Here is a 42,559-nt window from a genome sequence, read left to right on the forward strand (position 1 = left end):
ATCAGCACGATTTTTTTCACCGTGTGCGGCTTATGATACATCCCGTTATTTCCAAATGCGGCAAACGCGCCGGCCAAAGTAAACGGTGACGGATTTTGTTTTCCCCCTCCGATTGAATCGGATTCGGTCATATCGATATTTTCAAAGCCCAATCCCGCCGCAAACTTTCTGACATTTTCTGCTCCCGCTTCTTGGAAAGCTTTTAACGCGGGAATGTTTCTCGAGCGGTATAAAGCTTCTCTTATCGACATTTGTCCAAGGTGCCGGTTGTCAAAGTTGTTGATCGGCGTACCTCCTGTATACGTATAAGGCTCGTCTTTGACTTGTTCATATGTTGACCAGTTTAAATATTCTATGGCCGGACCATAGTCAAAAATTGGTTTGACAGTCGATCCCGGTTGTTTGTCGCTGAGCTGTGTAGCGTAATTCCGCCCGCGCTTTACGTCTTTGTTGCGGTTGCCACCAATCGCTCTTACCTCTCCTGTTTTGGTATCCATAAGAACGATTCCCGCTTGAAATTTCTCATCGGGATATTGGACGACTTCATTCGTGTATAACATTTTTTCAGTATACTGTTGTGCATCCGGGTCGAGAGTTGTATATATCTTTAGCCCATCAGAAAATACATTGTAATCTCCAAGTGCTTCAACTTCTTTTATGACCTGATCAACAAAGGAATCATATTTGTAAGAGTCTTTTCGATTTTCTTCTTCAGGAACGAGCGTTTCGGTGACGGATATGTTCTTTGCCTTTTCCATTTGTTCTTTGGAAATTTTGCCATGCTGGTGCATGAGGGACAGCACAATATTCTTGCGTTTATCCGCCCTTTCCGGGTACTCGTACGGGTTATATCTGTTTGGGCTTTGCGGCAGTCCCGCAAGGAATGCAGCTTCTTGGAGCTCAAGCTTATCCAGCGGCTTTCCGAAATAATACTTGGAGGCTGTTTCTATTCCATGAACACCGCTGGAATAATATATTTTGTTCACATATATCTCAAAAATCTGGTCTTTGGTATATTGTTTTTCCAATTGAAAAGCAAGCCATGCTTCTTGAGCTTTTCTTTTTAGCGTTTTTTCATCTGACAAAAATGAACGCTTGACGACTTGTTGGGTCAAGGTGGAAGCTCCTTCCGATCCAAATCCCCGAGAGAAGTTCGCAAGTACGGCCCCTGCAATTCTTCTAAAGTCAATTCCGTGATGTTTATAAAATCTCACGTCTTCCGTGGCAAGTACCGCGTCTTTCACTAATTGTGGAATCTGGTCAATCTCAACATAGTCCCGGCGCTCCGTTCCCAGTGTTGTAAATACTTCACCGTTTATATCCAGCAATTCAGATGCAACCGGATCAACGAGCAACTTTTTATCCAGTTTCGGCGCATCTTTCACATACCATGCAAAGGTGCCGGCCCCTGTTACCAATCCTGCAAACATGAGTATGACAACGAAAAGAAAAGTTTTTTTCAGAAAGCTTTTTGGCTTTTTTTGTTTTTTTTGTTTTGTTACTTTTCGGCGTTCTGTCCGTGTTTGAAACTTGTCTGCCATATAAAGAGCCCCCGCTTTCAATGTTTAAGAAGTCTGTTTTGATTAAAATGCATAAATCTCGCGTATAACTTTCAAATAATCGATTCTCGGCCTATAGCCTAGCTTAATTTTATGCCCGTGCGCTACAATCTCCTTTTTGGAGATTGACTTTCGGCCTCCGGATATCATGCGATCCCAATATGCAAATAAAAACTTGCTTTCAAGCAAAAATATTTCTTCGGTTGTCGTAAATCTAATGATGACGAAAGTTATTCCATTTTGCTTGACAACATGATGCATATGTTCGATTTGATGGGCGTGAAAATTTTTTAACGGAAATGATGTCTTGCTTTTTGTTTCTTTTGCCTCAAAATCTATATACTTGCCTTCACATACACCGTTGTAATCTGTCGTGGATGCTTGGCGAAAGTAAGCTTCCTTGATGACTGCCGTGCTTCTTTTGGCATAGTCCACATGAACAATTTGGACCGGAGTCGGTTTTTTATGAATGACAGCTATTCCACTGGCCAAATAATACCGATTTGTTTCATTAAGATCTTCCTCCAACGTCATGCCTCTGTTGCTGTAATTAGTGGCTGCAGTCGTGTCCGGGGTTTTTTGCTTTGCCGCGGACAGGTTTTCGTATTTACGGCCATTAGGATAATGAAATTCCATGTTTCATCCCCCTTTATGGACTAAATTATATCATAGCAGAAAAAAACGAATAAAAATAAGAAAATGAGAACATATGAAAATAAAAGGAACAAGAGCCGGTCTAAAGGGTATCTAAAAGAGCTTCCCTTATTCCAATGAACATTTTATAACAAATTTATCCTGTCAGGAAGTATTTAAAGGAAAAGTAAATGATTTATAATGATTTTCCAATATATCCATTTTTTTACTATATGGGAAAACCAGCGGAAACGATATGCTCTTGCATAATCCATCACACTTTTACATCATTAGCACGAGGTGAAATAAACAAGAACATTTGGCGATTTGCTTCTAGTTTTGTCACCAAGGCAGGAAGTTCTTTGAAAAGAAAGAATACATTACCCAACAGTTTCATGGGGGGATTCATAATGAATAAACAGGACTGTATCGACAAGCTGGAAGAAATCAAGGCACAATTAAATCGGTTGGAACAACAAATTGCCCGTCGTGTAAAAAAAGAGGAAACAAGGTTGGGAGCGGTCATAACGAAGGAAAATAATGAAATTGGAAAAAAGCTGGCTCAATTGGAGTTGGCGAAAGCAAGAGAGAAGATCAGGCGCTATCAAGTATCCTGAAACGACCATGACACTTGAATTGCATTCCGGCAGCTTGTAAAATGAAGCCAGCAGCTAAAAAGCTGCTCCTTTTTATTACGGGGGCTGATTGAAATGGATGAGGTACAATTAAAAAAATGGACGGAACAACTTCTTCATTATTGTCATGAAGCTTCGTCAAACTTTCACAACTCTCGGGAAACCGGAGTGGAGGGTGATTTTTTTGGAGAGGTAAAGCCGTTTGCCGACAAAGTAAAGCAGCTTTGTGAGAAATGGGAGCCTTTAGCGGTCCAATGGACGATTGCCTGCGCGCCCAAAAATTTATTTCCTCAACAAATCAAACATACGGCAGAAAACATCCAAATGGTATCTATCCGCTCCTTTTATCCTGATTCGAGTCTCAAAAGATTCAAGAGCCATATTCAATCTATTGAATATGTTTTACACCGCATTATGGAGGAAATCAACGAAAATAAATCCCGCTGACAGACGTCAGGGGATTTAATCTCTCTATTTGTAATCGTTTCCAAATAATTGTTTGGCCTCTGTCATTTGCTTGATTTTTCAGTTTGATAAACGGGTTCTGGATTTCTTGCACCGAGAGCTTCCAATTCACGAATTATGTTTCGAAATTCCTTAACAGTAATTTCATTGTTAATGTATGTTTGCTTCGCAAAGTCCAACAGTTGGCTGACATCCTCAATTGCATGTGACCTTTTCATCATAAACTTTTGCTTTAATTCGTGAATTGACATGTACATTCCTCCTAGGCTTTTTTTTTATAGTAACATAATTTTTCCGGTTTGCCTTTTTATAGAAAAGTGAGACTTCAGACAAAAGGTTCGACATTTCGACACCGCTTTCATATATGATTTATATTATTGCACAATAATCTGCGTATGGGCATAAAATAGATTGACTTAGCAGTAAAGGCAGGGGAGGATTATGCATTTTTTTCATGGTCATTATCCACATATGTTACGGTACACCCCTTCTCCATATTATTATGCAACACCGTACGGGCCGGGAGGATTTGAAGGACAGCCCATCGGGTTGCAAGGTTATGGAGGAATTCCCAATTTTACGCTTCAACAGCAAACTTTAAACGGGCAGTATATGGCCGGCGCGGGCCAGCCTCATCAATATGGTACGCCGAATACCCAATCACAATTGTTTCAAAACCCATTACAGCCGGAAGAAGACAAGGGGCTTTCCATGCCTGAGTATGGGATGGGCCCTCAACCATATCCCATTCCAAACCAGCAGCCGGGGATTTTTCCAAAGCCTCCTCCAAGCCAATTCGGAACGATTCTGAACTCATTTAAATCACAAAGCGGGAGTTTAGACATTAATAAAATGGTTGATACTGCCGGACAAATGATGAATGCGCTAACGCAGTTATCCAACATGGCAAAAGGAATAGGAGGCCTTTTTAAAGGTGGATGAATTGCGTGAGAAAATGAAAAAAGGAATCGGTGTTTCAAACCGGTTCCTTTTTAAGGTATTTCGATTCTTTTTCCTTTTATTTTTGGAATGTTGATTTTCAACAGCCCGTTTTCGAATGCAGCTTTTACACCTTTATTATCGATGGGCTTTGTTAAGGGAATCGTCCTTGTTGATTTTTTCATCGTTTCTTTCTGCTGGATGATTTCCTTGTGTTCATTTTCTGCTGTGAACGATTCATGGTGAAGCACCGAAATTGTAAGATGTTGGTTCCATACATCGATTGCAATTTGTTCTTTTCGAACTCCTGGAAGTTTTGCTTGGATGACATACTCCTTTTCTGTTTCTTTCAGTTCTGCCGGAAAGCTGCTTAATGGGGAGGATGCAAATAATTCGTCCATGCTCTCTAAAAATCCTTTAACAGGACGGTGTTCAAAAAAATCATTCATCGCTTTAAGAAAGTAATGAACAGCTTCAGATGGCTGCCCTGGCGAATTTTTATCTTGATTTTGATCCGTCATTTTACACGCTCCTCTGCTTTTTAATCAATGTATGAAGAATTCATAAAAAAAGTTCTTGGAGAAAAGGGAATAGCCGTCATTTCCCGGGCAAGCGCAGCTTTCGACTTTGCGGCGAAATGATTATCATGATTTGTTGAAATGGACAGAAATTAATCAAAAAATTTCAAGACCGACGCGGCTTGTTCGGGGGCATTTTGTGCGGAAGCCTTGAAAATAGGTGTTTGTATTAGTACATGGTTTCTTTTTTCTCATAGGTTATAGTGTAAACAAATAATCAATACAGAAAGGGGATATATTATGTATATAAATTGTGGCACTAAAGTGTTGCCCGCAGTCGTGCACCCAACAAAATGTTGTGTAAAACATAAACAGTATAATTATGTCATCCCTGAAATCCATCCTTCACATACGACAACGGTCAATCATATTAATTACCAACACCAACACTCGTTTCCGCACACTGAGTCTTGCGTAAATGAAGTGACTAACACCCAATCTTTTGGTCCGGCCCCAGGCCCAGGAATGGTTCCGCCTACAGGCCCGGGAATGGTTCCACCCGCAGGTCCCGGATTCGGTCCTCCAATGCCGGGGTTCGGTCCCGGTGGTCCGATGATCCCTTATTAGGTCAGGCTGATACAAGGATGAATAAACGCCATATTCATCCTTGTAGGGATTTTTATGAAGAAACAGTTGTGTCAAATCAGATATTGTTTTACACTGGATAAACGAAATGGAAAATTGGAACTGTAAAATTGACAAATGGCCTATATTCTGAAAGAATAATAGTAATGTCGTTGGATTTGAGGTGGTCTCGAATGATGGCTGATAAATTAAAATTAACTGCCAAAGAAATATTAGAAAAAGAATTTAAAACCGGTATTCGTGGTTATAAACAAGAAGATGTTGACAAGTTTTTGGATCTGATTATCAAGGATTATGAAGCAATGCATACAATCATTGATGAAATGCAGCAAGAAAACGTAAGGTTAAGAAAGCAATTGGAGGAAAGCAGCCGAAGACAGCATGTACAGCCGCCGGCTGGCACAACGAATTTTGATATTTTAAAACGCCTGTCAAATTTAGAAAAACACGTATTTGGGAGCAAGCTTGATGATAATTATTAACAATTCCAGATAATGGAGCTTGCTTTTTTTTACCCTACATACTATAATAGTAATTCGACATCAATAACATTCGGGTAATCGCTGTCATTTTTTACGATGGCAGAGGAAAGTCCATGCTCGCACGGTGCTGAGATGCCCGTAGTGATCGCGCCTGGCGAAACGATAAGCCAGGGCAGCCGAAATTTCGGTTGACGGCAGGGAAAGCATCTAAGTCTATTGCAGATATGATGCGAATACCTTTAAAGTGCCACAGTGACGAAGCCTTGCCGGAAACGGCAAGGGTGGAACGAGGTAAACCCCGTGAGCGAGAAACTCAAATAATGGTAGAGGCACTCTTTCCGAGGAATTAAGGAACGAGGAAAGAGGCGGGTGGTTGTGCCCGCAGATAGATGATTACCGCCGGAGTACGAGATCAGCCTACGGTCGCTTGCAGTACAATGGCACAGAACATGGCTTACAGAATGTTATTGAAATAGGCGAGAAAGTTCAATGAACGACCTTCCAGAGCAGGAAGGTTTTTTTTATCTCGAATAAAAATAACATCTTTGGAATATACTTTTTTGTGTACACTTTGATAGAGAGGATGTGATTCTTGGCATGCCGCAACAAATCAATGAACTGCAAAAAATCTCGAAAGCGCTCACTTCATCTTATGAAATCCTGCAGAAGGAATGTGTGCAGGACTTGGCCACAAAGAGCCTTCAGGATGCCGAACAAAGCTTCACCAAAGCGCTGCATTATGTATTGTCCAACAATGGTTGCTTAAGGGCAAAATGAAACGCTATGGAATCATTCGCCGCGTTTCATTTTTTATTGCGATCTACTGGACGATAGGACTTATATTATACTAATATGATGAGGAAGGCTTGGTCCTTTTGCAAATATGGAGTGATTATTTTAGAGGGGGCTGTCATATGGGGAAACGCGCGCTTGAAAAAGAAGGAAAATTCTTAAATTATGTAAAAAAAATGGAGGCGTATGACGAGGCGTTGCAGCTTATTTACTGGGATATGCGGACAGGGGCGCCGAAAAAAGGGTTGCAGCAACGGTCGCAAGTGATCGGTGTTCTTGCTTCTGAATACTTTCACATGTCTACGTCTGAAGAAATGGCCGCATTTATTGCAAGCCTTTCAGGAAAAAAAGAGACACTGTCAAGCCTTGGACAAAAAACACTGGAAGAGTGCAAAAAAACATATAATCAAAATATAAAAATACCTCCAGCAGAGTATAAAGAATATGTCATTTTACAAGCAGAAGCCGAATCGGTTTGGGAAGAAGCACGGGCCAAATCCGACTTTGAAATGTTCCGGCCTTATTTGGAGAAGCTGGTCGAGTTTAACAAAAAATTTATTAACTATTGGGGATACAGCGAAAATAAATATGATGCACTGTTGGATCTTTATGAGCCGGGAGTAACGGTAAAAACGATTGACAAGGAATTTTCCGCGTTGAAGAAAACAATCGTTCCATTGGTCAGGAAAATTGCCGACTCGGGAAAAAAGCCGTCCAAAGATATTTTCTGGGGTTCCATCCCCATCAAAAACCAAAAAGAATTCAGCCTGAAAATATTGGAACAAATGGGCTACGATTTCCAAGCCGGCCGGCTTGATGAAACGGTGCACCCATTTGCCATAGGACTAAATCCGGGGGATGTGCGTATCACAACGAGATATAATCAAAACGATTGGAGGACTGCCGTATTCGGAACAATCCATGAAGGCGGGCATGCAATCTATGAGCAAAATATCTCACAAACACTAATTGGAACCCCGCTTTGCACCGGAACGTCAATGGGTATCCATGAATCCCAGTCGCTTTTTTATGAAAATATCGTTGCGCGGGACCGATCATTTTGGGTTCACAATTATCATTTGCTGAAATCTTATGCCAATGGCCAACTTGATCATGTTCCTCTCGATGATTTTTATTTCGCCATAAACGAGGCAAAGCCTTCTTTCATCCGAATTGAAGCGGACAATTTGACGTATTCTTTACATATCATTATCAGGTATGAAATTGAAAAAGCGTTGTTTAACGATGAAGTCAGCGTAAAAGATTTGCCGGAGATGTGGAACGCCAAGTATGAGGAGTATTTGGGAATCTGTCCTAATAACGATGCCGAAGGCATTTTACAGGATGTGCATTGGTCGTCAGGGAGCTTTGGCTATTTTCCGTCCTATGCACTTGGTTACATGTATGCTGCCCAAATGAAACATGCGATGTTGCAAGACCTGCCTTCATACGACGAGCTGTTGGAAAATGGCGAACTATTACCGATAAAAAAATGGCTTAATGAAAAGATTCATCAGTTCGGAAAAACAAAAAAACCTTTGGAAATTATTCAAGATGTAACCGGCGAACGCCTAACTGCTGATTATTTGAATCGCTACCTCGTTGATAAATATTCGGCTCTGTATGCTTTGTAAGCATTTTCTTTATAAAGACGACGTCCAATATTTTTGCTGAAATACGCACCTCGCTGTTTTGGTCGTTCTGATTCAAGGATATGACAAGCAAATAGACATATTCCTCGCCGCGGTAATGTACCGAATGGCGAGGTTTTTTTTGATAAGCAGGGATTGTGAGAAACTTTTTCATCGGTAAGAACGTATGGAAGGCAGTAGGTGGAGGGGAGGGAACAGCCGTCATGTTCGGTTTCGGATTCCCCAGACATAAAAAAACGATTCACTTCACGCAATGCGAAGCGAATCATTTTAAATGATTATATGTCGGCTGTTTCTTTTTGGATTTTTTTGGCAAATGTCTTGACATCATCCATGTATTCGTTAAATTGGGCGATGTCCATTTGTTGTGCTGAATCAGAAAGAGCCACAGCAGGATCTGGATGAACTTCAGCCATGACCGCATCCGCTCCGATCGCAATGGCTGCTCTTGTAGCAGGAAGCAGGAGATCTTTACGGCCGGTGGAATGTGTAACGTCCACAACGACAGGCAAGTGGGTCTCTTTTTTCAAGATCGGCACAGCGGAAATATCGAGCGTATTCCTTGTTGCTTTTTCATATGTGCGAATGCCTCTTTCACAGAGGATGATCTCGCTATTTCCTTGGGCGTGAATATATTCTGCCGCATACATAAACTCTTCAATAGTGGCAGCCAATCCCCGTTTTAACAATACAGGCTTTTTGACAGCTCCGGCCACTTTCAATAACTCAAAGTTTTGCATGTTGCGGGCGCCGATTTGAATGATATCAACATAGTCGAGTGCCGCTTCCATGTCGTATGGGTTCAAAATTTCACTGACAACCGCAAGTCCTTCTTCATCAGCCACTTGTCTTAAAATTTTTAGTCCTTCCAGACCAAGGCCTTGGAAATCGTATGGTGAAGTTCTCGGTTTGAAAGCGCCCCCGCGTAACAGCTTGAGCCCATTATTTTTCAAGGCTTTCCCGACAGCTTTTACTTGATCATAGCTTTCAACGGCACACGGTCCCATAATAAAGTAGGTCTGCCCGTCCCCGATTTTTTCCCCGTTTACTTCAACAATCGTATCGTCAGCTTTTTTCTTTCTTGATACAAGCAGGGCCTGACGGTGATCATCTTCCTGTAGTTCAAGACTCGCTTTGAAGATTTGTTTGAAAATATGCTGAACAGTGGCGGTTGAGAATGGGCCTTTATTATGGTCGGCCAATAAGTTCAGCAATTTACGCTCCTGAACAGGGTCAAAGCGCTTAACGCCCTGCATTTCTTTTAATTTCCCAATTTCTTGGGCAATACTGCCGCGTTCATTCAATAGTTCCAACATTTGTAATGTTGTTTTTTCAATTCGAGAACGCAATGTTTCGAGATCAGACAACGATAAGCCCTCCTTAAATATTTTCACTGAATTTCCCCGTTGAAGTGAATCTTACTTTAGGACTTCAACGCTGTAAAGCAGGTGTGTTATAATTTTTGTTGATAGCTCAACACATTATACCGTTATTCAAGTTTTGTCAATAGACTTTTTTTAATTGTTTGCACAATATGTATTGTAACAGCTATAAAATAAAAGGGGAGAAAGATTATGTAAAGTTTTTATCAATTTTTAGGATGATTCAAATGCCCTCTTTACAAACAAGGTTTTATGTGGTAAAAATTAATGATAAATAACTTTGATAATTGGCAATGACAAGGTGAGAGTAGTGTTCATTTCACTATTGCAGAGAGCTGGTGGATGGTGGGAACCAGTATATAAATGAACATGAATTACGGCCTCGAGCTTCTTTTCTGAACGATTGGCGTCTTGTAACAAGTAAGAAAAGACGGGACATCCGTTATCTGTATAAAGAGGTGGAGTTTTTTCCACAATGAGGGTGGTACCGCGATGATCAATCGTCCCTGCTGACAGCAGGGGCGATTTTTTCATTTTATTTACTTTTTATTGGAGGTAATTGGGAATGAGGTATTTAACGGCAGGGGAATCACATGGCCCGCAACTAACGACCATTTTGGAGGGAGTTCCAGCGGGGCTGACTTTAACGGCTGACATGATCAATGAGCAGTTGGCCCGCAGACAAAAAGGGTATGGCCGTGGAAGAAGAATGCAAATTGAAAAGGATGAAGTGCAGATATTAAGCGGGGTTCGCCATGGTAAAACGATCGGTGCTCCCATAACACTTGTTGTCACAAATCGCGACTTTAAACATTGGAGAAAAATTATGGGGGCCGAACCCCTTTCAAAAGAGGAACAAGACGAGGTAAAAAGACAAATTACAAGACCGCGCCCAGGTCATGCCGATTTAAACGGCGCTATCAAATATGGCCATAGAGACATGCGGAACGTTCTGGAACGCTCTTCTGCGCGAGAAACGACGGTAAGAGTGGCGGCAGGGGCAGTTGCCAGAATCATACTCGCTGAACTGGGAATCAACATCGGCGGGCATGTTCTGGAAATTGGCGGCGTCAGAGCCGAAAATGTCCATTACGACCATATCGAGGATCTCCAGAAAAGAACAGAAGCTTCTCCAGTGCGCTGTCTTGATGAAGCGGCTGCTGAAAAAATGATGAAAGCCATCGATGATGCGAAAGCGCAAGGTGATTCAATTGGCGGCATCGTTGAAGTAATAGCAGAGGGCATGCCGATTGGGGTCGGCAGCTATGCCCATTACGACAGGAAGCTTGATTCCAAACTTGCCGGTGCCATTTTGAGCATAAACGCTTTTAAAGGTGTTGAAATTGGTGTCGGATTTGAAGCGGCTCATAAACCGGGAAGCCTTGTACATGATGAAATTATGTGGGATGAAGAAAACGGCTATACGAGAAAAACGAATAATGCCGGAGGTCTTGAAGGCGGTATGTCGACCGGGATGCCAATCGTCATCAGGGGCGTGATGAAGCCGATTCCGACCTTGTACAAACCGTTAAATAGCGTAGATATTGATACGAAGGAGCCTTTCCAGGCAAGTATTGAACGCTCTGATAGCTGCGCTGTTCCGGCAGCAAGCGTTGTTGCTGAAGCGGTGGTCGCTTGGGAATTGGCGGTTGCGCTCTTAGAAAAGTTTGGCCATGATCAGATCGGACAAATTCAAGAAAATATCAATCAGTATAGGACATATACAAAAAATTTCTAGGCGAAAAAATAGAAAGGTGGGATCAACATGGAAGTAGTAAAGGTAAACCCTGAGTTGTTGACATTAAAAGCCTATTCACCTGGAAAATCAAGCGAAGAGGTGAAACGGGAATACGGATTAACAAAGATTGCCAAATTGGCATCGAACGAAAATCCCTACGGTTCTTCACCACTCGTACGCAAAGCCATTTCTTCCTTGGAGAGCTTTGCTGTATACCCTGACGGAGCAGCTATTACGCTAAGGGAAGAAGTAGCCAAGTTCTTAAAAGTGGATGAAAATCAGCTTATTTTTTCAAGTGGCTTGGATGAATTAATCCAAATGATCAGCAGGGCAATGCTTTCAGAAGGTGCAAATACTGTCATGGCTGATGCGACATTTCCCCAATATCGCCACCATGCTGTTATCCAGAAAGCGGAAGTTCGGGAAGTGCCGCTAAAAGACGGCTGCCATGATGTAAACGCCATGGCGGCAAAAATTGATGATCGTACACAAGTTGTATGGATTTGCAATCCGAATAATCCGACAGGAACATATGTAAACAGTGAGGAACTCCATGAATTTTTACAAAATGTTCCGCCCCATGTGCTGGTCGTGTTGGATGAGGCTTATTATGAGTATGCGGTTGCCGAGGATTTTCCTGATACGATTCCTTTGCTGGACCGCTATAAAAATTTGCTTATTTTACGCACATTCTCAAAAGCATACGGGTTAGCGGCTTTCCGCATTGGCTACGGCATCGCGGACGCACAGCTTGTTAAACAATTGGATGTGGCGCGGCTTCCGTTTAATACTTCGGTCCTTGCGCAAACAGCCGCCATTGCGGCGCTGCAAGATCAAGCTTTTGTGGAAAAGTGTGTCAATGAAAACAAAGATGAATTACAAAAATTTTATGATGTATGTAAACGGAACGGGTTTGAATATTACCCTTCGCAAGGAAATTTCATATTCATTCGGATTCCTGGAAAAGAAAGTGCGGACGTTTTTCAATATTTGCTTGAAAGAGGTTTTATCGTCAGGCCATTTCCAAACGGCATCCGAATCACAATCGGAACAAAGGAACAAAACGAGGAACTTTTTCAACTATTGGAAAAGATGATGCTTGTAACACAATAGACAGATAGAGAGGGACATCTTTTGGATAGACGCGTATTAATTGCGGGTGTAGGGCTTATTGGCGGTTCGATAGCTCTTGCCATCAAAAAAGAACATCAAGCCCATATTGTGGGGTTTGATTTGAACGAAGAAAATTGCAAACTGGCCGCAAAAATGCACATCATTGATGAAATTGCGTCATCGCTTGAGAAAGAAGCCGTTTTAAGTGATTTAATCATATTGGCTTGCCCGGTTGAGGAAGTGGGTCATATGATCGGGCGGCTTTCGGAGTTGCCTTTAAAGCAAGGCGCGATTGTGACAGATGTTGGCAGCACGAAGGAAAAAATTATGGAAAAGGCTGAAATTCTTAGCGAAAAAGGGGTCGCTTTTATCGGCGGCCATCCGATGGCCGGATCCCATAAGACAGGGGCAGGAAGCGCAAGGGGTCACTTGTTTGAAAATGCTTTTTATGTGTTAACACCATCTTCCCAAACTGAAGAAAACAAAATTGCTGAGTTAAAATGTTGGTTGAAAGGAACGAAAGCTCACTTTGTGGTGATGGAACCAAAAGAGCATGATCAGGTAACTGGAGTCGTCAGCCATTTGCCCCATTTGATTGCTTCAAGCCTTGTCCGGCAAGTGGAAAGCCATGCCCAAACCAATGACCGTGTCCGCTGGCTGGCGGCAGGCGGTTTCCGAGATATTACCAGAATCGCCTCTAGCAGTCCGGAAATGTGGCGGGACATCATTATACAAAATAAGTCAAGTTTAATTGCTTTGTTGGATGAATGGATCGATGAAATGGACTTTGTTAAATCACTCGTTAAAAAAGGGGATAGAGAACAGATTTATCATTATTTTTCCGGAGCGAAGAAATTTCGCGATTCGCTCCCTGTTCGTGCAAAAGGAGCCATTGATGCATTTTACGATTTATTTGTGGATGTGCTGGATAAGCCGGGTGTCATCTCCCATGTAACGACTATTTTGGCGAAAGAGCAGATCAGCTTGACAAACATCCGTATTATTGAAGCTAGGGAAGACGTGTTCGGTGTTCTTCGTTTAAGCTTTCAAACGGATGAAGACAGGCATCGGGCCAAAGCGTGCTTAGAAAGAGATGGTTTTGAGACATATTTGAACATGTAAAAGGGGGATGCATGATGAGTATGCGGTTGAAGACAGAAGAAGGGATACGGTTAAAGGGCATTTTCAGCGTTCCGGGAGACAAATCCATTTCCCATCGTGCGGTCATGTTTGGTTCGATTGCGGAGGGAACGACTAAAATACATGGACTTTTAACCGGAGATGATTGTCTCCGGACAATTGATTGCTTTCAAAAAATGGGCGTTCAAATCGAAAGAGATGGAGATTATGTTGAAATTAGAGGGAACGGAATTGACGGCTTACAGGAACCGAAAGAGATATTGGACGTACGAAACTCCGGGACAACGATCCGTTTGCTCTTGGGGATTTTGGCGAATGCCCCTTTTCATGCATGCGTCATCGGGGATGGTTCCATTGCCAAAAGGCCGATGGATAGGGTAGTGCAGCCACTCTTGCTAATGGGAGCGAAAATAGACGGCAGGGAAAATGGGCGCTTTACACCGCTCAGCATTCGCGGCGGCACATTAACCGGGATTGATTATGTTTCACCTGTAGCAAGCGCACAAGTAAAATCGGCGGTATTGTTGGCAGGGCTGCGTGCTGATGGAGTGACATCCGTTACTGAACCGCAAATGTCAAGAGACCACACGGAGAGAATGCTGCGTCTATTCGGCTGTAATGTGGAAGAAGATGGTTTAAAAAAATCCATAAAGGGAAACCAATCATTAAGAGGAACGACCCTCCATGTGCCGGGAGATATTTCTTCCGCGGCATTTTTCCTCGTTGCGGGGCTTATTGTTCCAAACAGTGAATTGACGATTCGAAATGTGGGAATAAACCCAACGAGAACCGGCATAATAGAAGTATTGAAAGAAATGGGCGCAGATATATTAGTGGAAGGAAAAGACGACCGTTCAATTGAACCTGTAGCTGATATTACCGTGAAAACTTCTTCCTTAAAAGGAATTGAAATCGGCGGAGACGTCATTCCTAGATTAATTGATGAAATCCCCATTATCGCCTTGGCGGCAACCCAAGCGGATGGTGTCACGATCATTAAAGATGCGGCTGAGCTGAAAGTGAAAGAAACGAACCGGATCGATACGGTTGTAAAAGAACTGTCCAAAATGGGCGCGCGGATTGAGGCGACAGATGATGGAATGAACATTTACGGCCCATCCAAACTTCGGCCGGCAACCGTTAACAGCCACGGGGATCATCGAATTGGCATGATGCTCGCCATTGCCTCTTGTCTCGCCAAAGGTGAAACAGTCATAGAAAATAACGAGGCGATCGGCATTTCTTTTCCTCGATTTTTTGAACAGTTGAAGCAATTAAAACACGCAAACACATAAAGTGAAACTTCATTCAGTAGGGCTCCTACTGAATGTTAGTTGAACCAATCGGGCATTTAGGTGCCGTTTTCTCCCACTTAGACCTTTTGTAACAACTCAGGTCTTGAAGTAGGAGTATTACGGCACCTTACATGCGGGATAAAGAAAAGCGGGAAAGGGGATAGGAAGTTGCCGCAGATCCTATCAGTTGGAACAGGAGTTCCTGAACATATTGTTTCACAAGATCAAGCTGTAGAGTTTGCCAGGCAATTATTTTCCCATTCTTTTAAAGATGTGGAACGTTTACTTTCTGTTTTTCATAACGGCCACATTAAAAAGAGACATATCGCAAAAAATCTGGAATGGTACGATGAGGACCATTCCTTTTCTGAAAAAAATGATGCTTTTTTGGAGTGCGCCCTTCCCTTGTGCAAGCAGGCTGTCAACGACTGCCTGGATGACGTACATATAAGTCACGAGGAAATCAGCGCTATGTTTATGGTGTGCACCTCGGGGCTGGCGACCCCAAGCCTGGATGCCAGGTTGATGAATGAATTGCCATTTTCCCGGAATATGAAAAGAATTCCGATTTGGGGCCTTGGATGCGCGGGAGGTGCCGCAGGTCTTTCTAGGGCTTTTGAGTATTGCCGGGCATTCCCCAATGAAAAAGTCCTCGTCATTGCAGTAGAATTATGCAGCTTAACTTTTCAAAAAGATGACGTTTCCAAGAGCAATTTGATCGGCACTTCTCTGTTTTCAGACGGAGCTGCAGCTGTTCTCGTTGCCGGTGACCATGTATCATTGGAAAGTGTCAAACAACACGTCCCGCACATTGTGGGGACGCAGTCCACATTGCTGGAAAACTCATTGGATGTAATGGGATGGAATATCAAAGATAATGGATTGTATGTCGTTTTTTCAAGAAGCATTCCCTCCCTGATTGAAAAATGGCTAAAGCCAAACGCAACAGGGTTCTTGGAACATCATGGGCTTCATATCGAAGATATCGACCACTTTATTGCCCACCCCGGAGGAAAAAAAGTGATTTCCGCCTATGAAAAATCGCTTGGCCTCCCTCCGGATAAAACAGCTGATTCCCTTGAAATATTGATGAATTATGGAAACATGTCCTCTGTAACCGTTTTATTTGTCCTTAAACGGTTTTTAGAAAAACAAATCGGTGATGGCGACTATGGACTGATTACGGCGCTTGGCCCCGGCTTTAGTTCGGAAATGCTTTTGGTCAGGTGGCAATGATGGTGTTTATCATATTTTTGGCTTTTTTGATTTTTCAACGGGTAGTGGAATTGTTCATTGCCAACAGCAATGAGCGCTGGATGAAAGAACAGGGTGCCAAGGAGTATGGCCATAATCATTACAGATTTATGGTTTTGATCCATGTGGGATTTTTCATCTCTTTAATAGTAGAAACTTTTCTCATGAACCGATCTTTGCATCCTTATTGGCCTCTCTTGCTGTTCCTTTTTATCATTGTTCAAATGGGACGAGTTTGGGTCATTTCCAGCCTGGGCAAATATTGGAATACCAAAATTATCGTCCTCCCAGGCGCGGAAGTGGTGAAAAAGGGTCCGTTTAAATATATGAAGCATCCAAATTATTTCATTGTAACAATTGAATTATTGGTGATTCCTTTATTATTTCAAGCTTACGTAACGGCTTGTGTCTTTTTTATTTTAAACCAGGTCATTCTAATGGTAAGAATTCCATTGGAAGAAAGAGCCCTCAAAGAAAATACAGATTACGACATTCATTTCTGACGATTACTATGGGAAAAAAGCGAAAAATTAGGTAAAATGGAGTAGAAAAAAGAAAAGTAACATTAAGGGGTTAATCAAAAGGATGCTAAAAGTACTGGAAAAAGACGCAAGAGTTTCCCTGCTTGAAAAATCATTAACTTTCATTGAAAGGTTTGAGCAAAATGGTGACGGGGAACGTGTCGACAAAGCCAAAAAATTACTAAAAAAAATCTATTCCAATGATTTTATCGCAGCTTTCAGCGGCCATTTCTCTGCCGGCAAATCAACGATGGTGAATGCCTTGATTGGGGAGGAGATTCTTCCTTCAAGCCCCATTCCCACGAGTGCAAACCTCGTAAAAGTTTTTGCGTCCGAGCATGAATTTGCCAAAGTGTATTATCAAAATAAGAAGCCGCTCGTATTTCATGCGCCATACAGCTTTGAAACAGTAAAGCAATTTTGCAAAAATGGTGATGCGCTTGAAATTGAGATTGGCAAAACCACGAGTAAAATTCCGGAGGGAATCACGATAATGGACACGCCGGGGGTGGACTCCACAGACGACGCTCATCGGCTGTCAACCGAATCGGCACTTCATTTGGCCGATCTTGTTTTTTATGTGATGGACTACAATCATGTGCAGTCGGAATTAAACTTTATTTATACAAAAAATTTGTTAAAGCATGGGGTAAGGCTTTATTTAATCATTAACCAAATTGATAAACATAATGACAGCGAGCTGTCTTTCGACGATTATAAGCAGTCGGTGCAACATGCATTTGCATCCTGGGATGTCCATCCGGAAAAAATGTTTTTTACTACTTTGAAAGATCCTCATCATGAACACAATGAATTTCTTGAAGTAAAAACGATTATTCAACATGCGATGCTCGACCATAAACAATGGATGGAAGAAACCATTCAAACAGCCCACAGTCAATTGATGGAAGAACACAAAATCTGGCTACAGGAACAAAAGTCCTTGGCAATTGAACCATATGACAATGTGCTTTCCCAATATTCGCAGGAACGTATCGCTGAGGCTTTTCAAAAAGAGGAACACCTTGAAAGCCAATTGGAGGAATTGTCCGAAAGAGGAAGCCGCTGGGCTAGTGAATTGGATCAGGAACGGGAGCGTTTATTGAAAAACGCCTATTTAATGCCATACGAAACGAGGGAAGCGGCGGAAAAGTTTTTGGAGGCATACCAGCCCGAATTTAAAGTCGGTTTCTTTCGAAGCAAAGCAAAAACAGAAACCGAAAGAGAACAGCGGTTGCGCACTTTTTCCGAGCAGGTAAAAAAGCAGGTTGAAACAGAATTGGAGTGGCATATGCGCGAGCTGTTCGCCAAAAAGCTGTCTGAGGCGCAAGTATTCAACTCCGAACTTGAATCTGCGGCCCAAAGTTTAAAAATGGACATAGATGACCGGCTGTTCATTGAAACGATCAAAAAAGGAGCCCGTGTAACGGGAGAATATGTACTGAATTATTGTGAAGAGATTGCAACTCGGATCAAAAGAATAGCAGTCAGCCAATCCGAGGAGTTGAAACAACTCATCACAAAAGAAATGGAGAAGAGGGCTGAAAAAGAAATGAGCTCGCTTCGCCAAGAGCTGAAGCAAGTAAAAGAAATGACGGACGCCCTGGGCAAAGCGGCAGAAATAGAAAAGGAGTTTGATGAAAAAGCGGACATCATCACCGAACCTACCGGAACCGAGGAAGAACGGTTAACAGAAATGATTTCGGAATGGAAGTCATTGGAGCAACAGGTGGAAGTATTTGATGAAAGCCGACATATGCTAGAGAATGAACAAGAACATAAAGAAGAGATTGTGGGCGGGCATGAAACAACAGCCACTCTAACAGTCCCTGTCGATGAAACGTTGGCCAAAATGGAACAAGCCGCCTTGCTTTTAGCTAAAGAAAAGCAATTTCACCGTATCACAGAGCAGTTGCGGCAAAAAGTGAACAGATTAAAAAACAGCCGGTTTACAATTGCTTTATTTGGCGCTTTTAGTGCCGGAAAATCATCTTTTGCCAACGCCTTGCTTGGAGAAACTGTCCTTCCGGTATCACCGAACCCGACAACGGCGGCCATCAACAGAATTTGTCCGCCCGATAACAAGCATGAGCACGGCACAGCCGTTGTCCGGTTCAAAACGGCGGAAAACATGCTTGCCGACGTAAGCCAGTCATTGCAACTGTTTGGCCATACAGCCCATACATTGGATGAAGCCCATTCACTTATCCCCACAGTGTTGGCCAAACAAGCCGACCGGAATGATGGAAATGAAAAAGTGCATTTATCTTTCCTTTCCGCTTTTATGACCGGGTATGAGGTATTTAAGGGCGAATTGGGACATGATATTCAAACTGATTTAAAAGACTTCCAACAGTTTGTGGCAGTGGAATCAAAATCATGCTTCGTCGAATCAATCGATTTATACTATGACTGTCCGTTTACACGCAAGGGAGTGACACTTGTAGACACTCCTGGAGCCGATTCAATCAATGCAAGGCATACGGGAGTTGCTTTCGAATATATTAAAAACTCGGACGCGATTTTATTCGTCACGTATTACAATCATGCATTTTCAAAGGCCGACAGGGAGTTTCTGATCCAATTGGGAAGAGTGAAGGACGCTTTTGAACTGGATAAGATGTTTTTTATCGTAAATGCTATTGATCTGGCATCTTCCAAGGGTGAGGTGGATGATGTATTACGGTACGTCAAAAGCCAGCTTACCGAATACGGCATCCGTTTCCCGAGAATTTTTGGCTTGTCAAGCAAGCAGGCCCTGCAGCAAGAAACGAGAGAACAGTCTGGTATTGGTGAGTTCCAGGATGTGTTTCGGCAATTTCTTGATTCCGACTTGACGCAAATGGCGGTGCAATCAGTCGAAGCGGAATTTGAACGGGCAAGAACGCTGCTCGACCAAATTATTGCGGCTGCTAGCGAGGATGAACATATAAAAGGGGAAAGAAAACGAGCACTGCTAGAAGCGAGAGATCAATTAAATCAATGGCTCAGCTCTGCTCAACCGGGCTCCATGCCTGACAGGCTGCATCAGGAAGCGCAGGAATTAGTCCACTATGTGAAACAGAGGGTATTTTTCAGGCTGCCGGATTTCTTTAAGGAAGCTTTTAACCCCGCAAGCTTGCAACAGCGCGATTCACTCCATAAAGCGTTGGATGAATATTTACAAGCAGCCGGATTTGACTTTGCCCAGGAATTGAGGGCTACTTCATTACGTCTCGAACAGTTTGCGAAAAAGTTGTTGAAAGAACGCTTTGAGCAAATGTTGACAGAAGCAAAAGACATTCAGCAGGACTTGGCCTTTTCTCCAATCGAGTTTGAAAAAGCGGAATCCATTGATTTTGAGCCTGCTTTTCAAACGATTGAAAAGCGCCAACTTGAAGGGGCCTTTAAATATTTCAAGAACACAAAATCCTTTTTCGAACAAAACGGTAAGAAACGAATGGAAGAATATTTGGAATCCATCCTTTCGCCACTTGCAGACGACTATTTGCAGGAAGGTTTGGCACAGTTGAGCCGGCATTATCAGCAATTGCTCGAGCAAGAATACAGCCTTCTCATCAAACATATACAAAGGGATGCCGAGGCACAATTTGAGGCTTGGCTCGTCGCCTTTGAAGACGCGGGGAAATTGTCCGAATGGATTCGCCTGCGCGATGCTCTCGCCAGTTTGTCATAAAGAGGAGGAAAGACATGAAACATATAAAAACGGTCAAATGGCTCAAAGATAGGCTTGGAGATAAAAATGTCAGAATCGTAGATTGCACCTATCAGTTGGGAGATCCATCCAAAGGGCGAAAAATATATGAGATGAAGCATATCCCCGGCGCCATCTACTTTGGTTTGGGATCCGATTTATCAGGAGAGGTAAAAGCCCATGGCGGGCGCCACCCCTTGCCCGATATGGAAACTTTCAAAAGAAAATTGGAAGCAGCCGGCATTGGCAATCATACGCATGTCATTGCTTATGATGGGGGAGAAGGCTGTTTTGCTTCTCGTTTTTGGTGGCTCATGACATATGCGGGCCATGAACAAGTTTTCGTTCTTGACGGGGGCATGAAATCCTGGGAGGCGGCGGGGTTGCCTGTAACAGACGACATCCCTGAATTTGAACGCGCCCAGTTTGAGATACGATTGGACCATTCCATGTTAGCTTCTTATGAAGAGGTTAAAAAGCAGACGATTTCCCGTTCGGCTGTTTTGATAGATTCACGGGCCAAAGAACGCTATTTGGGAATAAAAGAGCCGCTAGACCGCATCCCGGGCCATATCCCGGGTGCCATTAACTGCGTTTGGACCGAGAGCTTTGAAGGAGGCCGCTGGAAAAGTCCCGAGGAACAGAAAAAGCGGTTTTCGCACTTGAAAAAAGAAGATGACATCATTGTGTATTGCGGCTCCGGTGTTTCTGCCACGCCAAATATAATCGCCTTATTAGAGGCCGGGTTTGAAAAGGTCAAGCTGTACGCGGGAAGTTATTCCGACTGGGTTTCCTATCCGGAAAATGAGGTTGAAAAGGGAAACGGGCAGTAGGGGATTGAGTTCGGAATGATCGGAATCATGCACCAATGTGGGGAGGCGTTTGGTTTAAGGGAAGCTTGGCCAGTGTCTCGGCAGTTGCGTTTTTACTTCGGGCATTAACATTTTCATATTACTCCCACTTTACTACTTTCTAATGTACTACGATTATCAATAAACAAATGATTTAAATGACTAAATCGAACGAAGGAACACCGCGATGAAAGAATGATTTACTTGTACTAAATGATACAGAAGCAATCATGTTCTGCGGTGTTTATAAAAAAAGCAATTGGAAATGACCGGAACGTACATGCTTTTCAAGACAAGCCCCTCCATTGTAAAGCGCAGTAGTAAACCAAAAACAGATTGCCAAGTCAAATTTTCAATATGGCCATAAACAGTCCCGAAGAATGTTTAACCTCTACTAAAAATAGTAGCACAAACCTTGGTCTGTGCTACTATGTGTTTGACATGAACTTTATCCCATTGTTGAAGACTGCTAATCGTGTTTCTGGTTTACCCGATAAACCTAATCCTGACAGTATCTTCAGGATTTATCAAGAGTAAAAGTCGCGATTCACGAAATAGCTTTTTCATTTCCGGATCAAGGGGGCTATAAATCCGCAATTTTGTAAATGGTTAATCGAGCTGCCGGCCCATCTGGCTGGTTACCGATTGCGCCACCAATCGAGGTAGGTGCTCCAATATTAAAAAGTGCAACGGTATCTCCAACATTTAACGAAGCTAAACCAAAGGCGACAACTTCTTGACCGGCGGGAGTTCCATAATTTGCAGCACTAAATCCAAATTGTGGTGTTGTGCCATTAATACCTATCTGCACCCCAAATGAACCGCCTACTCCTACGCTTGGCATGAGTGCTCCAATCATATAATAGATCCCTGGCTGTTGAATAATTAAAGAATCGCTTCCGTTAAAGCCTATATTTGAAATGAAAGTTCTTGATGGTGCAACAGTCCAGATCACTGTACTTTGATTATTAATCGCACGAACTCCATAAACTGAAAGATCAGCAAATGTGTTAAATGCTGGTCCCGTTACGCCCGTCGGTCCCGTCGGCCCTGTGGGTCCCGTGAGTCCGATAGGTCCTGTTGGCCCCGTCGGTCCCGTTGCTCCAGTAAGTCCGATAGGTCCTGTTGGCCCCGTCGGTCCCGTTGCTCCAGTAAGTCCGATAGGTCCTGTTGGCCCCGTCGGTCCCGTTGCTCCAGTAAGTCCGATAGGTCCTGTTGGCCCCGTCGGTCCCGTTGCTCCAGTAAGTCCGATAGGTCCTGTTGGCCCCGTCGGTCCCGTTGCTCCAGTAAGTCCGATAGGTCCTGTTGGCCCCGTCGGTCCCGTTGCTCCAGTAAGTCCGATAGGTCCTGTTGGCCCCGTCGGTCCCGTTGCTCCAGTAAGTCCGATAGGTCCTGTTGGCCCCGTCGGTCCCGTTGCTCCAGTAAGTCCGATAGGTCCTGTTGGCCCCGTCGGTCCCGTTGCTCCAGTAAGTCCGATAGGTCCTGTTGGCCCCGTCGGTCCCGTTGCTCCAGTAAGTCCGATAGGTCCTGTTGGCCCCGTCGGTCCCGTTGCTCCAGTAAGTCCGATAGGTCCTGTTGGCCCCGTCGGTCCCGTTGCTCCAGTAAGTCCGATAGGTCCTGTTGGCCCCGTCGGTCCCGTTGCTCCAGTAAGTCCGATAGGTCCTGTTGGCCCCGTCGGTCCCGTTGCTCCAGTAAGTCCGATAGGTCCTGTTGGCCCCGTCGGTCCCGTTGCTCCAGTAAGTCCGATAGGTCCTGTTGGCCCCGTCGGTCCCGTTGCTCCAGTAAGTCCGATAGGTCCTGTTGGCCCCGTCGGTCCCGTTGCTCCAGTAAGTCCGATAGGTCCTGTTGGCCCCGTCGGTCCCGTTGCTCCAGTAAGTCCGATAGGTCCTGTTGGCCCCGTCGGTCCCGTTGCTCCAGTAAGTCCGATAGGTCCTGTTGGCCCCGTCGGTCCCGTTGCTCCAGTAAGTCCGATAGGTCCTGTTGGCCCCGTCGGTCCCGTTGCTCCGGTAAGTCCCGTAGGTCCTGTCGGCCCCGTCGGTCCCGTTGCTCCAGTAAGTCCCGTCGGTCCTGTCGGCCCCGTCGGTCCCGTTGCTCCGGTAAGTCCCGTAGGTCCTATCGGCCCCGTCGGTCCCGTTGCTCCAGTAAGTCCTGTTGGTCCTGTCGGCCCCGTTGGTCCCGTTGCTCCGGTAAGTCCCGTAGGTCCTGTCGGCCCCGTCGGTCCCGTCGGCCCCGTTGGTCCCGTCGGTCCTGTCGGCCCCGTCGGTCCGTCTGGCCAAGGTGGTACAGGTGGACATTTTATGACGTTTATAACTTTGCAGTTTTTGTGATGATGACAGTTACAGTCATCTTTTCTCGGAGAATGACAATACCTTTTACTATGCTGATATTCTTCCGTTTTGTAGCTTTTGTGATGACTCCAACAATAATCGCAGGTACAGTCAACTCTATAATTTCTCGGAGAATGACAATATCTTTTACATTTATTGCAACACTCTCCTGTTTTGCAACTTTTACGAAAATGACAGCAATAAACACAGTTACAGTCATTTCTATAATCTCTCGAAGATCGACAATATCTTTTACGCATATTGCTATTTCCTCCCTTCTTAATGTATTGAAAAAATCAATTTCCGTATAATGGTCTTACCCAAATAAAAAAAATGTGCTAAACACTAATTTATTAGTAGACTATTACAATGGATGTAAATGAACCTTCTAAACTCTTGGCTATTTTGGGATTTGAAAATAGATGAATAGAGATTAAATAGCGGATAAAAGACTTCATTCTCTTTTTATGTCATAATTAAAGTAAGCTTGGCTGGCGCAGAGCCTCTGGCAAGACGATTTGCCTAATGTCACTCAAATTTGAACATGAGCTTCAATGCTTTATATCACTTCCGAGCCAGATACGTTCCCGGGCGTGTAAAGCCAAATCCACAGAGAATGGGGTAAGATATAAAATGAGAAAAAATCACTTATTAGTGATTGATGGGATGGCGCTTCTTTTTAGGGCCTTTTACGCCACTTCCATCAGAAAGCATTTTATGTTTAATAGCAAAGGCGTTCCAACTAATGCAGTTCAGGGATATTTGAGACATATCCTGTCGGCTGTGGAAGCGGCCTCTCCTTCCCATATTACCGTCTGTTGGGATATGGGAAGCAAAACGTATCGAAATGACATTTTTCCAGATTATAAGTCAAACAGGGAAGCGCCTCCTCTTGAATTAATTCCGCAATTTGATTTTGCAAAGGAAGCGACTCATGCGTTTGCCATTCCGAATATTGGTGTGAGCGGCTATGAGGCGGATGATTGTATCGGGACGATTTGCTCCAAAAACCGGCACAATGCCAAAATGACGGTATTAACGGGAGATCGCGACCTATTACAAGTAATTGATGAAAGTGTAGACGTGTGGCTTTTGCAAAAGGGGATCGGCAACTATGCCAAATACACAAAAGAAACATTCCAAGAGATGTATCAGCTTGATCCCCATCAGCTCATAGATGTAAAAGCTTTGATGGGTGATGCAAGCGACGGATATCCGGGGGTAAAAGGGATCGGTGAAAAAACAGCACTAACGTTAATCCGGCGTTTCGGCAGTATAGAAACACTTCTTGAAAACCTCGCCGATGTAACACCTTCACAGCGTGCCAAGATCGAAACTCATTTGGAATTGCTGCATATATCCCGGGAGCTTGCTGCCATTAACTGCAGCACCCCTTTCCAATTTGACTTCGAGAAAACTTATTGGAATGACATCCCGCGATCTGCCTTCGACTATGTGGATGAGCACGAATTAAATGTGGTTCAAAGGCAGCTGCAAATTTTGAAAAAAGACTTCGATCATCCATTTACAGACCGGGAATTGACAAAGTCAAATTAGTTTAAGCGGATCGCTTTTTTAGCAAGTTCGTCCGCTTTTTTATTTTCTTTTGAAGGTACCCATTTAATGAAGAAAAGGTTGAATTGCTCTGTCAACCTTAGTGCTTGATCAAGCAGATGAGTGTATTTTTTATTTTTGACAAATTGTTTTTCAATGGCGTCAACAACGAGAGTGGAATCAGACCGGACCGAAATGATGGCATCTTCTTCTCCCGAACATAATTCCAACGCTTTTATGAGAGCGAGGAATTCAGCTTCATGATTGCTGGCAATCCCAAGTGGGAGGGCATATTGTTTCACTTTCCCATCATTGTTGATAAAAATGCCTGCTCCGCTTGGGCCAGGATCTCCGGCACTGGCCCCATCTATGTAAATTTCAATCATTTGTCCATCTCCTGATCCGTTATTTTTTCTTCTACTGAAAATAACATATAATACAAATGATTATATCTAAATAAGCGCATGGAGCCAACAAGCAGATGTCCCGCTTTAACTGGCAGTAAGCCCTTCGTTTCAAGTGTTTAAAGGAAAAAACTGGAATGGAAAATAAAGGGATATCAAACTGCCAGTAAAAGCCCGATTGGTTGGGGGCGATAGGACAAGGAAAGCTTTGACAGCACTGTCAGCGCATGAGGAAAAAGCGTAATTTTTTTCGAGGATGGATGAGTGCGAGGGAGCGACAAGAGGGTCATTACCTGGGTTTTGCCAATAGGATGCTTTCTATCTTAGCCTTTGTTCCGCTTCTATCAGCGGAGTAAAAGGATTTCACTGTATAGGTGGTGGGTCAAATGAATATTAAGTTGACTTTTGAATACGAAACTCCCAATAAAGATAAAGTGCAATTCGAAACAAATTGGCTTGATGATCAAATCTTGGAATATATCTTGAACGATTTTTCCAAAATAAATCGCATAAAAGCAATAACGATATTAGATGATATGGGAATGGAATGGAGCCTGAAGGAATTCAGGAAATTAAAGCAAAAAGTGGAGGCTGAAGCAAGAAACCCCACTATTTATTTCGATGGAGGTTATCATAAAGAGAGCGGCGAAACAGGCATTGGTATTGTCATCTATTACGAAATCGGCGCTGATCAATTTCACATGCGTTATAATGATAAAATAGATGGTATTGCTTCAAGTAACGAAGCGGAATACGTGGCGCTGTTCAACGCCGTCAACATGTTGGAACAATTGGACATTCGCCATACCCCTTGCACAATCAAGGGGGACGGACAAGGGGTTTTAAAGCAGCTCGCCGGTGAATGGCCCTGTTATGAACAGGAATTATGCCGCTGGCTGGATAAAATCGAAATGACATTAAATAAACTTCATATCAAACCCACAATAGAAGTAATCTCAAGGGCTCAAAACAAGGAAGCGGATAAGTTGGCGCGCCAAGCACTTGAAAATAAATTTATCCATAGTCATACTAAGTTAGAGTAAGCTTTGGATGCTGGGAGATGTTTTCCATGAATCGTACGCATGTGATAAAAGAAATCGATGAAATCCTACAGCAATATTGCAATGATTGCTTTTTAAAAAAGCATTTCAGAAAAGCATACAGTAAGACATATGCCCATCAATTTTGCATCAACCAATGTACAGTTGGAAGCAGCTTGCGGGAAAAGGGCAAGGAATTGGTAAACACGGAGGAGGCTGGGCTGGATCCATGATCGTGGGGCGGCCTATCATCTTTTATCAAAAAACTCCGCTTAACACTTCCGTATTTAAATCTTGTAAAAAACTCCTCTTCTTGTTTTTAAAAAATCATATAAAGTTCGTTATGGCGGCTTCATTTTTTTCGGTTTGCAAGACTAATGCCATTGATCAATACAATAGAAAAAGGAAAAAGCTATTTGCTGCTATCGCAAGAATGCCTGCACTAGGATTAGGGGCGTCCCCATATATACAAAAAGAATGGAATCCAAAGGGGTACTTGTCCAAAAGTTAGCCTTTTATCTTTCAACCATTTTTAGAAAAACGTGCAAAATGATGTAAAATCAAACTCGGCAACAATCACTATATAATATTGACAGCATGAATACCCCACTCTGGTATCCTTGCACACCATCAGAACAAAAATTTTTTATAAAATAAACCATTTTAAACATTCCCCAAAGCCTCTAATGAAGCCACACTCGACTTCAAATCAGCTTCCAAGCTCTCTGGCGTTTTTCCGCTGATCAGCAATCACTACTAAGTCTTCCTAAAAGCTTCCATTGACTTTCTATCACGTTCTAAAACCCCTAACATCAATGTTTTTTAAGTAAGAAAAGCTCCGTGGCCAATTCCAAGAAGGCAAATGGTATAGTCGTCATCAAGCCAGCAGTTACCCTTTTAAACGCTTATTACACATTGAGTTATTTTCCATTTTATTAAGTGGAAAATTGTACGACTTCAGCAAGTGTCTGCTATTGGAAACAATGATCATTCCCGATCAGGAGATACCTTTTCCTTACTAGAACAAAAAAAGGCTGACGCAATAGTCAGCCTTGTGCATTTTATATTGTGGTTACTTTGTTAACGTTAGCAGCCTGAGGTCCACGGTTTCCTTCAACGATTTCAAAAGAGACTTCTTGGCCTTCTTCCAATGTTTTAAAGCCTTCGCCTTGAATGGCAGTGAAATGTACGAATACATCGTCTCCGCCTTCAACTTCGATAAAACCGTAGCCTTTTTCGTTGTTAAACCATTTTACTTTTCCGTTTTGCATGCACTTAATCCTCCTAAAATCTTACGGCACCGCTATGTGCCATGAAAAAATATTATCATAAAACAAAACAACTGAAAACTCTGTCCATTTCACTTATTTTGCTAAATGATACATCAACTATACACTAGACGTTCCCTCGAGTCAAGAAATCATCAGAAAGTTGTGATCACTTTTTAGAAAATTAGAATAAAGTAAAGGGTTTTCATTCCCCTTTACTTGTGAAAAACCGCTGTATATAGTAAACTTTTAGGTGCTTATAAAAGGTATTTGGAGGGATTATCATGCCGACTCCTAGCATGGAGGATTATATAGAACAAATTTATTTATTAATCGATAACAAAGGATATGCACGAGTTTCCGATATTGCAGAAGCTCTGGAAGTCCATCCCTCCTCAGTTACAAAAATGGTTCAAAAACTCGATCGGGAAAGCTACATTGTTTATGAAAGGTACCGGGGGCTAATTCTGACGTCCAAAGGAAAGAAGATTGGAAAACGCCTTGTTGAGCGTCATGATCTATTGGAAAAATTTTTACAAACGATCGGAGTCAAACAGGAGAACATTTATGACGATGTAGAAGGAATCGAACATCATCTGAGTTGGGATTCCATTGACCGAATTGGTGATCTTGTCCAATATTTCGAAGAAAACCCGGAAAGAGTAGCAGATTTGAAGTTGATTCATGATAGGACTGAGGAAGAAGAAACAAAAAAATAACGCCCTATAACCGCGGCAGGTTGGGATGAGACCATTTTTCGTGGGAAGAAGCCGCCAAAACTTCGCGGGATGTTCGGGTTGCATCATGGCATGAGCCGAATGTGGGAAAATGGGAGCATGATTCCATTTTTTCAAAAGCATATCCCAAAGGGCTACATAGGGATTTGGGCTGCGGCGATGGATACGGCTCATCTCTTAAAGCAGAAAGGTTTTACAGTGACAGGATTCGACTTGTCAGGAAATGATCGCACTTGCCAAAAAGAACGAAAGGCCTGGCCTTTTGTTCTTGGCGGGAAATTTTGAATAACCCTCTTTTTCGCGAAAAGGAGCTTGACGGTGTCATGGCGATTCATTCGCTTGAATGGACGGAGCAGCCTTTATGCGCATTACAAAACATTCGGAAAATCATAAAACCCGGCGGCTATGCTGTTTTGGCATCTTAGGTCATACAGCAATGCCTTAAAAGAACAGCTATCTGCGACTTTTAGGGAGAAAAATCATTTGCAACGAGAATTTGCAAAGCTTGCCGCTGATCATGGATGGATAAAAGTCGCGGAAAAAGGCGTGTATAAAAGGGGCGTGCAAGAGCACCTCCTAAGCGGTCTTTCCGACGACTTAAAGCAAGCTTTGTCATTTATAGATCTTTTCAATTTAAAAATAACAAAAAATAGATGGGGGACAACGATGGCAGAAAACCGTTATTCCATCAGCGAATTTATTAGGGAAACACAACAAGAAGATAAAGGCGAAGGCTTATTTGAGTTGGAGACGCCCCGTTTGTTAGAGGTGAATTTGGACGGACAGGTTTGGGCAAAAGCGGGAGCAATGGTCTCATACCGAGGATATATAAAGTTTGAGCGGGAAGGGATATTAGAACACGGAATCGGAAGATTATTTAAAAAGGCATTCACCGGGGAAGGAACCCCACTCATGAAGGCAAATGGAAATGGCAAGCTGTACCTGGCCGATGCGGGGAAGAAAATCTCCATCCTGAATCTGAAAAATGAATCCCTGTTTGTAAACGGAAACAACTTGCTTGCTTTTGAACCTGCCCTTTCGTGGGATATTAAGCTTATGCGGAAGATTGCCGGAATGATGGCCGGCGGCTTGTTCAATATTAAGATAACAGGAACCGGCATGACTGCCATTACCACACATTATGAACCGTTAACTTTAGCTATTGCCCAGGGTAACCCCGTATACACCGACCCTCACGCAACTGTGGCTTGGTCAGGGAACTTGTCTCCCGAATTCGTAACGGACGTTCAGTTAAAAACCTTCTTTGGCAGAGGAAGCGGCGAGTCGATTCAAATGAAATTTGAAGGTGACGGTTTTGTGGTGGTTCAGCCTTATGAAGAGACCTATTTTGGACAGTCAAGCGAGTAAAAAAATCATATGATCTTAAATATAAAACAGGGAGGTTACATTTATATATGGATGAGAAAAAAACGTTAAGCGACATAGAAATAGCCCAAAGTTCGAAATTGGATCCCATCCTCGAAATTGCCGAAAAAGTCAGCCTTACTGAGGACGATATTGAGTTATACGGGAAATTTAAAGCGAAAATTTCTTATGAAAAGATGAGGGAGCTGGAACAACAAAAAAACGGAAAGGTTATCTTGGTCACTTCAATCAATCCGACCCCTGCCGGTGAGGGCAAGTCTACTGTAACAGTTGGTTTGGGTGATGCTTTGTCAAGACTGGGAAAAAAAACAATGATTGCGTTAAGAGAACCTTCTCTTGGTCCTACGATGGGGATCAAAGGCGGTGCAACCGGAGGCGGGTATGCGCAGGTATTGCCGATGGAGGATATCAACCTGCATTTTACCGGTGACCTGCATGCGATCACCACTGCCAATAATGCATTGGCTGCGCTGTTAGATAACCATATGCATCAAGGGAATGAGTTGCGGATTGACCAGAGGAGAATCGTTTGGAAGAGAGCTGTCGATTTAAATGACCGGGCTTTGAGGGAAGTGGTCGTTGGATTGGGCGGTCCGGGTCAAGGAATCCCGCGTGAAGATGGTTTTGACATTACTGTCGCTTCGGAAATTATGGCGGTTTTATGCCTAGCGACGGACTTGGATGATTTGAAGCGCAGGTTGTCTAGCATGGTTATTGCATATGACTTTGACCGCAAACCCGTGACCGTAAAAGATCTTGGAGGTGAAGGGGCGCTTGCGCTTCTGCTGAAAGATGCCTTAAAACCAAATCTGGTTCAAACGATTGAACATACACCGGCGATTATTCATGGTGGTCCGTTTGCTAATATCGCACACGGGTGTAACAGCGTAATGGCGACAAAAACAGCAGCAAAACTTGCCGACTTTGTGGTAACGGAAGCAGGCTTCGGCGCTGATCTTGGGGCGGAGAAATTTCTTCACATTAAATCAAGAAGTGCGGGTGTTGAACCCGCGGCAGTGGTTATCGTTGCGACGATCCGCGCGTTAAAGATGCATGGCGGCGTACCAAAGGACGAGTTAAAGCATGAAAACATTACGGGTCTTAAAAAAGGGCTGGAGAACTTGAAAAAACATACAGAAACCATCTCCGAATTCGGCTTGCCTTTTGTTGTTGCCATCAACCGGTTTGCGGCTGACTCCGAATCCGAAATTCAAGTTTTGCAAGAATGGTGTGCAAGCAACTCCATTCCCGTTTCCTTAACAGAGGTTTGGGCAAAAGGCGGAGCTGGCGGCATCGATCTGGCGGAGAAAGTATTACATGAAATGGAAACAAATGACCGGAAGTTTCAATATTTGTATGACACGACTGCTCCGTTAGACGAAAAAATCAGAACAATTGTCCAAAAAGTTTATGGCGGAAAAGATGTGGAATTTTCCGTTAAGTCCCTTAAACAACTAGAGGAATTTGCGGAAAATGGATGGGGCGATTTGCCTGTCTGCATGGCGAAAACTCAATATTCACTATCCGATGACCCTGCCAAACTGGGCAGGCCTACTGACTTTACAATTCATGTAAGAGAACTGAAGCCGAAAATTGGTGCGGGATTTATTGTGGCTTTGACTGGGGAAATGATGACAATGCCCGGCCTTCCAAAAAAACCGGCTGCGTATCAAATGAATGTCGATGAACAAGGAAGAGCTCTCGGGTTGTTTTAAAAATATTTGGCACGTACCGCATCACTGGTCGTGCCCAATTTTATCCAACGTTAATGGCAGTAAAACCCTTGGTCTAAAAAGGATTGTCCTGGAACAATTGCCACCTACACGCCCGAACGGATCAACTAACAATCAGTGGGAAAAAAGTCCCCGTTTCTTGAAAGTTTTGTCTGATCCCGGCGTTAACTGGCAGCAAGACTCTCGCTCTGAAAAGGATTGGCTGGAGGGGAACTTCCAGTAACCGCCCGATTGTCGAGGTAACAGGGCAGAAGAAACATTCGGAAGCGCCACAGCGCGTTTTTTTATAGGTATTTATAGATTAAGCGAAACGAAAGGGAGTAGCTGCCTGAGCTTGCCAACAGGATATGCGAGCTTAGGCTTTATTTGCTTCTAATTAGCGGATACAAAAACCTCTCCTGCTTACAGTTTCGCCTTATATAGGAGAATGGACTGGTTATTTATGAAAGTTTTTTCGGCAAAAAGAATTTCTAAAACTTATGGAGAAAAAGATGTATTTGTAAACCTTGACTTTCATATTCAAGAAAAAGACAAGATCGGCATCGTAGGGGTAAATGGTACGGGAAAATCAAGCCTTCTTAGAGTAATCGCGGGGGTGGAAGAACCTGATACAGGTTCTTTCGCATCTCCGAAAGATTATACGGTCGGTTATTTGGCCCAAGTCCCGGAGCTGGATGATCATTTAACTGTCCTGGAAATTGTGTTTCAGGGGAAATCCAGCCTTATGGAGCTTGTCAAGGAATATGAAGAAGTTCTTGCCAAATTGGACAAAAACCCGAAAAACGAACTATATCAGCAACAATTATATGACATACAACGGAAAATGGATGCCGAAAACGCCTGGGATGCGGTGACGAATGCGGAAAAGATTTTATCGAAACTGGGCTTTGCCAACGTCAATGAAAAAGCAGCCTATTTATCGGGAGGTCAAAAGAAACGTGCGGCACTGGCTCAAGTTCTTGTAGACACGCCGGACTTGCTGTTGCTGGACGAACCGACAAACCATCTGGACTATGGAAGCATTCAGTGGCTGGAAGAATATTTGCGAAAATACGATAAGGCATTTGTTGTCGTGTCTCATGACCGTTATTTTTTAGATAGGGTTACAAACCGAATGGCCGAACTTCATGATGGAAACATATATTTTTATGATGGAAATTATCAATCATATATTGAGGCAAAAGCCCTCCGGGAAGAAGAAGAAATGTTGGCGGAAAAAAAGCGCCGAAATATGTATCGCAGAGAATTGGAATGGATTAAACGCGGGGCGAAAGCCAGATCAACCAAACAAAAAGCAAGAATTCAACGGTTTGAACAGTTGGAAGCAAAGTTGGGGGGATTTTCAACGGGAGAAAATCCTGATATCACGATCGGCAGTTCCCGGCTTGGAAAAAAAGTATTTGAATTCATGAATGCTTCTAAGTTTTTTGATCATAAAACAATTATGTCCGAGTTCAACTGGATCGTAAAACCAGGGGACCGCATCGGCATTGTCGGCGAGAACGGAAGCGGAAAATCAACATTTCTGAATATACTAGCCGGCGAGACAGTTCTTGACACGGGAACGCTTGATATCGGTCCAACCGTCAAAACAGCTTATTACAGGCAAACGAACGAGGACATGAACCGCGAGCAAAGAATGATTGCTTATATACAAGAGCTCGGGAATGAGATTGAAACATCTTCGGGAGATGTTCTTTCAGCGGCACAAATGCTCGAACGGTTTCTTTTTCCGAAGCACACACACGGTACACTGATCAGGAAGCTGTCCGGTGGAGAAAAGCGCCGCTTATACTTATTGAGACTGCTTATGTCTAAGCCGAACGTTTTACTGCTTGATGAACCTACAAATGATCTCGATACTGAAACATTGACCGTGTTGGAAGACTTTATAGAAGAATTTCCTGGTGTAGTGATTTCTGTTTCACACGACCGATATTTTCTGGACAAAACAGCTAAGGAACTGCTTGTTTTTCATGGGAACGGCCAGATTGACCATTACTACGGCAGTTTTACCGACTATATTGAAGAGAAAGAACAACTAGCGGAAGTTCCAGTTGACCGCAAAGTGGAAAGCAAAAAAGAAGCTACTTTACTTGCATCAAAGAAGAAAATGACTTATAAAGAGAAAAAAGAATGGGAAACCATTGAAAAAGACATTGAACAAGTAGAAGAAAAACTGGAAGTACTGCAACAGGAGCTAAACGACACTGGCAGCGATTTTGAAAGGGCACAGGAAATCATGGAAAAGATTCAGAATGAAAGTGCCAATCTGGAACATTTGATTGAAAGGTGGACATATTTGTCTGAACTGGACAATGAAAGCTTTTAATGAAATGATGAAAGGGGATTGCCGTGAGAATTAAAACGATTGAACCGACACCAAGCCCGAATACAATGAAAGTGATTTTAGATGAGGAATTGGCAGTGGGGGTAAGCAATAATTATAAGAAAGAACATGTCGGCCAAGCCCCGCCCTATATTCAATCCATTTTGCAAATAGATGGCGTAAAAGGCGTATACCATGTTGCAGATTTTTTAGCTGTTGAAAGGCATGGAAAGTATTCATGGGAAGAGATACTGCCGAAAGTCCGCGAAATTTTCGGGGAAGAAGACAATGGCATTGAAACAGAACAGGGAAAAGTGGATGAGCACTTTGGAGAAGTCGATGTACAGGTGCAGTTATTTAAAAACATTCCGATCCAGGTTAAATTGACGACTGGGACAGAGGAAAAGCGATTTGGGTTGCCTGATAGATTTATAAAGGCCATGGAGGCTGCCCAGCTTGAAGGAGAGAACTATGTTCTTTTGCGAAAATGGAAAGATATGGGCGTACGTTATGGTGAACTTGATGAAATCGGTATGCAAGTAGTGGAAGAGTTAGGTGCAGCGTATCCTGAAGATCGGCTTAAGCAACTTGTCGACAGAGCCTTGAAAAATGAAGAGGATAGTCCCTTACAGACAAAAAAATATTTGAAGTTGACAGAAGAGATGCTTGACAACCCTGATTGGCGAAAAAGGTATCAGCTGTTGGAGCAAATGGAAAACCCGACGCTTGATGATCTCCCCGTTTTGGAAAAAGCTCTTCATGATGAAAAATCATCTATCCGCAGGCTCGCGGTCGTTTATCTTGGCATGATCGAAGACCGAAAGGTATTGCCCTTGTTGTATAAGGGATTAAAAGATCAGACCGTTACCGTACGCAGGACAGCTGGGGACTGCCTGTCTGATCTTGGTTTTCCCGAAGCCATGGAAGAAATGAGCAAGGCATTGGAAGACAAAAGTAAAATTGTCCGCTGGCGCGCCGCCATGTTTTTATATGAAGTGGGAGATGAACGTGTCCTCCCGGCATTAAAAGCGGCGGAGAACGATCCGGAATTTGAAGTCAGACTGCAAATCAAAATGGCGATCGAGCGGATCGAAGGCGGAGAGGAAGCAAAAGGTTCTGTATGGAAACAAATGACTGAAGCCAGAAAGCAAAAAAATTGAATAAATAACAGGAACGGAGGTATTCCGATGTCGATGGCATATGAGGAATATATGAGGCAAGTTGTAAAACCGATGAGGGAAGAGCTTGTTCACGCTCAATTCAAAGAACTCCTTACCCCCGAGGATGTGGAAAACTTTATGAACGAGGTCACAGGCACGACATTTGTCGTTGTCAATTCCGTATGTGGATGTGCCGCGGGGCTAGCCAGGCCGGCGGCCATTCAGGCTGTTCAGGCAAGTGAAAAGAAGCCGGACAATTTGGTGACCGTTTTTGCCGGCCAGGAAAGGGAAGCGACAGCCAAAATGCGTGAATATTTTACGGGCTATGAGCCGTCATCTCCTTCAATGGCCCTTTTAAAAGGAAAGGAAATCGTCTTTTTTGTTCCACGTGAGCAAATTGAAGACAATGAGATGGAACAGATTGTACAAGAATTAACAGCCGCATTTGAAAAGTATTGTTCTTAAAAAAAACAGGGTTTTGGGCAATTTCTGCCCAAAACCCTAATCTGCAATGGCTAAATAAACGAAGTAGCCGATCATTACGAAACAGCCTATATAGATAAGTGCAGTCACTTCTACTCCTCCTTTAGTCAAAGCAATAATCATATTATACCTTATCATAAAATTTTTTCCATTTTTATTTCAATTGTTTGAGGATCCATATCCTTGTTTGAACATCGTCTTCACCCTCATCGCACAGGTTTGAAATGATCTTATTTAGCCCTATGATATGGTATAATAAGATAGGTTTTTCACTGTTTATATGGAGAAATGGAGGGGGCCGCTGCTTTCTTTCAATCTACCTCTTTATATTTCCAGGCAGAGGAGCTTTGTGGGGGGAGAGGGAGCGAAGTGTGCTAGACAACTATATAAGATTCAGCAGCACTTTCCATGAGTCCGTGGATGAAATATGGAACTTCGATTCTGGGACTTTTAGTTAAAAAAAATAGAAATGTCAATGTGCATAAAATATAGGGCTTAGACTTTGGTGCGGACCCCAAGCGAACATAAAATCTCTAGGGGACCCGCACCAAAAAAGCCAGTATAAAGCGGAAATATATGGTAAAATTGAAGAGAACGCAGGCGAACTCCCCCCACAAACAGGCTATTTTGCTAGATTTAGGGGTCGATTTTCCATTTATTAGGGAAATTTTCGCTGTCGCACTCTATATGAGTGCGTGGATTGAAATAGAAATAAAAGCCCTCAATACCCTCATTTACTCAGTCGCACTCTATATGAGTGCGTGGATTGAAATTTCCTTGTAAAGGTTCATGTTGTATGCTTGCTGGAAGTCGCACTCTATATGAGTGCGTGGATTGAAATAAGAAAACAGTACAAAAAGAATTAAACCGTTATGTCGCACTCTATATGAGTGCGAATTGAAACATTTGTGGATTCCTCCGTTTTCGTGATATAATATGTCGCACTCTGCTGGATAGAAGTCTCTATATCCGCCAGTTTACTTCGTACGAATATTACATATAAAGTAATTTTTTCTTGCCTTCGGGATAAAGGCTAAGATGGAAAGCGTCCTGCCTGTTAGTAAGCCTAGGCCAGTCAGGCACTCGAAGTTTATCTTTTTTTCGTCAGGTGCCAAGGCTGCCGAACTTTCCTTACTCAATCGCTTTGTTTGCAAAAGTATACCTTGCGGCAGCCATCTTTGTGACCGTCATCTTTGAAACAGTGCTGTTGTTTATTCCTTGCCCTATCGGCCTCAGCCAATTGGGCTTTTTACAGGTAGTTACACGCTGAGGCAAGCCTTTCTAAAGCGGTTGTCCTCCTTTTGAGTTAATGAGGAATAAAAGTAGTGTGAGTGGGGAAAAGTCCGCTCCCACCATGTATGAATCATTTTAGCGGAAGGGTGTATTTCTATGGAACAATATTTGAAGTTGTGTAAAGAGGTCCTTGAAAAAGGGGTACATAAAAATGATCGGACCGGTACAGGAACCATCAGCTTATTTGGTTATCAAATGAGGTTTGATTTGCAGAAGGGCTTTCCGTTGTTAACGACCAAAAAGCTTCATACGAAGTCCATTATTCACGAGCTGCTTTGGTTTTTGGCCGGTGATACAAACATTGCCTATTTGCAAGAGCACGGGGTCCGAATTTGGAACGAATGGGCTGACGAAGAGGGAAATTTGGGTCCTGTATACGGAAAACAGTGGCGTTCCTGGGAAACGGCAGACGGCCGAACGATTGACCAAATTAAGGATGTGCTCCACCAAATTAAAACAAATCCGGATTCCAGGCGCCTCATTGTCAACGCCTGGAATGTTGGCGATATTGATAAGATGGCGCTTCCCCCATGCCATTGCTTATTCCAGTTTAATGTAAGCAACGGAAAATTGTCCTGTCAGCTCTATCAGCGTTCGGCGGATATTTTTCTCGGTGTCCCTTTTAATATTGCTTCCTATGCATTGTTAACGATGATGATGGCTCAAGTCTGTGACCTGGAACCCGGTGAATTTGTGCATACATTTGGTGATGCCCATATTTATCAGAACCATATTGAACAAGTAAAGCTTCAGATGTCACGTGATCCGCGGCCGTTGCCTACAATGAAAATCAATCCAGATGTAAAAGATTTGTTCACTTTCACATTTGAAGATTTTCAATTGGAAGGATATGACCCGCATCCTCATATAAAAGGGGTGGTAAGTGTATGATCTCTTTTCTATGGGCGGAAGACGAAAATGGATTAATAGGAAAAAACAATGAACTGCCATGGCGTTTGCCGGCGGATTTAAAGTATTTTAAAGAAACAACGATGGGGCATCCGATCGTGATGGGGAGAAAGACGTTTGAATCGATTGGAAGGCCCCTTCCCGGAAGAAAAAACATTATTTTAACGAGGGACAAGGCATTTCAAGCGGAAGATTGTCTTGTTTTTCACTCAAAGGACGAGTTGCTTGAATGGATTGAACAATATGATTCTGAAGTCTTTATTACAGGTGGATCAGAAATATTTCGCCTTTTTTTAGATGAAGTTGACCGTTTATATGTAACAAAAATCCATTGCCATTTTAAAGGGGATACGTACTTTCCAGATGTCAACTGGGACGAATGGCGTCTCGTTTCGACAAAACCAGGGCCAAAAAACGAGAAAAACCCCTATGATTATGAATTTCGCATATATGAACGAAGCTAATATGAGGTTGGTTTAAAAAGTCCCAATTAGTAAATGCACTAAAAGTTAAAACCCAAGAATGTTGATTTTACGGCAATCTTGGGTTTTCTTTTTAATTTTAAGCTGAAATATTACTTTTCGGACAAACTCAATTTCAATTGGAAAATATTGTCAGATTAGTATGTCATAGGGGTATACCACAAATTCTCATTTTACAAATGTTTCCAATCACCAGCAGCCGTACACACGAATAGTAGAGCGGATTTTCATATTATGTCTAATAGGAGGCGATCATATAATTGATCGTCTTTTTTTCACGTTCGAAAAAACAGTGACGCATGTATGATCTTGTATAAAGCTTCAAGAAATACTTTTTATCATAAAAATAAATGTCAGAGCTTTGTTGTGGTGGTTGAAACGCTGACTCCTCACTGCTTATTAACGGTTAGCTTCATAACGGCAAGCATGTTTTTGTCAAGCTTTTCATCGCATTCAGCATATCATGTTATAATAAGAACACCAAAAAAAGAGAGTGAATCTTAAGATGAAAAAACACGTTCTTTTCATTTTGTCGCTAGTTTTGATCGTAGCTGGTTGTTCAGCCCCATATAAGGAATTAAGTGAAAAGGAAATCCGGATGAAGGAGAAGGGAGCTCCGCCTGAAGACTTTATCCCGAAAAATATAAAAGTGGTTTCCATTGGCGACTCTTTAACCCAAGGTGTGGGCTCCGGAGAGAATGTGAATGGATATATTCATTTTTTAAAGAAGGATATTGAACAATTAAAAGGAATTAAACATGCTGAATTTCAAAACTTCGGGGTAAAAGGAAACAGAACGGATCAATTGTTAAAGCGGCTGAAAAATCCAGCGATCAAATACAACATCCAAGAAGCTGAAGCGGTGATTATTACAATTGGCGGCAATGACATTATGCAAGTGATAAAAGACAATTTATTGGGCCTCAAGGTCGATACATTTTCTGTGGCAGAAACCGGATATCGCAACAGACTGCAGGAAATTTTAATGACCGTAAGGGAATATAACAGTACGGCAGCCATTATTCTTGTTGGAATCTATAACCCGTTTATAAAATGGTTTTCGGATATGAAAGAAATGGATATGGTTGTGAAAAATTGGAATGATGTAAGTGCTGAAACGGTTGCCAATTATGATAACGCCTTGTTTGTCCCAGTAGACGATATATTTAAAAACAATGAAGAAAGCCTTCTATATACAGATTATTTCCATCCCAACAGCCGCGGATATAAAAAAATAGCCAAACGGATTTTTGAATATATGGAGAGGGAAGACTATATTTATCAGTAACGGGGGGGGAGTGAAGCATGGGAAAGAAGAAAAATGTATGGAAATACGCTTTTACTGGATTAATTATATGTAATCTGCTTGTTACAGGCATTCTGTTATGGTTTCTTTTCTCAGGGTCAGACCAGCAAAAAATTCCCCGTAATACTGAGGTAAATGAAAAAACCCATTCCGAATTTATCATATCGGTCCAAAAGGAAGATTTAAACAAGCTCATCAACCACTATATTGAAAAAGAAGGCTTAAATGGTCCTATACATTACAATGTATATTTAACCGATGAGGTCGAACTGTACGGGGAGGTATCGGTCTTTTCCCAAACGCTGCAGCTACAAATGACTTTTGAACCGATAGCGCTGGAGAATGGAGATCTTATATTGAAACAGAAAAATCTATCCCTTGGCGATGTCAAGCTACCCGTTTCATACATATTAAAGTTTATCCGGGATGCTTACAAACTGCCTGAATGGGTGACCATACTTCCGAACGATAAACAAGTGTATGTGGCGTTGCACCGTATGAGGCTTAATAATGACATCCAGGTTCGTGTTCAAGAATTTAATTTGAAAGAAGACCGTATTTCATTAAGAATGCTTGTCCCTTCCGAGTAATAGCCAGTACAATATGGAAAAGGAGGAGTTGCGACATGAAAGTAACATACGAGACAGCTACATTTGCCGGTGGATGTTTCTGGTGTATGGTGAAACCATTTGATGAACTGCCTGGTATCATAAAAGTTGTTTCTGGATATACCGGAGGCACGAAGGAAAACCCGACATATGAAGAAGTATGCTATGGACAAACTGGCCATGTTGAGGCTGTACAAATCACATTTGATTCAGGGAAAATGACGTATAAACAGCTCCTTGATATTTACTGGATGCAAATTGACCCAACAGATGCCGGAGGGCAGTTTTACGATCGGGGGGAATCGTACAAACCAGTGATTTTTTACCACAATAAAGAACAGCGGGAAGTGGCGGAAGCTTCCAAACGGGAATTGAACGAAAGCGGGAAATTTTCAAAGCCCATTGCTGTTGCTATTGAACCCGCGGGTCCATTTTATTCGGCGGAAGAATATCACCAAGACTTTTATAAGAAAAATCCGGAGCGGTACAATGCCTATCAGCACGGTTCAGGTCGGGCCGATTTTATCCTAAAACATTGGGGTGAACGTATTGAAAAAAGATGATTTTCAAAAAAGATTAACGCCTTTACAATTTGAAGTAACGCAAAATAATGGAACGGAACCGCCGTTTCAAAATGAATATTGGGATCATGAAGAAGAAGGAATATATGTAGACATCATTTCGGGGAAACCTTTATTCAGTTCGCATGATAAATATGATGCGGGCTGCGGTTGGCCCAGTTTTACAAAACCGATTGAGGAAAGTGAAATCGTCGAGAAGGAAGATGTAAGCTACGGAATGGTGAGGACGGAAGTACGAAGTAAAACGGCGGACTCCCATTTGGGCCATGTATTTCCCGACGGTCCCGGGCCGGCAGGACTGCGCTATTGCATTAATTCTGCGGCCTTGCGTTTTATACCAAAAGACAAGCTGGAAGAAGAAGGATACGGCGAATATGTAAAGTTGTTTCGATAACTTGACTCATTTTTTTAAATAAATTAGGCAATTGCACATGCGGCCCATTAGACATATACATAGTATATGAACGAAACAACCAATTACTGGGGAGTGAAAATCATGTACTATGGCGGTTGTTACGATTATTGTTATCCGGCATATGGATATGGATATGGCGTTGGAGGATTTGGCGGCGGTTTTGCGCTGATTGTTGTGTTGTTTATTTTACTTGTCATTATTGGAGCATGCTGGTGCTTTTAATGAAAACGACGAGCCCCCGAATAGGGGGTTTATTTCGTGAAAGGATAAGGAAGAACACTGCCAACACATCTGCGTTGTGCCGATTTAAGAAGGTTCATTCGCCACTCGCTAGACGGCCGTTCGGTTGAGTTTTGACGGTGGCCAAGCTTCTTATTCTTTAAATCTGGCGGTCCGAAAACAAAAGTTTTTACTTGTCGCGTTCAATTCGCTATATTATCTGTATACACGACATGCTGGAGAAGGTGCAACCAATGCGGAAATCATTTTTTCACTTTTTGATGAAATATCGGGAAGATAAAACGACGGACGAAATCAGCCGTTTTGCCAATGCGGCCTATCATGATCATAGTTTTCCAAAGCATTCAGAGGATTACGATGAAATCAGCACTTATTTGGAATTAAACGGAAATTATTTGCCAACGATGGTCCTGTTTGACCAGGCTTGGGAGTTATATTTGGAATCAGAGAATCAATCTGGACATAAGCAAATATGACAAAAAGGGGCGAGTTGTATGCATGAAATGGATGTTTTTGTTGATACGGACGAAATAGCTGAATTTTTTTATCAGGAGCTGTTAAGACGGGGCTTCGTTCCCAGAGAAGAAGATATCGCTGAAATAGCAGATATCACTTTTGAATATTTGCTCGCAAAACATATGATTGATGAAGATGTGGATACATAACAGCTGATGAAAAAACGAACAATAAAGTGAAACTTCATTAAGTAGGGCTCCTACTGAATGTTAGTTGAACGAATCGGGCATTTAGGTGCCGTTTTCTCCCACTTAGACTTTTTGTATTCACTCATGATACGGCACCTTACATGCCGGATAAATTGTCCCAGTGTATAATACGCAAGCCTTAAGCGTAGTCAAAATAAGTAGACTCCTGCGGGAATAGCTCGAGCTGAAGATCCCGCAGGAAAGCGACCTTTGCTTTCCGAGGAAGCTGAAGCCGTGCCCGCGGAAAGCGAAATATGTTGACGTAGCGATGATAGGGATTTTTTTAACACAA

Annotated in this window: 43 protein-coding genes, 1 other RNA gene, 1 CRISPR repeat array and 1 other annotated feature (1 of these 46 cut by a window edge); of the genes, 36 read left to right on the top strand and 8 right to left on the bottom strand. The window is 42.8% G+C overall.

The window, feature by feature from the left end:
- Positions 1–1,541, bottom strand: partial view of a PBP1A family penicillin-binding protein gene (locus NST31_RS21170; RefSeq protein ID WP_339163099.1) — the 5' portion only. Its footprint begins 1,144 nt before the window's first position; 1,541 of the gene's 2,685 nt are visible here — the first part of the coding sequence; its start codon is at positions 1,539–1,541; its stop codon lies beyond the left edge, outside the window.
- A 42-nt stretch (positions 1,542–1,583) separates the two neighbouring features.
- On the bottom strand, positions 1,584–2,195 hold the full coding sequence (recU, locus tag NST31_RS21175) for a Holliday junction resolvase RecU (protein ID WP_339163101.1): 612 nt from the start codon (positions 2,193–2,195) through the stop codon (positions 1,584–1,586).
- Positions 2,196–2,602: 407 nt separating this feature from the next.
- On the opposite strand from recU, the gene NST31_RS21180 reads away from it, so the two are divergent.
- Together NST31_RS21180 and NST31_RS21185 are read left to right on the top strand one after the other, a co-directional pair.
- A complete protein-coding gene (locus NST31_RS21180; protein WP_339163104.1) occupies positions 2,603–2,809 on the top strand; it encodes a hypothetical protein in 207 nt (68 codons plus the stop codon).
- 93 nt (positions 2,810–2,902) lie between these two features.
- The gene (locus NST31_RS21185; protein WP_077113342.1) at positions 2,903–3,274 is read left to right on the top strand and encodes a YppE family protein; all 372 of its coding nucleotides are present in this window, start codon (positions 2,903–2,905) and stop codon (positions 3,272–3,274) included.
- A gap of 62 nt (positions 3,275–3,336) precedes the next feature.
- Here NST31_RS21185 and yppF read toward each other — a convergent pair whose 3' ends face one another.
- On the bottom strand, positions 3,337–3,543 hold the full coding sequence (gene yppF / locus NST31_RS21190; RefSeq protein WP_339163106.1) for a YppF family protein: 207 nt from the start codon (positions 3,541–3,543) through the stop codon (positions 3,337–3,339).
- Positions 3,544–3,733: 190 nt separating this feature from the next.
- On the opposite strand from yppF, the gene NST31_RS21195 reads away from it, so the two are divergent.
- On the top strand, positions 3,734–4,234 hold the full coding sequence (locus tag NST31_RS21195; RefSeq protein WP_339163108.1) for a YppG family protein: 501 nt from the start codon (positions 3,734–3,736) through the stop codon (positions 4,232–4,234).
- Positions 4,235–4,284: 50 nt separating this feature from the next.
- On the opposite strand, the gene NST31_RS21200 is transcribed toward NST31_RS21195, so the two are convergent.
- A complete protein-coding gene (locus tag NST31_RS21200; protein WP_339163110.1) occupies positions 4,285–4,752 on the bottom strand; it encodes an Hsp20/alpha crystallin family protein in 468 nt (155 codons plus the stop codon).
- Between the two features lie 297 nt (positions 4,753–5,049).
- Here NST31_RS21200 and NST31_RS21205 point away from each other — a divergent pair, with 297 nt between their 5' ends.
- From NST31_RS21205 to NST31_RS21225, 5 genes are all read left to right on the top strand, one after another.
- Positions 5,050–5,376 carry a CotD family spore coat protein gene (locus NST31_RS21205; protein ID WP_339163112.1) on the top strand — a complete coding sequence of 109 codons (327 nt, stop codon included), beginning with the start codon at positions 5,050–5,052 and terminating at the stop codon, positions 5,374–5,376.
- Positions 5,377–5,567: 191 nt separating this feature from the next.
- The gene (gpsB, locus tag NST31_RS21210; protein ID WP_339163114.1) at positions 5,568–5,876 is read left to right on the top strand and encodes a cell division regulator GpsB; all 309 of its coding nucleotides are present in this window, start codon (positions 5,568–5,570) and stop codon (positions 5,874–5,876) included.
- Between the two features lie 66 nt (positions 5,877–5,942).
- Positions 5,943–6,338, top strand: an RNA gene (gene rnpB, locus NST31_RS21215) — RNase P RNA component class B.
- Positions 6,339–6,473: 135 nt separating this feature from the next.
- Positions 6,474–6,653: a hypothetical protein gene (locus tag NST31_RS21220; RefSeq protein ID WP_339163116.1), complete on the top strand. Its 180-nt coding sequence runs from the start codon at positions 6,474–6,476 to the stop codon at positions 6,651–6,653.
- A gap of 137 nt (positions 6,654–6,790) precedes the next feature.
- The gene (locus NST31_RS21225) at positions 6,791–8,302 is read left to right on the top strand and encodes a carboxypeptidase M32 (RefSeq protein ID WP_339163118.1); all 1,512 of its coding nucleotides are present in this window, start codon (positions 6,791–6,793) and stop codon (positions 8,300–8,302) included.
- Between the two features lie 296 nt (positions 8,303–8,598).
- Here NST31_RS21225 and NST31_RS21230 read toward each other — a convergent pair whose 3' ends face one another.
- Positions 8,599–9,687 (bottom strand): bifunctional 3-deoxy-7-phosphoheptulonate synthase/chorismate mutase, encoded by a 1,089-nt coding sequence (locus tag NST31_RS21230; protein ID WP_339163119.1) that lies wholly within the window; start codon positions 9,685–9,687, stop codon positions 8,599–8,601.
- A gap of 299 nt (positions 9,688–9,986) precedes the next feature.
- Positions 9,987–10,213: a binding site (T-box leader), on the top strand.
- A 54-nt stretch (positions 10,214–10,267) separates the two neighbouring features.
- On the opposite strand from NST31_RS21230, the gene aroC reads away from it, so the two are divergent.
- From aroC to NST31_RS21270, 8 genes are all read left to right on the top strand, one after another.
- Entirely contained in the window at positions 10,268–11,440 is a 1,173-nt protein-coding gene (gene aroC / locus NST31_RS21235) for a chorismate synthase (RefSeq protein WP_339163122.1), read from the top strand.
- Positions 11,441–11,467: 27 nt separating this feature from the next.
- Positions 11,468–12,553: a histidinol-phosphate transaminase gene (hisC, locus tag NST31_RS21240; protein ID WP_339163124.1), complete on the top strand. Its 1,086-nt coding sequence runs from the start codon at positions 11,468–11,470 to the stop codon at positions 12,551–12,553.
- Between the two features lie 21 nt (positions 12,554–12,574).
- A complete protein-coding gene (locus NST31_RS21245) occupies positions 12,575–13,675 on the top strand; it encodes a prephenate dehydrogenase (RefSeq protein ID WP_339163126.1) in 1,101 nt (366 codons plus the stop codon).
- A 20-nt stretch (positions 13,676–13,695) separates the two neighbouring features.
- Positions 13,696–14,988, top strand: coding sequence for a 3-phosphoshikimate 1-carboxyvinyltransferase (aroA, locus tag NST31_RS21250; protein WP_339165646.1), 1,293 nt, complete (start codon positions 13,696–13,698; stop codon positions 14,986–14,988).
- A gap of 168 nt (positions 14,989–15,156) precedes the next feature.
- Positions 15,157–16,224, top strand: a complete 1,068-nt coding sequence (locus NST31_RS21255) for a 3-oxoacyl-[acyl-carrier-protein] synthase III C-terminal domain-containing protein (protein ID WP_339163127.1) — start codon at positions 15,157–15,159, stop codon at positions 16,222–16,224.
- Positions 16,221–16,745, top strand: coding sequence for an isoprenylcysteine carboxylmethyltransferase family protein (locus tag NST31_RS21260; RefSeq protein ID WP_339163128.1), 525 nt, complete (start codon positions 16,221–16,223; stop codon positions 16,743–16,745). Before NST31_RS21255 ends, NST31_RS21260 begins: the two co-directional genes overlap by 4 nt.
- An 82-nt stretch (positions 16,746–16,827) precedes the next feature.
- The gene (locus NST31_RS21265; RefSeq protein ID WP_339163130.1) at positions 16,828–20,439 is read left to right on the top strand and encodes a dynamin family protein; all 3,612 of its coding nucleotides are present in this window, start codon (positions 16,828–16,830) and stop codon (positions 20,437–20,439) included.
- Between the two features lie 14 nt (positions 20,440–20,453).
- On the top strand, positions 20,454–21,290 hold the full coding sequence (locus NST31_RS21270; protein WP_205178554.1) for a sulfurtransferase: 837 nt from the start codon (positions 20,454–20,456) through the stop codon (positions 21,288–21,290).
- Between the two features lie 601 nt (positions 21,291–21,891).
- Here the strand turns inward: NST31_RS21270 and NST31_RS21275 are convergent.
- Positions 21,892–23,895, bottom strand: a complete 2,004-nt coding sequence (locus tag NST31_RS21275; protein ID WP_339163133.1) for a collagen-like protein — start codon at positions 23,893–23,895, stop codon at positions 21,892–21,894.
- A gap of 373 nt (positions 23,896–24,268) precedes the next feature.
- Here NST31_RS21275 and NST31_RS21280 point away from each other — a divergent pair, with 373 nt between their 5' ends.
- On the top strand, positions 24,269–25,192 hold the full coding sequence (locus NST31_RS21280; RefSeq protein ID WP_205179878.1) for a 5'-3' exonuclease: 924 nt from the start codon (positions 24,269–24,271) through the stop codon (positions 25,190–25,192).
- On the opposite strand, the gene NST31_RS21285 is transcribed toward NST31_RS21280, so the two are convergent.
- Entirely contained in the window at positions 25,189–25,575 is a 387-nt protein-coding gene (locus NST31_RS21285) for an RNase H family protein (RefSeq protein WP_205179877.1), read from the bottom strand. The two genes, NST31_RS21280 and NST31_RS21285, sit on opposite strands and share 4 nt — an antisense overlap.
- A 404-nt stretch (positions 25,576–25,979) precedes the next feature.
- Here NST31_RS21285 and NST31_RS21290 point away from each other — a divergent pair, with 404 nt between their 5' ends.
- Positions 25,980–26,636, top strand: coding sequence for a reverse transcriptase-like protein (locus NST31_RS21290; RefSeq protein ID WP_205179875.1), 657 nt, complete (start codon positions 25,980–25,982; stop codon positions 26,634–26,636).
- Between the two features lie 26 nt (positions 26,637–26,662).
- On the top strand, positions 26,663–26,866 hold the full coding sequence (locus NST31_RS21295) for a zinc-finger domain-containing protein (protein ID WP_077113362.1): 204 nt from the start codon (positions 26,663–26,665) through the stop codon (positions 26,864–26,866).
- Positions 26,867–27,694: 828 nt separating this feature from the next.
- Here NST31_RS21295 and cspD read toward each other — a convergent pair.
- Complete coding sequence (gene cspD, locus NST31_RS21300; RefSeq protein WP_077113364.1) at positions 27,695–27,904, bottom strand: cold-shock protein CspD; 210 nt, start codon at positions 27,902–27,904, stop codon at positions 27,695–27,697.
- A 281-nt stretch (positions 27,905–28,185) separates the two neighbouring features.
- On the opposite strand from cspD, the gene mntR reads away from it, so the two are divergent.
- From mntR to NST31_RS21385, 17 genes are all read left to right on the top strand, one after another.
- The gene (gene mntR, locus NST31_RS21305) at positions 28,186–28,620 is read left to right on the top strand and encodes a transcriptional regulator MntR (RefSeq protein WP_339163138.1); all 435 of its coding nucleotides are present in this window, start codon (positions 28,186–28,188) and stop codon (positions 28,618–28,620) included.
- 90 nt (positions 28,621–28,710) lie between these two features.
- Positions 28,711–28,923: a hypothetical protein gene (locus NST31_RS21310; RefSeq protein WP_139345705.1), complete on the top strand. Its 213-nt coding sequence runs from the start codon at positions 28,711–28,713 to the stop codon at positions 28,921–28,923.
- Positions 28,920–29,063 (top strand): methyltransferase domain-containing protein, encoded by a 144-nt coding sequence (locus tag NST31_RS21315; protein WP_339163141.1) that lies wholly within the window; start codon positions 28,920–28,922, stop codon positions 29,061–29,063. The genes NST31_RS21310 and NST31_RS21315 overlap by 4 nt, the downstream gene beginning before the upstream one ends.
- A gap of 241 nt (positions 29,064–29,304) precedes the next feature.
- A complete protein-coding gene (locus NST31_RS21320) occupies positions 29,305–30,006 on the top strand; it encodes an AIM24 family protein (RefSeq protein WP_339165648.1) in 702 nt (233 codons plus the stop codon).
- A 47-nt stretch (positions 30,007–30,053) separates the two neighbouring features.
- On the top strand, positions 30,054–31,739 hold the full coding sequence (locus NST31_RS21325; protein WP_339163143.1) for a formate--tetrahydrofolate ligase: 1,686 nt from the start codon (positions 30,054–30,056) through the stop codon (positions 31,737–31,739).
- Between the two features lie 460 nt (positions 31,740–32,199).
- Positions 32,200–34,089: an ABC-F family ATP-binding cassette domain-containing protein gene (locus NST31_RS21330; RefSeq protein WP_339165649.1), complete on the top strand. Its 1,890-nt coding sequence runs from the start codon at positions 32,200–32,202 to the stop codon at positions 34,087–34,089.
- 23 nt (positions 34,090–34,112) lie between these two features.
- Positions 34,113–35,246: a conserved virulence factor C family protein gene (locus NST31_RS21335; protein ID WP_339163146.1), complete on the top strand. Its 1,134-nt coding sequence runs from the start codon at positions 34,113–34,115 to the stop codon at positions 35,244–35,246.
- Between the two features lie 27 nt (positions 35,247–35,273).
- Positions 35,274–35,711: a BrxA/BrxB family bacilliredoxin gene (locus tag NST31_RS21340; protein ID WP_339163149.1), complete on the top strand. Its 438-nt coding sequence runs from the start codon at positions 35,274–35,276 to the stop codon at positions 35,709–35,711.
- A gap of 693 nt (positions 35,712–36,404) precedes the next feature.
- Positions 36,405–36,635: a CRISPR direct-repeat array (repeat unit 32 nt; unit sequence GTCGCACTCTATATGAGTGCGTGGATTGAAAT).
- Positions 36,636–37,118: 483 nt separating this feature from the next.
- Complete coding sequence (locus NST31_RS21345) at positions 37,119–37,913, top strand: thymidylate synthase (protein WP_339163151.1); 795 nt, start codon at positions 37,119–37,121, stop codon at positions 37,911–37,913.
- The gene (locus tag NST31_RS21350) at positions 37,910–38,395 is read left to right on the top strand and encodes a dihydrofolate reductase (protein ID WP_339163154.1); all 486 of its coding nucleotides are present in this window, start codon (positions 37,910–37,912) and stop codon (positions 38,393–38,395) included. Before NST31_RS21345 ends, NST31_RS21350 begins: the two co-directional genes overlap by 4 nt.
- 523 nt (positions 38,396–38,918) lie before the next feature.
- Positions 38,919–39,701: an SGNH/GDSL hydrolase family protein gene (locus NST31_RS21355; protein WP_339163156.1), complete on the top strand. Its 783-nt coding sequence runs from the start codon at positions 38,919–38,921 to the stop codon at positions 39,699–39,701.
- A 17-nt stretch (positions 39,702–39,718) separates the two neighbouring features.
- On the top strand, positions 39,719–40,309 hold the full coding sequence (locus NST31_RS21360) for a YpmS family protein (protein WP_339163158.1): 591 nt from the start codon (positions 39,719–39,721) through the stop codon (positions 40,307–40,309).
- Positions 40,310–40,344: 35 nt separating this feature from the next.
- On the top strand, positions 40,345–40,890 hold the full coding sequence (msrA, locus tag NST31_RS21365) for a peptide-methionine (S)-S-oxide reductase MsrA (RefSeq protein ID WP_339163161.1): 546 nt from the start codon (positions 40,345–40,347) through the stop codon (positions 40,888–40,890).
- Complete coding sequence (gene msrB / locus NST31_RS21370; protein WP_077113376.1) at positions 40,877–41,302, top strand: peptide-methionine (R)-S-oxide reductase MsrB; 426 nt, start codon at positions 40,877–40,879, stop codon at positions 41,300–41,302. The genes msrA and msrB overlap by 14 nt, the downstream gene beginning before the upstream one ends.
- A 102-nt stretch (positions 41,303–41,404) precedes the next feature.
- A complete protein-coding gene (locus tag NST31_RS21375; protein WP_077113377.1) occupies positions 41,405–41,545 on the top strand; it encodes a YjcZ family sporulation protein in 141 nt (46 codons plus the stop codon).
- A gap of 251 nt (positions 41,546–41,796) precedes the next feature.
- On the top strand, positions 41,797–42,039 hold the full coding sequence (locus tag NST31_RS21380; RefSeq protein WP_077113378.1) for a YozE family protein: 243 nt from the start codon (positions 41,797–41,799) through the stop codon (positions 42,037–42,039).
- Positions 42,040–42,057: 18 nt separating this feature from the next.
- The gene (locus NST31_RS21385; protein ID WP_077113379.1) at positions 42,058–42,228 is read left to right on the top strand and encodes a YozD family protein; all 171 of its coding nucleotides are present in this window, start codon (positions 42,058–42,060) and stop codon (positions 42,226–42,228) included.
- Positions 42,229–42,559: the final 331 nt, after the last annotated feature.

It is taken from the genome of Siminovitchia sp. FSL W7-1587, from assembly GCF_037963795.1.
Taxonomy (GTDB): domain Bacteria; phylum Bacillota; class Bacilli; order Bacillales; family Bacillaceae_C; genus Siminovitchia; species Siminovitchia thermophila.

Coding starts and splice junctions, on each gene's coding strand:
- NST31_RS21275 (WP_339163133.1), bottom strand. CDS start 23,895: ATGCGTAAAAGATATTGTCGATCTTCGAGAGATTATAGAAATGACTGT.
- recU (WP_339163101.1), bottom strand. CDS start 2,195: ATGGAATTTCATTATCCTAATGGCCGTAAATACGAAAACCTGTCCGCG.
- NST31_RS21280 (WP_205179878.1), top strand. CDS start 24,269: ATGAGAAAAAATCACTTATTAGTGATTGATGGGATGGCGCTTCTTTTT.
- NST31_RS21265 (WP_339163130.1), top strand. CDS start 16,828: ATGCTAAAAGTACTGGAAAAAGACGCAAGAGTTTCCCTGCTTGAAAAA.
- NST31_RS21180 (WP_339163104.1), top strand. CDS start 2,603: ATGAATAAACAGGACTGTATCGACAAGCTGGAAGAAATCAAGGCACAA.
- NST31_RS21225 (WP_339163118.1), top strand. CDS start 6,791: ATGGGGAAACGCGCGCTTGAAAAAGAAGGAAAATTCTTAAATTATGTA.
- NST31_RS21355 (WP_339163156.1), top strand. CDS start 38,919: ATGAAAAAACACGTTCTTTTCATTTTGTCGCTAGTTTTGATCGTAGCT.
- NST31_RS21285 (WP_205179877.1), bottom strand. CDS start 25,575: ATGATTGAAATTTACATAGATGGGGCCAGTGCCGGAGATCCTGGCCCA.
- NST31_RS21345 (WP_339163151.1), top strand. CDS start 37,119: ATGGAACAATATTTGAAGTTGTGTAAAGAGGTCCTTGAAAAAGGGGTA.
- NST31_RS21295 (WP_077113362.1), top strand. CDS start 26,663: ATGAATCGTACGCATGTGATAAAAGAAATCGATGAAATCCTACAGCAA.
- NST31_RS21340 (WP_339163149.1), top strand. CDS start 35,274: ATGTCGATGGCATATGAGGAATATATGAGGCAAGTTGTAAAACCGATG.
- NST31_RS21290 (WP_205179875.1), top strand. CDS start 25,980: ATGAATATTAAGTTGACTTTTGAATACGAAACTCCCAATAAAGATAAA.
- NST31_RS21195 (WP_339163108.1), top strand. CDS start 3,734: ATGCATTTTTTTCATGGTCATTATCCACATATGTTACGGTACACCCCT.
- NST31_RS21325 (WP_339163143.1), top strand. CDS start 30,054: ATGGATGAGAAAAAAACGTTAAGCGACATAGAAATAGCCCAAAGTTCG.
- NST31_RS21205 (WP_339163112.1), top strand. CDS start 5,050: ATGTATATAAATTGTGGCACTAAAGTGTTGCCCGCAGTCGTGCACCCA.
- aroC (WP_339163122.1), top strand. CDS start 10,268: ATGAGGTATTTAACGGCAGGGGAATCACATGGCCCGCAACTAACGACC.
- NST31_RS21375 (WP_077113377.1), top strand. CDS start 41,405: ATGTACTATGGCGGTTGTTACGATTATTGTTATCCGGCATATGGATAT.
- NST31_RS21185 (WP_077113342.1), top strand. CDS start 2,903: ATGGATGAGGTACAATTAAAAAAATGGACGGAACAACTTCTTCATTAT.
- NST31_RS21310 (WP_139345705.1), top strand. CDS start 28,711: ATGAGCCGAATGTGGGAAAATGGGAGCATGATTCCATTTTTTCAAAAG.
- NST31_RS21330 (WP_339165649.1), top strand. CDS start 32,200: ATGAAAGTTTTTTCGGCAAAAAGAATTTCTAAAACTTATGGAGAAAAA.
- NST31_RS21385 (WP_077113379.1), top strand. CDS start 42,058: ATGCATGAAATGGATGTTTTTGTTGATACGGACGAAATAGCTGAATTT.
- msrA (WP_339163161.1), top strand. CDS start 40,345: ATGAAAGTAACATACGAGACAGCTACATTTGCCGGTGGATGTTTCTGG.
- NST31_RS21220 (WP_339163116.1), top strand. CDS start 6,474: ATGCCGCAACAAATCAATGAACTGCAAAAAATCTCGAAAGCGCTCACT.
- hisC (WP_339163124.1), top strand. CDS start 11,468: ATGGAAGTAGTAAAGGTAAACCCTGAGTTGTTGACATTAAAAGCCTAT.
- NST31_RS21270 (WP_205178554.1), top strand. CDS start 20,454: ATGAAACATATAAAAACGGTCAAATGGCTCAAAGATAGGCTTGGAGAT.
- NST31_RS21360 (WP_339163158.1), top strand. CDS start 39,719: ATGGGAAAGAAGAAAAATGTATGGAAATACGCTTTTACTGGATTAATT.
- NST31_RS21320 (WP_339165648.1), top strand. CDS start 29,305: ATGGCAGAAAACCGTTATTCCATCAGCGAATTTATTAGGGAAACACAA.
- NST31_RS21260 (WP_339163128.1), top strand. CDS start 16,221: ATGATGGTGTTTATCATATTTTTGGCTTTTTTGATTTTTCAACGGGTA.
- gpsB (WP_339163114.1), top strand. CDS start 5,568: ATGATGGCTGATAAATTAAAATTAACTGCCAAAGAAATATTAGAAAAA.
- NST31_RS21380 (WP_077113378.1), top strand. CDS start 41,797: ATGCGGAAATCATTTTTTCACTTTTTGATGAAATATCGGGAAGATAAA.
- NST31_RS21200 (WP_339163110.1), bottom strand. CDS start 4,752: ATGACGGATCAAAATCAAGATAAAAATTCGCCAGGGCAGCCATCTGAA.
- cspD (WP_077113364.1), bottom strand. CDS start 27,904: ATGCAAAACGGAAAAGTAAAATGGTTTAACAACGAAAAAGGCTACGGT.
- mntR (WP_339163138.1), top strand. CDS start 28,186: ATGCCGACTCCTAGCATGGAGGATTATATAGAACAAATTTATTTATTA.
- aroA (WP_339165646.1), top strand. CDS start 13,696: ATGCGGTTGAAGACAGAAGAAGGGATACGGTTAAAGGGCATTTTCAGC.
- NST31_RS21350 (WP_339163154.1), top strand. CDS start 37,910: ATGATCTCTTTTCTATGGGCGGAAGACGAAAATGGATTAATAGGAAAA.
- yppF (WP_339163106.1), bottom strand. CDS start 3,543: ATGTCAATTCACGAATTAAAGCAAAAGTTTATGATGAAAAGGTCACAT.